The following is a 57,671-nucleotide window of genomic DNA, read 5'->3' as shown; positions in this document are numbered from 1 at the left end:
TCGGTATCGTACTGTCCCCATCCCTCGTTGAAGTTGACCCACATAACGATGGACGGAAAAAAGCGCAAGTTATCAATCATCGCCTTGAGTTCGGCCTCAAAAAGTTTTGCGGCATCTTTGGGCTTGTCCCAGTCTTTTTCGTCTCGTGGCATCCGGTTGTTTTCGCGTTCTTCGCTGGTTTTAAAGCCCGAGGGCATGTCTTGCCAAACCAGCAATCCCAGCTTGTCGCAGTCGTAATACAAGCGGGCGGGCTCTACTTTGATGTGTTTGCGCAACATGTTGAAACCCATTTTCTTCAGCATCAGCAAATCATATTTCATTGCTTCTTCCGAAGGCGGGGTGAGCAATCCGTCCGGCCACCAGCCCTGGTCTAACGTTCCGTATTGAAACAGGGCTTCGTTATTCAATAGAATAGCTGTTTGTCCGTTACTGTTTTTGCCAATGGAAACCTTTCGCATGGCGCAATAGCTGGTTATTTTATCCAACTCCTTGTTCCCCCGCAAAAGGCTGATTTCCAAGTCGTACAAAAAAGGAGCGTCCGGCGACCAAAGTTGTGCATTTTTTATTCCGGCAACTACCGACTGACCGGCTTTGCCTTCTACTTCGGCAACAAGCTGGTCTCCGTCCTTCACTTTTATTTTCAGCAAGTCGCCTGCCTTGGAATTGGCCACATCCACATTGAAGGTAATTGTCCCGTTATCAATATTCGAGACAGGATAGAAAGACTGTATCGCTGTTTTTTCGACCGGCTCGAGCCATACGGTTTGCCAGATACCCGTTACGGGCGTGTACCATATGCCACTGGGCTTGTTCACCTGCTTACCGCGTGGCTGATAGCCCTCATCCGTTGGATCCCATACCGAGACGATAATCTCCTGTTCGCCTTTCTTTTTCAGGAAAGGCGTAATATCGAAGCTGAACGGAACATTACCGCCGGTGTGCTCACCTGCTTTCTTCCCGTTAATCCAAACAACCGTTTGATAATCTACCGCGCCAAAGTGAAGCAGCGTTTGTTTGCCGCTCCAATTTGCCGGCACTTGGAAGTTCCGGCGATACCACAGGTTATTCTCTTTTTTCACGTCCTTAGCCACTCCCGACAGCGCCGACTCGGCACAGAACGGCACGAGAATCTTCCCATCGTAAGCCGAAACGGTTTTGTTTTCTACCGGACGGATGGCATAATCCCACAGGCCGTTCAGATTCACCCATTCGCTGCGAACCATCTGCGGACGCGGATATTCTTGCCATACCTTGTCTGCTGTTAGCTTTTTGCCAAAAGGAGTCATCATTTTCCCCTCAACCGGTTTCCATTCCTGAGCCAACAGACAAGAAGAAACAAGTATAAATAAAATTGAAAATGCAATTCGTTGAGTTTTCATGGATTGTTCTGATTGGACATTGTAAAAACACAATCAACTAAATAATAAATACTTAAAAAGCTACTCAATAACTACGTCATTCATCTTCATTAGTATTTATAATATCAGGTTTCTTTACTAATTGACTAAAAGCGCTTTTCAAACCAACACCACCAATCATACCTGTCACGAAACTCAAAAATGGCACAAAATATTGGTCTCTGAGGAATAATACAAGAACCATCAAAGCAAATAAAGCCAATCCACCACCCAATAAAAAATATCTCAATGTTTTTTGATTAACAATAGATGTATCTAACACCTTTTCATTTAGCTTTTCTGTAACTCTCAATTTCTCTTTCGCATAATTAAACGAATTTTCCTCATTTTTATGCATTAAGTCTAAAACCTTGCTTTTCTGTTCATCCGTAAACACTGACATATCCAACCCTCCTCTTGGAGTTTGCTGCATCACCATCATTTCCATTTGCTCCAAAGCCATCTTAGTTTTCTTCTTCAAAATATCTGGAAATTCTTCAATATGCTGAACAACCTCGGTTCCATCTGAATCGTTTTCATCTAACACGGAATCATTCATCAATTCATTCTTGTTTTTATTGGACTGTATCGGTACTTTATTCATTAGTAATTAACTGCTGTAGATGCTTTATATAACCTATTCTATTGACTTTAATACGATCTTTACTATTATCGCTCTTTAAAGCAAAATCTAAAGAGAAATTCAGAAAAGAACCAAATTTGTTCAATCTATCTTCCAAAAAATACTCTATTTTTTTATCACAATAAGCATCTGTAACCATCCTCAATAACTGCTTTCTATCATCTTCCGGCAAATCATGTTGAGAAGCGTATGTATTTATTATATCTACAAACGAATTAAACGCTTCCTCCAAAGTTTTGACTTTAAGGCTATTCTTATCCATTTTATACTCCTTTTACCTTTAGTTATTCTTCACAAAGATAAAAAGAAATATTTCTTCGCCCAATTTTCTTATATTTTTTTATTAGGCCTGAGATATTGAATAAATACAATTAGTGTAAAATGATATTAAATTCTTCGTCATCATTACTGAGGTATTTTAATCTACCGGCCCATCCAGCAGCAAATCGTGCTCTGTCTTTTTATTCGAAGCCTTACCATTATCGGAATCGTACAGGCCAATGCCCAATACCGGATAAAAATTCTTCCAGAAAGCCGCCGTTTCCTTCGTATCCAAGGTGTAATCAATGGCCGAAAGCACAATTTCGCCTTTTTCCAAGGGATGCGATACCAATGCTGCTCCTTCGGGTTTTATCAGGTGTTCGTAAAGTACCACTTGGGCGCATTTACGGTTTTCGGGATTGCTGTTGAACAACGACCAATCGGTGCGGGAGGCCGTAAAGATAACGCTGCCTTGTTTGACAAACTCCCCAGCCAATCCTACTTTCTGAATCTTACGGTCGCCTTCCATTTCGGCAAAATACAAATCGGGCAAACCGAAGTATTTTTTCCAGGCCGTATCCTTGCCATACTCCATAGCCGTGGCCTCCCGAGCCGTAATCTCCATTTTTTCGGGCAGGAAGTCGTTGACAGCCGGACTAATCGCTTTGTCGTGAAGCATCACCAGAATCAGCCCGCCATCTTTCTTTATCCTGTCAATCGTCTTCTTCGCATTCAGAATATCAACGGTTTTAATGCTGGCTGCATCTATAATTATCAGATTCGAGGTTTCTTTGCCCGACACAAATTGTACGCCTGTTTTTATCAGGTGTTCTTTCAATTGGCTGTCGTCCTTTCCTATAAAATACGATTTCTGGTATTTTTCAGCCGGAAGTCCGGGTTTCGCAGGAGGTAAAATCTCGGTGAACTTATCCCAGGCACAAGGCTGTGGGGTTGACTTCGACAAGGCAGCCTTTAAAGCCTCAAACATGGGAAGCGGTTTGTATAAAGGCAAGTTGGGGTCTAATCCGGGGTTGAAGGTGGTTACATATGGCGGTATCCGTTCGTATTGATAACCGGGTTTTCCTTCTTCGTAAGGTTTACCGGCAAAAATTCCATCCCTCAGGTTCGGTAAGCGGGAATAATCGTGATAACCCAGATTCATGTGCTCGATGCCAAACCAACATACTTCCGAGGGCGAATAATAGGCCAGATAAGGTTTTGCCATTTCCACCGCATTCTGATAGGCATCTATGGCCAAAGCCTCGCTGCGCCCGTAATACGATTCAAAAGCCTTGTCGCCCGCAAATGGGTACAACTGAATAGGCTTTCCGTAATACGTGGCGCCCGATTCACCTACAATCAGCGGTTTATTCAGGCCTTGCGGCAGGTCGCCGGTTCTCAATCCATGTCCGAAATGCTTGCTCCATACCGGCAGCCGGCCATCCATGTCGCGGTCTCCGTCCAAGGTAATGAAAGCGCGTGTGGGGTCGAGTTTTTTGATGCTGAGCGCCAGTTCTGCCAATTTATCGTCCCACTTGGCGGCTACTTCTTTCGATGGTTTATTCAACAAAGCAATGGCAAACATTTCGTTTCCTGCGCTCCAGCCAACTACCGATGGGTGATTCCGGTCGCGTTGAATCAAGCGGCCAAGATGCTCGTAGGTACGTTGCCAGGTAATATCTTCTTCCAGATTCAGGCGAATTGAGCTACCGAATAAGGCGGTTTCGTCCAATACCATCAGTCCCATTTCGTCGGCCAGGTCGTAATATACACGTGGCCAGGGTTGTGCATGAGGACGTACGGCATTTCCGCCAAAATCCTTAATCATTCTATACCAGGCCCAGGCAAACCGGCGCGAACAGATATACGCGCTGAAAGGATGCTGTATGTCGCCGAAGCATTGAATCTTTTCGCCGTTCAGCAGAAAATCGCTACCGCTTATCGTAAATTGCCTCCAGCCAAAACGGGTTGCCTGACAATCGTAAACATTCTTTTTCTCTTTTACATTCAGCAGCAAGGTATATAAATCAGGGGCATCCGGCGACCATTTTTTCAGGCTGCCATTCACTTTTGTCCTGATTGTTACGGTTTTTGTTTCACCTGCCTGAAGGTCAATTGCCTCAGACGAAACAGTTAATGCCGTGTTGCCCAATTCCCAACTTATTTCGGCGGCCAAAAGCTCGTTCTTTTGGTTGGCTTTGTTAATCCATTCTTTTATGTCGCCGTTCAACGAAACTTTCCGCTTCTTATTCGACTGGTTGATTACCTGTACTTCCAGTTCCAGTTCATCCTTATCGAGCCAGGATTTAACAAAAACCGTCCCCACCCTGATTTCGGGAACCGCAAAAAGAAACACATCCTGCCAGATACCTATCAGGTCGTCGGTATTTGAACCATGCGGATAGGTAGCGCCAAATTTGGTATATTCGGGGTGGCTTTTATCAAACAGTTTGCTGTGGCGGACGCCCAGCAGCAATTCGTTCGTGCCTGTTGCCGCTACATAATCGGTAATATCCACTTCAAAGGGCAAGTGGCTGTCGAAATTCTTACCGGCCTCTTTTCCGTTCAGGTAAACCACACATTCGCCTGCTACTGCCTCAAAATGAACAATCAAGCGTTTTCCTGTCCACGAAGTTGGAATTGAGATATTCTTTCTCAACCAGGCCATCCGCGTGTTTGACCAATGCTCGGGATAACTCGGAAAATAGACGGTGCTGGGAGCGTAAGGCGAATTGGTGCCTTCTCCCACCTTCAATCCCCTACCCCAGTCGTTTACGTTGATAGCCGAAGGTATTTTAATGCGTGTAGGATCCCATTTTCCGGCCACCGGCTTGGTCAGTTCGGGCGGAACACCTGTTCCCTGTTTCCAGCCCGCAGGCAGAGCAACCGGTTGCAATTCCCAATAACCGTTTAAGCAAATTTCTTCCCTGTATGGTTTCTCCTGCGGGGTTATCAAGCCTTCTGCGGGAGAAAGATCACGCTGATATTTTACGCCTTGCGCATTCGCCGTTTGCAGGATGAAAACCGATGTGCAGGCCAATAGTATATACTTTAATGTCTTCATTTTCTTATTATTACAAATTACCATTTATCCGTGCGGAAGGGCGCTACCGGAATACCGCTTGCGCCAAATATACTTGCCTCAGCATAATTTTTGTAGGCATACCTCGCTGCCACCGGATTCGGAACATCGGGGCTGGAGACAGCCAAGCGAGCTGTTTTGGTTTCAATTTCGGCTTTTGCCGGGTGGAATACTTTATCGTCTCCAGCTATTTCGAAGCCCTTCAGGTCTGTCCACATCGGATTAATACCTCTTTGTGCATTATCGAAGTTGATGTATATTTTGCCTTCCGCTTTTTCCATCGACTTGTAAGTAGGAGGTGCATAGTCGAAGCCTTTAATGCCATAGGTATTCCCCAATGCCCAATAAGCCAGCCTTTTCCCCACCGCTTCTTTATTAACGGGATGAATACCGCCAAGGTCGCCCACATCCTGCGTTGTTACCATGCCCGAATTGGGAATATCTTTCATGTTTTGCTCCTGTGCTTCGCGGAACCGGGCGCCGGAAGTTTTATCAGCTCCATCGTAATTGTAAGGCGCAATCTGCACAAAATAGAACGGAAATTCACCCACATTCCACCTCGAGCGCAGGTCTTTTACAAAAGCAGGCGTCAAACCTTCATACAATTCGGGGCTTGTCCGGTTGCTTTCGCCCTGATACCACAAAAATCCCTTGATGGCAAAATTGGTTAGCGGGGCAATTTTGGCATTATACAATACACAAGGTGTTGCAGTCGGATTTTTCACTTCTTCGGCATTATCCAATATCGACAGATCGACTTCCTTGAATGGTTCTATTGATTCCCTGCTCATCCATGCCTCAACCTTTGAACCGCCCCAGGTGGAAATAACCAAACCTACGGGCACATCCAAGGCTTCCTGTATGTAACGGGCAAAATGATAGCCTGCCGCGCTTGTATTGGCCACATTCTCGGGCGAATTGATCATCCAGCGGCCTTTGCAATCGGCTTGTGGCTTTTTGTCGAATTGACGAACCCATTTGCCATCCTCCGAATCGGTTGTAAACATGCGGATGGGGGTCTTCGGATTGGCTTTCGCTATCACATCTATCGAACCTTGCACCGGTTGGCGGTCGAAACCTTTTACAGGCATTTCCATGTTCGATTGTCCCGAGCAAAACCAAACTTCGCCAATCAATATATTAGTCAACTGCAATTTTTCGCCATCGCTGAAACTTATTGTGTACGGGCCACCTGCCGCAGTGGTTGGTATCAAAGCCAGCCATTTGCCATCGCTGTCGGATTTTGCCGAATATACTTTTTTGTTCCACGATGGGATGATGGTTACTGCCGCATTGGGCTTTGCTTCTCCCCAAAGTTTTACAACTGTTTGTTGCTGTAAAACCATATTATCGCCCAAAATGCTGGGTAACTTAATCTTTGCCTCAACAGCCGATACGGATAACACCAGGCATATTGATGCGAATGCTTTTATTAAATTCATTTTTTTCATGGTTGTAATATTTTGTTATTATTTTGTTGTTATTCATGTTTAAATACGTTAACGAACTTATATTCTGCCGAACCACCGCTAACCATCATACCAACATGGATTGTTCCACCCCATTGCGGAATAAACGAAACATCTACATTTTCGTCCAAACAACTGTTCCATGTCTTGTAATCGGTTGTCCAAAGAAAACGGAACAAACGCCCGGCTTTTGCTTCTGCCCGCAAGTTTATTATTGGGCAGTTGTTAGCCTGTTGCTGGAATAAAATTGTTTTTTCGGCTTGTTTCACACGGTATATTATCAGTATATCTTTTTCGATGCCAAAAGATATATAATTATCCTTATTTCCGTAGATGCACAACCCTGTAAAGTTATTTTGATCGCGGAATACCGCAACCGAAACTGTATAACTTCCATTTTGGGGGCGTGTACCAACAAATGCAAGTTCTTTCCCTTTTTCCGGTGTAAGCGTAGTCTTCGAAGCATCGAAAGATAAATTGGGGCGCCCCAATTTCACGTCCCATTGTAGTGTACTTTGTTTACCAATAAGTGGAAGAAATGGGAGGATATTCGAGTTTTTTTGAACAGCTCCTTTATACGGCATCTCCGCCTGAGCCGAAGGGTTTTTCCCATAACGAAAATAGGGCCAGCCGAGTTGCTCGTCCCAGCGCAGTTCGTCCAATAATCCTTGCCGCCCTACAAATTCAAAGTCGTAGGCGTTGTAGGCATGGTAGAGGTAAAAATACCGTCCGTCCGGCGTTTGAACCGGCGTTCCATGACCCGAGCATTTCCATAATCCGCCGCCTTCGAGTATGGGCCTGGGGTATTGTTCCCAGTCGCCGCTTTTCAGGTCGCGCGAACGGGCAACGCGCACGCGGTAGTTGCACCTGTTGTCGCAGCAGCCCCCAACGGAATAGAGCAGGTAATAATAGTCCTTGTGTTTTACGATGCTTTGACCCTCATCACCTTCGCCTTTCCAGCCTTTATCGTGGCGGGTGAGACTAAAATGCTCGCCAACCAGCGACAAGCCATCTTTGCTTAGTTCCGAAGCCAGAATTTCTATCGGGCGACTGTCGTCCAGTCCGTAGGCTTTCCAACTGATGTAGCATTTGCCGTCGTCATCCTTAAACACAAAAGCGTCAATCGCTTCTTTGCCCCACTCAATAATAATTCCGTGGTCTTGAAAGCCTGCCTTCATGTCTTTTGTTGAAGCTACGCCGATGCAGGACACATTATCGCCTTTTCGTTTGGCCGTGTAATAAACATAATACGTGCCGTTGTTGTAGAACAATTCGGGCGCCCAACACGAGCCTGCCACCCAGGAGGGCAGTTCATCGAAAACATGTCCGATGAAGGTCCAATTGACCAAATCGGTGGAATGGTATAAGGGATAGGCCGGAACATAATCGGAGGAGGTGCCTGCGGCATAATAATCGTAGCCCACCCTGATAACCGAGGGGTCGGGAAAATCTCCCGCTATAACCGGGTTCCGGTAGGTCTGTTCTACATTTTGAGCGCATACTGCCGAGGCGAGAAATAGAAATACAATCAGGTTTTTAAGCATACAGGTATTCGTTAAGCATCGTGTAGGAACTGTCTCAAAAGAACGCTAATTACGCTAATTACACAAATTTACGCAAATAAACTACTATATCTTTTCTTATTTAATTGAATTTCAACAATAAATAAATTGCGATAATTCGCGTAATCTGCGCAATTTGCGTTCAAAAAGACTTTCGAGACAGCTTCATCAGCCAAGTTAAAACTATTTTAAAGGTTCTGCCGAAGGTGGAACATCCGCCAAAGCCGATCCCCAGCTTTTATTTGCTTTATTGCCCATCACAAGTACCAGTTTTCCGCCGTTTTCAATATCAGTCTGGCTAAACCAGGGTTTGTTCCATTCTTTGCCATTGAGTGTTGCGGACTGGATGTACTTATTTTCATCGGAACAATTTTGAGCTTCTATTTCAACTATCTTTCCACTGCTCAATGTCATTTTCACATTTTTGAACAGTGGGCTGCCAATATTATAAGTTGACGAACCGGGAGTTACCGGATAGAATCCCATGGACGAGAAAACAACAAATGCAGTCATACCGCCACCGTCTTCATCACCGGGAACGCCCATCAGGTCGTTTCTGTACCATTGTTTGAGCAAGGAGCGGATTCTTTTTTGCGTTTTCCAGGGTTCTCCGGCATAATTGTATAAATACGGGATGTGGAACGAGGGTTCGTTAGCCATTGAGAATTGGCCGACATTACCTGTTTGGTCGGGCAACTGTGCATAAAATGCCGATTTGCCTCTACCAAGCGGTTCGATGAATGTCTGGTCTAAGTTTTTCACAAAATTCTGAGGGCCTCCCATCAAATTCACTAAATCGGCAGGATTGTGAGGAACATCCCAGCGGTAAGTCCAACCGTTGTTTTCGTCGTAATAATTCCTTGCACCTTGTCCGCCCGAAAAACGGTAGTCGAATGGCGTGATAAAATTGCCATCCTTGCTTTTGGGGTGGAAGAAGCCTGTTTCGGCGTTATACAAATTCCGGTAGTTGTACGACCGTTTGAGGAAATACTGATAATCAGCTTCTTTACCCAGTTCTTTCGCTATTTGGGCAAGGCACCAATCGTCGTAGGCCGTACCTAAAGTTACAGCAACGGGCTGTCTTTTTTCGCCCGGATTTACTTCTGCAATGTATTCCGTTTCACCTTCTTTCAGGGCAGGATAATAGCCTTTTTCGTTATAAAATACATCCAGTTCGGTATTGGAAACACGTTTCCAAGGCAGTAAGGATTTTTCGGTCAAAGCGCCTTTGCAGGCATTGTATGCAGTTTCCAGATTGAAACCCCGCAAGCCTTTTGCATAAGCATCCCAAATTACGGCAACGGCATGATTGCCATTCATCCGGTGGCTATCGCCTGTTACTTCGGGGAAAGTCGGCATCCAACCTTCGGGGGTTTGCTGTGCCATGCGGATGTACGAATTAATCATACTGCGTTCAATTTCGGCCTCAATCAATATACGAAGCGGATGAGTTGCGCGGTATGTATCCCAAATCCAGTCGTCGGTATAGAAAGGAATGCCTTCGTCATCGTGAACAGCATTGTCAACGCCGCTGTAATACCTGCCGTCTTCCGAAATATTAATCATCCGTTCGTAAGTCCGGTACAGCGAAGTATAAAAGACCACCTTATCGTTTTCGTTATCTCCTTCAACCTTAATTTTTCCCAAGGTTTCGTTCCATATATCCCGACCAACTCTGGCTACTTCGTCCACGCTGTATGTCTTAATTTCGCGGCTCAGGTTTTTCTTAGCCTGCTCGCTGCTGATAAAAGAAATACCGTAACGAAGGTTCACCGTGCTTTCGTTGAACGACAGCGCCAAAGCCTTCTTTCTTCCCTCAACGGACTTCTGCGTGTAATCGATGGTATTGTCATCCGATACAACTCCTACTTTGACAGGCGCTTGTTCTGTTTCCAGATACAAATACACCTGAGTAGGCCCTCTGTCAATAATCTGATAACCGGATACGCCATTCGCATCGTATTGAAGCGCTCCGTTGTGTGTATTCAGTATCAAGGTATTATCGCCTGTCTTTTCAAAAACAATGCTATACACCGCCGACTGATTGGAGGGTGCGAAATCAACGCTCACATTTTCTTCGTCCAAGTAAGTCGAATAACGGTAAGGCGTTATTTTTTCGTTGTCGTAGGTGTAGTATTTAACCGCCTCAACTTTGCCCGATGTACTGTTTATGGGGCTGATGTTGAAGGCCGAACTACCGCGGTGGCTGGTTACAATAACCGGCAATCCGGCCACCTGACCCGAAGTAAATTCCCTGCGTTCGGGATAAACGCGCAATATACTGTTCGGTAAATGCACGGTTGGATAAGTCGGCACCAGCATGTGGCTGATATTACCGATGTAAGGATTGACATAATCTACCGGACTTTTCTCGTCCGAACATTTTTTCCCATTGCACGAGGACAATAAAAATACGCTCGCAAACAAAGAGATAAACACTGACTTAGCTCTTTTCATATTCATTTCATTTTTAGCCCCCTCCAACCTCCCCCTCTGTTGGAGGGGGTTGAGGGGAGGTGATTATTTTATTACTTCCTTTATCACATTCGCCACTACCGTTCCGATGGCTTTCACGCCAACAGGCGCCAGATGTACGCCATCGCCACCTTCGTAGTATTCGGGGTGCGCGTTTGCTACCGTGAACAAATCATCTACAACAATACCCTGACCTTCAATGCATTCCAGCGCTATCATGTTGCGCGCCCTGATTCGGTCCATTGTCCGGTTCTGATTGAGGTCGTCTTTCTGAATAGGCGTTGACGACGCCCAGATAAGTTTGGCATTCGGCGCATTTTCGCGGATAATGTCCAGCATCTCGGGAAAACTTGCCCGGTACTCGTCTTCGGTGTATTTCCATCCGTGCAAGCCATTGTTGAAGTGGACTACATCGAAGGGCGTATTTTTCAGAATCAGCGCAATTTCCTGCAACAAGGCCGGATCGCCCAAGGACTTGGATGTTGCCAGTTGCGCCACATAAGCCACTCCTTTCAACTGCGATTCCACCTCTTTGTAATACGAGCGGGTAATCGAATTTCCAATCAACAGCGCCCGGGGTAAATCTTTTTTGTTGGTGTTGGATACCCAAACATCCAACCACTCTATATCTTCGCGGTGAATAGCGCTTTGCGAAAAAATATCGGCAGAGAACAATACTGCCAAAATAATTATCAATACCTTTTTCATATATTTCTGATTTTCTGTTTCTATTTCTAATTAATTATACGATTTGGGGCGACTGCTTTTCGCTTTTCCAAAATCGCGATTAGGCTTGTTACCCATCTTTATTTTCAGCAAACCTCCGTTCATTATGTCGGTGTGCGATATATAGGTGTTCGGACAGGCTTTTCCGTTCAGCTCAACCGACTGGATATAGATATTTTCGGCGCTATTGTTGACGGCTTCAACCGTGAATTTTTTCCCGTTATCAAGGTTAATTGTCGCTTTATCGAACAAGGGGCTACCCAGCACATAATCGCCCGAAGCGGTAAACACCGGATAGAATCCCAACGAAGAAAGCACATACCAGGCCGACATTTGTCCGCAATCTTCGTTGCCAATAATGCCATCCTTTTTGTCGGTATAAAATTCCTTCATGATGTAGCGGGCTTTTTCGGCGGCTTTCCATTGCTGTCCCACGTAGGCATACAGGTAAGCAATGTGGTGGCTCGGTTCGTTCCCGTGCGCATACTGCCCGATAATACCGGTCAGGTCAACCAATACAGTCGATTTATCACTTGGTTCGAGCGTAAAGAAAGTATCCAGGCGTTTGATAAAGGTTTCTTCCCCACCCAATAGTTCCACCAAGCCTTCAACATCCTGTGGGGCTAACCACAAATATTGCCAGGCATTTCCTTCGGCATAATCAAGCGCCCAGGGTTTTACCGAACTCAAGGGGTCAAAAACGGGATTCCAGTCTCCATTTTCCATCTTTCCGCGGATAAAACCTGTTTGTTTGTCGTAATACAACTTATAGTTTTCGGCGCGTTTCTTGAAGTATTGGTAATCGGCTTCCTTGCCCATCTTCTTGGCCATCTGAGCTATACAACCATGGCCGACACCATATTCGAGCGCCGTAGCCACCGGACGATTTTTCATCACATCCGAAGGAATGGCCTTGAAATCGCGGTCGTAATCCAATCCGCGAATGTCGCTCATCGCTGTGGTTTTCAGGGCATTGAATGCTCTCTCTGCATCAAAGCCCTTAATGCCTTTCATATAAGCCTCCGAAATAACCTCAAAACTGCTTATGCCCACCATTGTACCGGTATCATAGCCCATCAGGTGCCAAATAGGGAGTTTGCCGGTCTGGTCGAATATGGCAAGCATACTGTTCACAAAATCAGCCACTTTATCTCTGTTTGTGAGTGTATAAAGCGGATGTGCCGCACGGTAGGTATCCCACAAAGAAAAAACCGAGTAATTCTGAAAACCGGCAGCCTTGTAAACAGCGCTGTCCGCGCCGCAATAGTCGCCGTTATGGTCGTTAAACAAGGTAGGATGTATCATGGCATGGAACATGGAAGTGTAGAAAATCCGCTTCGTAGCTTCGTCTTTCGTCTCCACTTCTATTTTTGCCAGTTCTTTGTTCCATTTTTCAACGGCGGCGTTTTTCACTTTCTCAAAATCCCAATGCGGAACTTCTGCCGCTATATTTGCCAAGGCATTGCCGGTACTAACCGGCGAAAGTCCTACTTTAAACTGCAGATTCTTAGGCGCTTTTGCAAAGGAAATCAAGGCCTTTATTGCTTTTCCACTGCCTTCTTTGCCTCCTATCAACTTTGCCTCGTCATAAATGGCAAAATCGCTGAGCGGAACCGAAGATTTTAGTGCAAAGTACTCTTTCTGCCTTTTTGCCCATCCCGACGAAGCGCGGTAACCGACAATAGTGTATTCATCCACTTTCTGAATATAAGTGTCGGTTGACCGGTCGTTGAGGCCTTCCTTCAGGTCGATAATAACACGGGCGTTTTTTCCATTTTCGGGAAAAGTATAGCGATGAAAACCGACACGCTCCGAAGCGGTCAGCTCTACGCTGATGCCATAATCATCCAGCTTTACCTTGTAATAACCGGCCTTGGCGGTCTCGTTGGCATGATGATACAGCGACGAATAGCCGCTGAAACGCTCGGTTTCAATACCCTTATTCAGTTTCACATCGCCCATGTAAGGCATAATCAGCACATCGCCCAAGTCGCCGATTCCCGTACCGCTCAGGTGTAGATGGGAAAAACCGATTATCACGCTATCGCCGTAATGATAGCCCGAACACCAGTCCCAACCTTTAAAAAAATTGGACGGCCCCAGCTGTACTCCGCCAAAAGGCACACTGGCGCCAACAAAAACGTGCCCATGCGAATCCGAACCAATTAGCGGATCGACATAGCCGGTGTAGGATGCTTTCTCTTTCGCTATGCCATAGGCGGAGAAGCAAGCCAACAATAAGATAACAGAAATAATTTTTTTCATCAGTTCTCCTTTTTCACAACAGATTGATTGCATATAATATATTGATTGATTGTTTATTAAGCTATTTTTGCACACACACTTTATTTCTTCTTCGGGTCATAAATCGCCACTCCCACTTTGGAGTCGGCACAACCGTAATACAAATAATATTTCTTTTTAAAATAGACCAGCCCTTCGATAAAGACCGTTCCCTGCACATATTGTCCGCTTTTTTCAAAGTCCTCCTGCGGGAAAAAGAACGGTTTGTCTAACCGGTCAATTACTTTATAGGGGTCTTTTGCATCGAATAATAGTTGTCCGGCACAATAGGCTCCTTCCGGAAATTCGGCATCACCTGTTTCGTTGTGTTTTCCGTTCTTTCCGTTGTAAAGCAAAAGGATACCCTTATCGGTCAGCAATGCAGGCGGCCCACATTCCGAGAGCGAACTGTCGAAATAGCCCTTACGCGGGGCAGCCAAAACACGGAGGTTATTATTGTCGTCCAAAACGGGTTCCCAATTTATCAAATCGGAAGAGCTAGCCGCATAAACATGATGCTCGCCCCAATACATAAAGTAGTTGCCATTGACTTTTGTAATCACCAGCTTATCGTTTTTAAGCTCGGTGAGTATTGAACCCGATTTGCAAAATAAATCCTTGAAACGCCCATTGTATGCCTGCTGAAAAGCAGGGCCGTGTTTTTGCCAATGTATCAGGTCTTTGGATGTGGCAACGGCCAGACGAGCCGTTTTTCTGTTCCATGCAGTGTAGAACATAAGGTATGTTCCGTCCTCTGTTACGGCAACGCGCGGGTCTTCACATCCACCCGTCCATTCAATGTCCTTAGCTCCATCGTCTGCCGGAAAGAATACCGGAGCCGACCGGAATTTCATTTTCAAGCCATCCTTGCTTTCGGCGTATCCAATACGGGAAGTCCGCTGACCAATACCTTTCGCCGAGTTGTCTTCGGCTCTGTACAACACAACCAGTTTATTCCCTTTCAGCGTAGCAGCAGGATTAAAGGCGTCGCTTTCTTCCCATTTCACATTCTCCTGACGCATCGGGCAGAAAAACGTGGATGCTGTGTTTGGCTGTATCACCGGATTCACTCCGGCAGGGCGAACAAAAGGGCCTATCGCCCAATCGGGTAACGCGCCTTTAGTTCCATTGTCCTGTCCGAAGAGTGTACACACACATCCAAGAAAGAATAATGAAATGCTTAATCTATATATACGACTGTTATTCATTGGCTCTATTTTACAGGATATTCCATTCCGATGAAATCTTCATATTTTTATCCTTCGTCCTTATTATCAGCGGATAACAGGGTTGAACCGGTCTCTTCTCCGAACCGGTAATTGTTTTCATACTCGGATTTGTTGGCGGAATACCCGATGCCTCGCCGATAAACACCTCGAAGGGAGCCGCTGAATCGACCGTGAAATTTATCTTTGCCGTGCTTGTTTGCAGCATAAAAGATTTATTCAACACCGCTTTCTTTACGTCCTTTATCCGCTCATAAGCCTCCGATTCGTTGAGTGTAGCCGCTTGAAATGCGCCTTCAATTTTCGGAAGCTCAACAAACAAAAGCACATAATCGTAGGTATGAACCGAGTCGGAAGTACAGGTGAATTTGTCTTTTATCGTATTCCCGTTTAAGGATACCGACCGGCGCATTTCAACTCCCGGATAGGCTTTGGTGGTGAAAACTTCCATCGCTGTGGGTTCTGCATAAATCAGTTCGCCCGTTGTAGGTTTCTGGTCTTTAAAATCGACTGTTACCGTGTTGTGCGAAAGCGTTTTTCTGTACCATTTCAGGTAATCGGGTACGCCGTAAGCGCTGGTTCCCAAATCGGGAACTATCTCCGATTTGCCGTTGTGGACGGTTATCGACAACTTATCGGGATGCCCGTGTCCGCCACCCGAAGGGCCGTATTTTAATACCACCGAGTTTTTTCCGCTTCTCAAAACGCCAAATCCGGTTTGCCCCAAGATGTAGCTGTTCAAATCGAAATGCTCTCCCGAATTTTTTATATCGGTGTTTGTCAGCAGGGCTTCCGGTTCGAGCCTTTTTATTATGCCATAACAAGCTTGCAATGTTTTCAGGAACACCGGATTTTTGTAGCGGATATATCCTGTTTCGTACAGTTTTACATGATCCAGCAAGCTAACGCCATACCAGCCATCGTTGTGCGAAGGCAGCATCATATCGGGATAAATGCCGTATATGGGGCCAAGGAACATATTTTCGAGCTTCTCATCAAACAAATTGTAGCCCTTGCAACGAACAGCATCGGCAGTCAGCGCCATCGCCCTGAACGGGAAGAAGTGGTAATTCGGCGAATTTTCGCTCCACCAGCCATCGCGGTTTGTTTCGTTATTCATCATGCGTAGATAGCCGCGTTGAGGGTCTTCAATCGCTTTTTTGATAATGTAATCGTCATTCAGCGCAACACCCACAGCCGCCAGGCCGCTGTTGTTCCATACCTGCCAGTTACCGCCGCCGGGTCTTTCCAACAACAGGTTAGCTGCTTCGCGGAACAGTTGGGTTTCCAGTTTCTGAATTTCTTTCTTGCTCAAAGTCGATTTTATGGCTCCATAGGCGCGACAGGCATCGGTGAACCAAACGGCTTCGTCCAAGCTTTGGGCATACATTTTGGCGCTGTTTCTAAAATCGACATTCGTCATGCCTTTATCGTGCACTTTGTAGGCCGGATATTTGTCGGCATAGTCCAGCAACATGTCTTTGATGTATTTGGCATACTTTGCCTCGCCTGTTGCCAGATACAAATAGGCTGATGCGGTGAGGTAAGTTAAATTGCGGTTGTTTAACTCGGCAATCCAGGCCCAGTTATTCCGTTCGTCGCTGTAATATTTATCGCAAAAGCGGCAATAATGTTTCTCGGGGCTTTCCCAGTCGAAATCGAAATATACATTGTGCACGGGGCAAAAGAAACTGTGAATATGTCCCGCCTCGTGTGCAGGCGCCACCAGCGAATGTTTCCGGCGGTCGTCCACCTGAAACTTCAGGGAGTCGATGATGACTTTTCCCCAATCGGTTTTGGCCGATAACTTTATATTCTGTATATCTTCCGGCGAGAAGAAATAGGTATCATCTCCCTGCTTCGTATTCTGCGCATAGACCGGACTGAAAAAAATCAATAGCAATAAACTAACAATAACTTTATTTATACTTCTCATAAACAGCACTTTATTCTATTTTTATTAATTCAACAATAAATCCCAGTTTCCGCCATAATAGGCTTTGGAAAGTTGTTCGAGCAATTTTTTATCGCCTTTTCGCAGGAACAAGTCTTCTAAATCCTTGTACAGGTAATATTGCAGCCAATAGCCTTTGTGGTATTTTTCGCGAACAGAAGAAACCTGCTTCCACTTGGCATACCAAGAGGTATTCAGCTTATACTTTTCGGCCACACGAACAGCTTTCAACGCATTATCCTGTATATTGTCCGCCATTTTGGACATCAGACCGGTGAAATTTTCATACTCAAACTTCGAGACATCAATCAACTCGCAACGGTCGTCAATGCCCAAGGCTTTTAAGTCAATCGTGGTTTCAAACTTGAAGTCTCCATCCATGTCGTATTCTATGTAATCGAGGAAACCGTTGTTATCCTTATCGGTGTATTTAACGGTGGCGAAGTTCTTGGGGTTTCTGTCCAATCCCATCCACATTCTGTCCCAACCTTCGTAGTATTCGGTGTTCTGGTCTATCCGCCAGCATCCCCATTCGGCGCCATACAGGTGCAAACGCCCATCAAATTTGCTTACATACAATTTGCCTCCGCCGGAATTATCCATGTCCCATTCGCCACGGTCTCCGGTTGCATCCGATTGCTTGTTGTTGTCGATGCCACCGGCATTCCAACCCACTTTGAAGGGGTCTTTCGGGTCGTAAAATTCCACGCGTTCCCAGCGGTTATTGTCGTCATCTTCGTCGAACACAAAATTTACTCTGTTCCATTGGCCCCTGTTGAATATCAGGTTCCAAGCGTTATCGTGGTCGGCGTAAATAAGTTCGTCCAACTGCCTCCAGCGGGGATCCATGAAAAACTTGTCGGCTGCGGGCAAACCTCTCAGGTTCTTGATTTTATGCACCTGATCCATATAGCTGAAGCCTTTACCCTGAAATCCGAGCGTCATATCGAAATCGAACTCATTGCCGGGCGCATTGTCGTTGTCTATATCAATACCGATAGATACCCAGTCTATTTCACCTTCCAACTGGCGGTTGACATAGCTGTTTGAAGGCTGGGTTTTATCTTTCACTTCGGGAGAATCGACCAGGCGGATAGCCATTTCGGAAAGGCCATCACCGTCTTTGTCGTAAAACAAGAAAGGATTTTCCCAGTTCAGCCTCAAATCCTTCATGTCGTAGGTGGAAGTATGTATTTTGACAAAAGCCGATTGGCCGCTGTAATCGGGCAGGAAGTCGCAAATTCCCGATTTCGCCCAACTATCTATGTTCATATTGTTCCAATTGATGTAATTGAATATGCCGTCGTGGTCGGTATCGAATACCACCATGTAATGACCGTTGGGCCATACTTCGCCGGTTCTTTCCTTCGGATATTCCACAATGATTTGCAAATCAGCTTTTCCATCGTTATCGGTATCCACCCAATCCACAATAAAATCGCCCTGTCCGCCATATACGCCATCGCGGTTGCGGTCAATCAGGAGGCAATCGTTATCGGTATCTCCTTCCAAATCGTCCCAAGTCATGTCTCCATCGTCGTCAATCCAAAGAACAGGAATGCTGTCGCGGGTAATGGAGTAAATAGCATCCGGTTTGCCGTCGCCCGTGAGGTCAACCAGTTTTGGTTTGTACCCAATAGGTGGCGGTGGCAGCCTGTAAGCCGAAATTTTTAATCTGTTATTCCAATAATCAGTTGGATTCCTTTGAGCAAAAGAACAAACGCAGATCAGACAACTGATAAATAAAATGATACTTCTTTTCATTTGAATGTGATTATTACTTATATATTATTTCTACCTTAATTTCTGCTGGTCATTGAGCCCGAAAACTTTCCGGTTAAAATCCGACTGCACGGGCGAAATCGCAAAGTCTTTCAAGCCCGCATTGTCGTACAGTATAATTTCTTCTCCGGCTTTCAGGTCTATTTCATATACATTGTTCGATAGCTTTTTAATAGCATGTATTCTTTTCCCTTTCTGGCGGATGTCTCCTGCAAATCTGCACTCCAAAACACAGGGCTCTCCGGCATGGCTGTATATCCTGACAAATTGCGTAAGTCTATCCTTGCGAACAGCGCTTACATCAAATGCGCCTTCCGCCCGAAGATTATCGAACGCGAAATCGTTCCATGTTGTTGGAATGGCAGGGAACACCCTGATTTTGCCGCCCCAGCTCTGAAAAGCCATATCCAGCAGCGCACGCGCTCCCGACAAGGGCGTTTCGATAACCGGATTGGTTCCTTCGTGATAGAAAGTATTTGGCTGCATGGACTTTTCCATAAATTCGTTCAGGTAATTCAGCGCCGTATTGCCGTCTCCAATGGATGCATACAAGGATGCCGCGCCTGTCCGCGAATAGCCTTCGAGCGCGCCTTTAAGGCTTTGCCAGTAGTTTACCGACTTTTCTATCATCGCCGCCCCACCCTCTTGGTCGCGATTGACGACATACAGCGGGAAAGCCATCAGCAAATGCGAATAATGCCTGTGCGACTTATCGTAGGCAACATTCCGCCCTATCATCCAGCCTTTATAGGCATCTGCCGGAAAATCGACCAGCCTGTCGGCAATGTCTTTCCATTTATCCTTTAAGGGGTCGTTCGCTCCGAGTATCGAATCGGCTTCCAACAAGGTTTGGCAACCCCATTTCAGCAAACTTAAATCGAAGTTGCAATCGGCTGCGCTCCCATATTCGGGCGAATAGCTGGAGGGCAAATGGTATTTATTATCGTCTTCGACCCGCAAAAAGTGGATGTAATAATTTATCGACCGCTTCAATACCGGAAACAGTTTTTCGAGTATCGTTCTGTCCATCGAATGGCGGTATTCCAGCCAAACATTGTGGCAAGCCCATGTCAATAATCCCAATTCGGGGCCGTCTTTTACTCCACCGGCTTCTTTTACGGCAGAAACCAGATCGAATGCACTGGCACGCCCCAATCCGGCTGAATTGTGGCGATATTTTTCGGGAACATTATTGATAAGGTTGTCCACATTGGTAAAAACGGCATTCGACAAAGACGCCGACAAATCGGAATGATTGGAGGGGTAAGTCGTCCAATAAGTTAATTGGGCATTCAGGTTCCACCAAATATCCGGCCATATAGTCGGCGACATCCAGGGGCCGAGGTTATCTATCATTGCCCTGTCGGAACGGGTGGCGCAGGCCAGTTTATATAATTGTATCCAGTAAAAATTCTCTATTTTTTTATCGGGAAGGGATACGAAACTCCTTTTATAAAAATTATTCCACCAACTGCGATGCGATTTTTGCAAGGAGGATGCCGACTGTTTTTTTACCCGCGACAAAATATCCTGCGAAAGCTGCAAAGCGTTATCCTGCGGGTAAGTATGCGAACAGGCAACGTATAACTCCTGCGTTCTGTTCTTTTTCGTAACAGCCCAACTCACAGCCGTTTGACCGCCTTCCAGATACGAGAACAGAGCCGTTTTGTTTTGGCTGTCCACCACGGCGGGCGCATTTTCTACATATTCGGTTATTTGCTTCGATTTATCGCCCGATGCTTTGAGCTTATCGTAACGGGGCGAATTGGGGGAGCCGGACACCCATTCCCATGCTACTTCTTCAGCTGCCGAGGCGGTGGCTTCTACAATCATTGCCATTTCGGCGGTATGGATGTATGCTTTGAATATTATTGCGCCTTTGTCGGTGGTTATTTCGCCCGTTGTTTCGGCGTTGTAGATGTCGGTACGCATGTTGCAGCCGATAATCTTTCCTTGGGGTTTCAGCAGAAAATGCCCCACAAAAAGACGTGGACGGCAGAATAATTCGGCTGCTCCTTGGCGGTGGTCGTGCACATCGCTCCTATCTACATTGAACCGGAAAGCATTTAGCGCTGGTTCGTACACCATGTAGCTACCCATCAGGCCATTGCCCATAAACGGGGCTTCCCAAAGTTTTTGCGGTAATTTATTCCAAACCAAATCGAAATCCGACATGTAAGTTTTCCAATCTACTTTCAGGTTGTCGGATCCGGCAAAGAGCTTGGCCGAAATCAGGACAAAAATGAAAGCGCTTAGAAATTTCGATGCGAATACTTTTCTCATGGTTATTAAATTTATTGCAAATAACGGACTGCACTATTAAAATATGCCTTAAAAAAGAATTAACAACGTATTAATTATTTCTTAAATTGAAATTAATAGGTGTTTTTGTGGATTTTAATACGAAAAACAGCGCGTTTTTTCTATAAAATTCATTTTACCCAAAAGGTTTTGGATAACTGCAGCTCAATTATCTTATTGTATGCCGAAAAAATTAAAAGGGGTGCAAAACAATTGTCCTGCACCCTAGGGCAAACGCATGAAAAATTTTAGTACTACTGTTACGAATGAGATTCCTCCCTTTGGTCGGAATGACTCGCCTATTGGTGGTTTAAGGGAGTAGGAAGTAGCGGCTTCGCCGCCACTTCCTACTCCCTACTCCCAAAAAGGAGACAGTCATTCCGACCAAAGGGAGGAATCTCCTGCTCATATCAGCAACTTTACCGAAGGCATAAGCAGTAATTTTTCAGGTTTGCCCTGTCCTGCACCCCTTTTATCAGCAATATACGCTACCCAACTAATTCCTCCGGGGAATTGATTGTGTCAAAGATTGTTCTTTTCGCAATATCTGACCGGCTTCGCCCACCATCCACAAATAATAATCACTTGGCAGGTTGTCGTCAATGCCTTCAAATTTCATGTTGCCGTTTAAAGGCACCTTGCTTTTGTTGGCGCATTTGAAGATGGCCGTACCTTCGTCTATCTCGTCGAACATGGCTACATAAATCATTTTTGCGCCATACTCCAGCACGGACGAAAGTTGCATCCAGAAGAATGAACCTCCATTCCGGTCAATCTGACGGGTATTGGGGCCTTTCATGTTTCTCCACGAAAATCCGGGGAAACACAGCGGAGCATATTCAATTTTATTCTTTTCGCACCATCTGATGTCTTTCTTTATCAGCGATTTAAAACGGCCATACGATTGTTCGTCATAGCGGCCTACAAACCAAGGCATTATAACATCACTTTTCTTTATCAAGCGGTGCAGGTCCTCGTTGGGCGTGGTATCGCTATTCAGTTCGCGCCAATGGGTGGGTACTCCCAGCATCACGCTGTAGCCCCGGTTTTTCAAGCCGTCCAAAATGGTCTCACATTCTTTCAGGCCATAAGCGCGCTTGTCGTTAAAGCCGACACCCCATATAACTACCAATGGCTTCCCATTTTGATACAGATACCCGGGTACTTTTTCGCGCCCTTTCATTTCGTACGTTTTTTCAATCTCGTCAATGTCGCTAAGCACCGTATTTTCGTATCCGGGACGCATACCACTCAGGTCGTACATCACACAGATAGCCCTCTCGTACTTGGTAGAAGCATTCATCGCCGAATTTAGCACCTTGTTGAAATGAGCTTTACTGCTCGGTCGCCTTATTTCCGACACAAAACGTTGCATAAACACCCCGTCGAGCCCGTACTCCTGCATCCAGCGGAAGTGTACATCCACCGTTGAAGCGTCGTTTGAACTGAATGTGTATGCCGGACTGCCGTCCTTAAACTTAAATTCGGTTTTGTAGGTCTTGGGATATTCGGACACATCAGGCCAAAAATCGACTGATGCCGAACCCGGTTTAAAGCCATTTTTCCCTTTGTAATGATACCATCCGCGGTCGGCGCCGTCATCAGGGGTATTAAACCACCCCTGATAACCGGCCATTACCAAACCCCGGTACGAGTCATATTTTTTTTGAGCAAAAATGCCCTGAACTGAAACCGACAGAACTAAAACTGATATAACCAAAAAACACCTTTTCATTATGCTTCTATTTTTTATTTCAACAAATCATTCATCATATTTGCCAAAAGACGCCCTGCAACAGGGTCTGTCGCTGTTTTATCGTGCGCCATAGTGGATACTAATGCCTTGCCCTTGCCATCGGTAATTTTAACGACAGGAAAACCTTTTATCGTTTTCACATGCTCCGAGCGTTGTTCCATCTCACCGTTGATATATCCGTGAATCTTGGTTTGATTGGCCAACTCTTCCACATGCTCGTTTCTATTGACTTTCAGGGCCGAATAGCATACGGTCGGGACTTCGTCTTTGTTGTTATTGAAGTAACGCAACTCCAACAAATCAAGGTCGTCAAACACAGGCGATTCGGGAACTTCCACATTCACAATATCCCCTTCGGTAGGAATAATCCAGCCTGTAATGTATTCGGGGAATATCGCCTGCGATGCATCTTCGCTATTCAGAATAAGCGCTTTACCGCCTTTAGCTATGTAATCTCTTATTTCCTTTATTTCGGCGCTGCTCGGGTCTTTTCCCAAACCGGCCAGTACTACCAAGTCGGCTTTCGCCTTCAATGCGGCAGATATGCCAGCTGCCTTTTCATATTTTACATTTATTAAATTTAACGCCGAAACAGTATTCTTATTGTCAACCAGAACAATTTTCTTGCCCTGAGCAACAACTTGCGTCCAATCTTTTTTCGCTAATAATATGTCATATTCGTTTACCGATACTTGCTTTCCTTCTTCGGTCAGGCGAAGTTTCAATTTGGCGTTCACTTTATCCGCCGGAATGTTGGACGGAATATTAATCTCGGGAGTAACCCAATAACGACCGTAATGTTTCACCACCGGAACAGCCTGTTTACCCGATGCAATTACGTTGCCTGTTTCGGTTACAAGCTGCCAATTAAGGATGCTTGGCTTCAAATCGCTTCCGTTTTCGAGGTCGTTGACAATGCAAATCCGGGCTGGTAATTTATCGCCTGCATAAAAGTGGCGTCCCCACAATTCAGCCGTAGCCAAAACAGGTTGTAAGGCGCGTTGCATAGCATAATAAGTAGGATAAGGCTCTATTGTTTCGGCGTCATACACATTGCGGAACCATGTGAGCAACGCAAAATGAAGCACTCCCGACATCTTGTCATTTGAGCGGCGCAAAGCTTCAGCCAATTCGCCTGTGATGAACGACTGCACTTTCAGGAAGGCTTTGGGGTCTCCAAAGGCATAGGCCTGATAGCCGACCAGTGTTTGCGGATTTTGATGAATCAGGGTATAGGCGCGGGTCGGGTGTCCGGTTTCGTTATTCGGGTATCCGGTTGACATTTCCTGACTGATTAACGGGCGATCGGCATTTTTATGGTCGCGTTGGAATTCGCCTTTAAATTGCTTGAACACCGTATGGTCGTACCAGTTGATGTAGGAGTGTACGTCATCAATATCGCCGTCATCGAGGCCTTCGTAGAAAGCAGCGCCCTGTTTCCTCACATCGCGCCGGTAATTGGAGTCGAAACTGATTGGACGGGTTGGGTCGATTTTTCTCATGCGTTTCACCACTTCCGATATGATGCCCATTTTTTGCCTCCGTTTTGCCAAATCGGGTTCGTTGTCGTAAAACTTCATTTCGTTATTGATTGTCCAGAAGAGGATAGAAGGATGGTTCCTGTATTTTTTCAACAATGTCATGTATTCATCGGCCCACATATCAATCACCTTTTGGTCGGGCATCGACGAGTTAATCATCAACCAGGGCCAGGTTCCTTCGTGGCTTATGCCGATACCGTTTTCGTCGGCGGCATTAATCCACAATTTATTGTAGGGAGTGGTATGAGTACGTGTTGTCTCAATGTTACCGGCTTTCATTATCTGATAAAAACTATCAGCCAGTTTTTTGTCGTTCGGAGCCAGTGCAAAAGGCGTATGATTACCTCCACGCAGCCAATAAGGATGTCCATTGAGGTAGAATAATCCGTTTTTCGATTCAAATGTTCTGAATCCCGAACGAACAACCAACTCGTCTATCGCTTGCCCCTTGTCCGAAACCGCTTTAAACCTGAAGTTATACAAGTTTGGCGATTGTGGCGACCATAAACGGGGTTTCAGCCCCTTGACAGTATATGTTACCACTTTTTCTTCCCTGGGTTTCAATTCTATTTTGCTGACAGAATTTTCGTTATAAAACAAATCCTGTGTGGTGTAGTCAACTATATCTGTCAACAGATTGAATCTGGCCTTTTGATTGGAATGATTTTTTATCGTAACATCAAATGTAGCGCCATCCAAAGCCGGATGGATGAACACATCTTCTACCTTTACAGAATTCGAGATTACTAGAGATACAGGTTGCCAGATTCCCGCAGGATCGCCGCCGTAGAAGCCGTGTGCAATATCTTTCAGCACTTTGCTCGTTACATTTGTGGCAGCCTCCAGTTCTTTTGCTTTTTCGGGGTCTTCATCCAGGCGAGCTATTGAGTAGTAATCGGGTTGAACATCGGGTTTGCCGTCGCTGTCTTTGCTGTCGCGTGTAACCAATACAGCCACAAGGTTTTTCCCGGGTTTTAGCAAGCCCGAAATATCCGCCTTGATTTCACCAAACATGCCCACATGTTTTGTTACCAACCGGCCATTGACATACACATCGGCCATCTTAGAAACGGCATCAAATACCAGTTCCGAGGTTTTAGCTTCTATTCCGGCAGGAAGTTCTATCCATTGACGGTACCAGGCGGCTTTTGTTTTTGTGTAGTCGAAGGTATAGGACAGGCAACGATCGGTTTCTTTCTGATAATATGTATCCGAAACGCCTTTCGCAAATTTGCCCATTGTTTCGCCATGCAACCAGATGCGAATGGGGTTCCAGAAGTTGGGAACACTCATTACGTGCCAGTTATTGTCCGCCGTTTCAAGCTTGGCCTGATCGCCATCCTTCGCTTCATAATCGGGTTTGAACAGCCAATTGCCATCTAACGAGATTTCGGTTCTTTCCGCATTTAAGCTACTTACAACAATTGGTTTATAGGCCGAGCGCTCTGCCTGACGCTTATTTTCTTTTTGTTGGGCAGTAACAACTACACTATAAACTTTATCCGAAACACCTTCAAGCGCATTGGCTTCCAAGGATTCAATTTTCAGGTTGTCGAACTCGTTTTCTATCCAGCCGCCACCCAGTGTTACACCGCCGGAAGGAGACAGGTTGCTGTTTTTATCCACCACATCAATACGGGGCAAGGCTTCGTTATTCAGGAAAACACGAATCCTGTTACCACAAACTTCTAGCTTGAATTCGTACCATTTTCCCACTTCGGGATGAAAATCCAATTGTGTCAGGCTCATCAATTCGTCTGTTCCCATATAGCCCATGCGGCTGAGGTACAAGTCGTCCTGCAGGCCGCCTTTCAAACCAACCACATAGCGGTCGAAACGGTTATAGGCTCTGAATCCGAACCAGATTTGCACTTGTTCGGCATCCTTTGGCGCGCGGGCTTTGAATGTCGCCCTATAATTCTTCAGGTTGGTATCCCCAAAAACGGCATACGAACCGCTGGATTTTAACACGCCGCCATCTATACGGGTATTGCCTCGTCCTATGATAGACAGGGCTGTAGAAGAATTATCGAAATTCTCCTCCACGGTAGCTGCTTGCAGATTACATGTCATCATTGCCAAAAAAAGTCCGGCAATCCATGTTTTCTTCATTTCAAATTTTCTCATCTTTTGATTTTAAATGGAGTATTTATAATAATCTTTTAATTGCTTTCTATTTATCTTTTTACGACTTTCGTCCTTATTGTCTGAGATTTAGCGTTTACCGACAGTACATATACTCCCGATGCCAATTTTTCGACACCTGCTACCTGTATGGCGTTTGTACCTTGGTATAATTCAAGAGTTTGAGTTGCCAACAGTTTTCCATTCAAGTCGTGGATGGTGATTGTGGCATCTTCCGCCACATACGAGCTTACTTCCACCGTCAATTGATTTATAAACGGATTCGGACGCGCTACAACGGATATATCGGACAACCTGGCGCTGCTTTCTATTCCCGTTCCCACAAAAGCCGATGCGGTTTCAAAACCGTAAATGTCGTATTTGTAGGCTTTTCCGGCTGTATCAAGCAACCACACATAGTCAACGCCTATGGCTACTTCCTTAAAGCCTTCGTTCACATATTGCCATCCGCCTATACCCGACGAACTGATGCGATAGACCTTGTTTTCGGCGGTTATCCCCCATACTTCGTTGCTACCGGCAGCTATTCTTACTACATTGTACGGATTTTCTACTTTGCGCCATTCGCTTCTGCCCTGAGCTGACATGCACTTCAAGTCGCCGTCAGGAGCAAAGCCCCATACATACGATTCGTCTGCAGCAATGCTCACCAACTCTCCGGGGACTTTCGTCCAGGGACGCGTTCCCGACAAATTGCGGTAATAGACTTCGTTGGCGGAACTTACGCCCCACAGCGTTGACATACTTGCATCAATGTCGATAATCGTAATACCGGCTTCGTTCCGGTTTGTCCAGGCAGTAGCCTGCGTAGTTGGCTGCTGGTCGTTGAGATTGGCCGACAGCACGTTTCCCGGCTGATTGATTATCCAAACCATGTTGCTGCCAAAGGTAATGTCTTTTGCCGGCTGCGAATTGCTGGCTCTCCTCCATGTCATAACGGGGTAGCCATCAATTTCGTGGCAGTAGATATTCTTATCCGACTCTCTTATTTGCCAAACATCTTTCCATCCGGCGGCTATTTTTGTGGCCGGTCTGTCGTTTGTTGTATAGAAAGGGCCTGCAATCGCCGATAAGGAATGCAAGGGACGGAAAATATCGAGGTCAACCTCCAGATTGGCGTCAATGTATTCCTTGTCTAATTCCGATTCTTTGTACAGGTTTAGCCGGTAAGCGCCGCCGAGGTTGCCCGGCGTTGTGTTGTAATATTCATCGCAACCTTCCACTTCCAGCAAGATGGATCCCGAATTGCGGTCGGCATATTCACGCACTAACGACATATACTGGTTGGGATAGGCGTACTCTTTGTGATCGCTCCGGTACCAGGTAGAACCTTCCGCCCAGTCGTGCCACGATTCCAGTACAATCCATTTGGCGCCATATTGATGTCCCTGTTTAAACACCGGCCTCATCATGGCATCGCCGTCAGCGGTCAACGACGAATAAAAGGCGTCGTCATATACCGGCGTATTGGTATCGGGATTCCAAAAGCTGTCGATACGATCCAGCATCGGCAAGCGGCCTCCGTTCAATGCAAAAGCAAACCGGCGGCCATTGGTCGGGTGTGTTACAATCTCGATAGGAGGATTCTTTCTCCACGAGAACCAGCCTTGCGTACCCCATGAATAAGCTTTGGTTCGCGCATCGCGGTCGTAGAAAGAGGTTGACAGAATAAATGCGACATCCAAATCAAATTCTTCTTTCATTTTCTGTTCCAAAAACTGGAAAAACTCCACTATCTGGGTTCCTGCTTCGGGATATACTGCCGGAGCATTGGCTGTCCACCATTGCATCGGCGCTTTTCCGTCTTCGGTGAAGTAAAGCATCTCGCGCGGAATAGTCTGGTACCATTTCTTGACGGCATACTCCCATATAAACTGTTGATGTTCGGGATTTCCCCAAACAAAGCTGCCGAATTTACTTTGTGCAGCCAAAATAAGCGGCGCATTGTCCACAAAATAGGCTATTTTTATCTGGTCGCGGGCATACGGATTCCGTTTTATGGCTTCTACCGTATATTTCAGCGCACTGCACGGCCATCCGCCGGGGCCTGTTTTAAACTCGCGGTCTTCTATTTGTTTGGTATTTTCAATTGGTTCGCCGCGTCCGTGAGCAAAAATCACTTCCACTTTTGCTTCCACTTGTTCCTGAATGTAGATGTCAAGAGCGTTGCGGGTATAATCCATATTGAAGGCATAAAGAGATGGTTTCAGGTACGACTCAATCTGCTTGCGCGTGAATGTCAGGTTATCTTTGCTTCGCCAGGTTGCATTATCTCCCTGTTCGGCGCCTTTGAGCAAATCTTTGGTAGAGGTTGTAAATCCGCCGATGGCGAATGTATGCATACCGTCATTCCAATTCAACTCATATTTTGTATCATCTGCCAGAAAGTTATCGGCTGTGCTTTCGTCTTTGCGGATAAAAATCATGTCGCAATTAACATCGCCGGTTTCAAATACAAGTTTTACATCGTAATAGCCTTCGGCAAGCTGTTTGTGCCCCAGATGCACCGACTCGAAAGCGTTGCCAGCATTGGTGGGTACAACTACATTACTTTTCAAGCTCTCATTATTCAGTTCGAGATGCACCGTGGCGCCGGAACTACCGGCAACGGCACGGGTTGTAAAACGGTAATGCCCCGCCGACAACCATACCTTTTTGAATTTCAGCCACTCGCCTGCCTTTGTATTGCCTACATACCAGTTGTTTGAATAAGGCTCGGTTTGTGCCGGAAGCGTCAAACAGAACATCAACTGTATCAGTATTAATGCACAAATTCTATTCATAATTCATCTTTACTTAACTAAGGGGATTCCTGTAAATATGTATGCGAATAACTCTCCTGTTACAAATCTAAAAGAATCCCCCTGCTATATATAAACCCTTTTTTTATCTTTTTACAACTTTCGTCCTTATTGTCTGAGACTTAGCGTTTACCGAAAGTACATACACTCCCGAGGTCAATTTTTCGATACCTTCTACCTCTATGGCATTTGTACCTTGGTATAATTGAAAGCTTTGGCTTACCAACAGTTTTCCATTCAGGTCGTGGACGGTTAATGCGGCGTCTTCGGCTACATACGAGCTTACTTCCACTGTCAATTGATTTATAAACGGATTCGGACGCGCTACAACGGATATATCGGACAACTGAACATTGGCGCTTATTCCTGTTTCCAGGAAAGCCGATGCTGCCTCAAAACCGTATATGGCGTATTTCCAAGGTTTTCCATCTTTATCAAGCAACCATACATAATCTATGCCTATTGATACTTCCTTAAAGCCTTCGTTCACGTATTGCCAACGGCCTAATCCCGACGAGCTGATGCGATACACCTTATTGTCGGCAGTTATTCCCCATACTTCGTCGCTACCGGCATCTATTCTCACTACATTGTACGGATTTTCAACCTTACGCCATCCGCTCTTGCTTCTTGCCGGCATACACATCAAATCACCGTTGGGTGCAAAACCCCACACATACGATTCGTCGGCGGCAATGCTTACCAATTCTCCCGATACTTTCGTCCAGGGACGTGTACCCGACAAATTGCGGTAATACACCTCGTTGGCAGAACTTACGCCCCACACGGTTGACAAGCTTGCATCAACGTCAACAATCGTAATACCGGCTTCGTTCCGGTTTGTCCAGCTCGAAGCAGTGTTGGTTGCTTGTTGGCCGTTCAGGTTGGCTGACAATACGCTTCCTGCATTATTTATCGCCCAAACCATATCGGTTGAGAAGGTCAGGTCTTTCAGCGCCTGCGAATTGGTGGCTCTACGCCAAGCTACAACTGGGTAGCCGTCAATTTCGTGGCACCAAACACTTTTATCCGACTCTCTGATTACCCAAACATCTTTCCAGCCGGCTGCTATTTTCATCGCCGGTCTGTCTAGCGTCGTATTATAAATGGGGCCTGCAATTGCCGATAAAGAATGCAAGGGGCGGAAAATATCGAGATCAACCTCCAGGTTTGCATCAATGTATTCCTTGTCTATTTCCGAGGCTTTGTACAAATCCAGGCGATAAGCGCCTCCCAGGTTACCGGGCGTTGTGTTATTGTATTCGTCGCAACCTTCCGCTTCCAGCAAGATGGAACCCGAATTGCGGTCGGCATATTCGCGTATCAACGAAATGTACTGGTTGGGGTACAAATATTCCTTGTGCCCGCTCCGGTGCCAGGTCGAACCCTCGCGCCAGTCGCTCCAGGCTTCCAATACAACCCATTCGCAATTATACTGGTGCCCCTGTTTAAGCACCGGCCTTATCATGGCATCTGTGCCATCGCTTGACAAGGACGAAAAATGCGCTGCTTCCCTGGCAGGTGTCGGTAAATTAGTTTCCGGATCCCATGTACTTGTAACTTGCTCTCTCATAGGCAAGCGACCTCCATTCAGCGCAAAGGCAAACCTGCGGCCATTGGTAGGATGTTGCACTATCTCAATAGGCAGTTTGGCCCATGTAAACCAGCCCTGTACACCCCATGCAAGCGTTTTTAGCTCTGCCCGGCTGTCGCGGCTAAAAAAATTATCGGCAAGTACAAATGCCACGTCCAAATTGAACTCTTCTTTCATTTTCTGCTCTATAAACTTGAAGAATTCCAATATTTTTGTTCCGGGAGGATGGGCGCTGCTACCGTAATCCAGGTGCGAATTGGCTGTCCACCACTGCATGGGCACTTTCCCGTCAGGGGTGAAATAAAGCATCTCGCGTGGAATCGTCTGATACCATTTTTTGATGGCATAATCCCATATAAACTGTTGATGTGCGGGATTTCCCCACTCATAATCGCCGTTAAATTTGGCTTGTGTGGCCAGGGTCAGCGGAGCATTGTCCACAAAGTAGGCCACCTTCATCTGATTGCGGGCATAGGGGTTGCGCTGGATGGCTTCCACCATGTATTTCAAACCGGCAGGGGGCAATCCGCCCGGGCCTGTTTTAAACTCGCGGTCTTCTATTTGTTTGGTATTTTCAACCGGTTCGCCGCGTCCATGCGCAAAAATCACCTGTACCTTTGCTTCGGTCATCTCCTGAATGTAGTTGTCGGCGGCATTGCGGCTATAGGCTACATCGAAAGAATACATGGATGCTTTGGCATAAGAGTTTACTTGCTTGCGGGTGAAAATTTCATTATCAATGGTACTTTTCCATGTAACATCGTCGCCGTGCTCGTTGCCTTTGAGCAAGTCTTTGGTGGCCGTAGCAACACCGCCGATGGCCAAGGTATGCATTTTCTGACTGAAGTTCAATTCGTATTTTGTATCGTCCGGCAGGAAATTGTCGGCAGCGCTTTCGTCTTTGCGGATGAAAATCATGTCGCAATTCACATCGCCGGTTTCAAATACAAGTTTTATATCGTAGTAACCTTCGGCAAGTTGTTTGTGCCCCAGGTGTACCGACTCGAAAGAGCGGGCGCTGTTGGCGGGCACGGCTACATTGCTTTTCAGGCTTTCGTCATTCACTTCAAGATGCACCGTAGCGCCCGGGTTACCGGCCACTGCACGGGTTGTGAACCGGTAATGACCGGCGGACAACCATACTTTTTTAAATTTGATCCATTCGCCGGATTTTGTATTGCCGACGTACCAGTTGTTTGAGTAAGGTTCGGTTTGTGCCAAAAGCGACGAGCAGCAAAACAAAATTACTGCTGCCAGCGTCGTTATTTTATGTATCATTGTTTTCATGTCAATTGTTTATTGGATAAAGTTGCAGCAAACACAGGAAGATATATACCTGAGATAAATCTGAACTACTGTTTTTTTATCGGAAAAAGAAGAGAATAAAAATTTTACTTTCAGGCGCCAGAATAAACTGAAAATAAAAAGAATAACCTAATTATAAAAATAAAGTTGAGGCTGTGTCAAAAGCCTGTCATCCCGTGCCTGACACGGGATCTCCTAACAAACATCAACTGAATGTCGGGAGATTGCGGGTCGAAGCCCGCAATGACAACCTCAGAAAAAGACTTTTGACACAGCCTCAGCTTTACTATCAGAACTTACTTTCTCTTGAATTCTTGTCGAACAATATCAAGATAGAATGTGCCATAGCCATTACCGTAATCGGGGTCGGCCGGTTCAATCTGCGAATCGTTTTGCCAGTCGTTGAATGAGTCGATAAGAGCCATTTTTGTTTTCGACTGATTCATCTTCGCTATGTTACAGCGTTCGCGGAACTGTTCGGGGTTGTGGCGGATAATAGGCCCGTTCACATTGCCGTTGGTTACATACCTGTTCCAACCTGACGAAACCGACGGGATGTATTCGATGCCCGGGAAGTTTTCGTTGATGTATTTCCGGTTGGCTTTGAAGTGCTCGTTGATTAATATATTCAAGAAGTACGTCATGTCAAGTTGTCCTTCACCAACAAAACACATGTTGTCTTCGGTAACGGCATCCACATATCCTTTCAGGAAGAAGTGGGTGAAACGCGCCGATGGAGTCCAGTGGTCTTGGATGGCCACAATATAGACGTCCTTACCCGAGTACAGCTTAACGGTATCGCGGATGTTATCGTATATCTCCTTCTGCTTTTGAGTATATAGCTTTTGAGGTTGCGATAAGAACAGCACCGGACGACCATCTGCTGTGTGGTAGTAGGTAGGATCTTTGAAGTAGCCCGACAACTTCTTAAAGATATTGTACAAACGTTCTTCGCGAGAAATAATGAATGTAGAATCTTTTGGATACGGAGGCAGCGGAACTTCATTTCCTGCACCATTTATGTACGTTGGCCAACCGCTAGGGGTGTAGCGGGCAGTAAATTGATAATTGAGAACGTTTTCCAAGAGGTTATTGTTGCTCAAAGCAGCTGTACCGCCGGTTATTACACCCTGAGAAGCCCAGTTGTTAATATCGAATTTAATCGCATACTTCATTTCGCCTCTGTTGGCATAAGCAAGCGTATCCACCCTACCCGAAATCAAGCTGAGGAGGAGCGTATCCTGCGTATTGAGGTTGTTGGGATAAAGACCGTTTACATTTTCCCGTATCGCAGGCGTGATAAAGAAGTCGATTCCGGCTTGTTTCGCCCATCTCACCATATTGCCGTAAACAAGCGATGTGGTTGAGTCGGCTGTGTAAAAGCGGTAACGACCTTGGGTCGGCATTAGGTAAGGCCCCATTTTTCCGCCCCCTTCGGATGCCGGAGCATCGTTGAAGGGTTCGGTGAGCCTTGTCCAGTTCACTTCGTTGTTTGTTACACCTGATGGGTCGTATAAGTAGGCTCCTACGGGAATATCTTCGGTTACCGCCACTTCCGGAATTTTGTAATTCAGCGGATAACCTTCCAAGCCATTCTCGTCATCGGTACAGGACACAAACAATCCCCCCATGAGAAGCAAACTATAGACCAAATATTTATTTATCTTCATAAGTTTTTCTATTTTTATTATTTACACTATATAATGCATTGAAATTCATTCTTCAAAATTTCATGTTTCAGCAATCAACTATCAAGGTGCAGGCGCCAATATTTCGGGAGGCGTAATGTCCCTGTCGTAATACCAGCAAAGTTTCGATTGGAATGCGTAGGCAAGCGCCAGCGTCAAAACGTTCTTTTCCGACAGTCTGTACGGCGGCGGGTCAATATGCGCATATCTGACTCTGGCTGCGGCAACCACATCGGCGTAAGTAGGCCCGTATTTATGGTGGTAATACTCGCAATTGGTGGTCAGGAAATAGTTAGGATAGGTTCGCGCTGCATAGTCATAACTTGGATTACGTTTTGCAAAGGCAAGACTTGTGAAGATATTGTCTCCCCAACGTTCGTCTCGTTTGAACGGGCTGTTTTTGCGCAACAATTCCACTCCTTCGTAATAAGCAACCGAATTCTTGGTCGTTTCTGCCAATGGATATATCAGGCGTTCTGTCCAATAATTGTAAGTAACATTGAAACCTTGAACACTCGACGATTGTCCGTTGAGGAAGAAAGGAGGATAATCCATCACGCGTGTCCGGCGTTCGAGGTTCCAGCCTTCAAGTCCGTTGAAGTAGTCGGCAATGTAGTGTTGTTTGTAAATCTGAACGAGCGGATCGATTGAACCCTGGATATTGGCTCTGTACAACAGGCGACTGTCGGCATAAGCATCTGTCCGGTCTGTTCTCCAGGCTATACCATCCTGATTGATGTAGGCATTTGCATCGGCGGCCGACAATCCGTATTGGTCGAACGAAGCGCGGATACCGTCTTCATAGAATTTCTTTGCAACATCTTCCGAACCTCCCATGTAGAGGGTTGCTTCGGCTTGCAAGAAGAGGGCGTCGGCCCAGTTGAAGAGCACTACGGCAGCGTTTTCTTTCACAAACTCATCGGGTATATAGGCGAGGTTGTAGCGGCTCCTGCGTCCCAACAGGTTGTGAGAGTATTGTCCCGTACGATGCGTTTGGTATTGCGCTTCGTTTGCGGCGGGATTTGATGCCGGCAACAATTGGTCGCGTCCGTTATAGATGTCATAAGATACGCGTGTCCAGGCAGTCGGGATACCTTCGTTTTCGATACCGGGTACATAATCCATAGTATATTCCACGATAATAGAGTCGCGGCGGTACTGATTCAATCCGTCGGCGCGGTGTTTGGTATAAAAAGTACATCTACCGGTTTCGTCGGTTCCTGTATTTTTACAGAAGTCGGCGTGCGGACGTGTGATTGTATCGACATAGATAAACTTCGGTTCGGATGTTTTAAATTCGTTCATCGATGATGCATACTTGGTGATGCGCTTGTCGTCGTACGAGAACAAGTAAAGACTAAAATACTCGCCCAATTTGGGATAAGTCGATTCGTTGATTCGTTCGTCCATTGTTTTGTTCTTGAAACAGCGTGTCCAGTAGTAAGAGGCGGCGCCTTCTTCGTCGGTACCCCATCTTGGAGCCACATTTTCGGCATTGGAGGCGATTAGTTTCGCCGGATTAGCCATGGCTGCCATTGCATGTTTTACAACAGTATCCCGTTCCAATACATTTTGTGCATGCATGGCAATGTGGAGGCGGAATGTGTTTGTAAATTTCTGCCATTTCACAATCTGAGGCGTAAATGTAGCTTCTTCGCTGCCGAATACCAGATCGGGGAACTTCAAGTCCATTGTAAACCGGCTATTGGCGTCAAATAAGTCGCCTGCTTCTTCCAGATTACGCAGAATTTGTTCGTATATCTGCTTTTCGCTATCGTATTTGTACGAGCGTTTCACTTCGTTTCCTTGCACAATGGCTTCGCTCATGGGAATCGGGCCATAATTGGAGGCCAGAATATAGTAGATATACGATTTCCATGTTAATACCACGGCGCGGCGATTGTTGTACTCTTCTTTACCGGCATAGCGTGTATCCAGCACTTCGAGGTCGCGCAATATCTGAACGTAAGAACGTTGAAAAATACCGTTTCCTTCGTCCTGTCCTATTGCCGTGGCATACGACAGGTAATCGTAGCGTGAGAAATTGAGCCATTTTTCAAAATTTGTTTGTCCAAACATGTCCAATGTCCGTTTAACTGTTCCGGCAAAGATGTCGTCCAGTTCCACGTTATATAACTTGTTGGGGTTGGTATTTATTTCGGAGAAATCGTCCGTACACCCATTAATTCCTACAAGTAAGAGGAACGTTATTAATATATATGCTAGTTTTTTCATATCTCAAATATCGTTTTAGAATGAAAGTTTAATATCGAATCCATAATTAGCCTGCGGCAAACTGAAGCCTTTTTCAAAACCCTGGTTGTTACCAACAGAGGATGTTGCTTGCGGGTCAATACCCCTAGGCAAATTTGAATGAATGATAGCTAAATTACGTCCAACGGCCGAAATACGGACTGACCTGATAGGCGTATTTCGCAGGAATTTGTTCGGGAGATTGTATCCGAGGCTCAACTCGCGTAATTTGACGTAAGAAGCATCGTATATCGAACGTCTGGCGCTCGATGCGTTGGTGTGCACCCAGTGGTTCATCGGGCTTGTCCAAGTTGTAGCGCTGATACTAATCGGGTTGCCGTATTCGTCCACCTGATCGCCCCAGTAGGGTACGCTTTCGTCATATACCGCATTTCCTATCTGCACACCCTTAGGCCGTTGCCAGTCGGGATAAAGCACATGGTTTTCGTAATTGTTGGTATTTGCCTGTACTGTATATTGAGCTTCGAGGAAGCCTTGACGTTCGGTTCCGCTTTCACGCAACACCAAGTCCGACCATAAGTACTCGAGACGTCCGGCCAGAGATTGCACATTCTGTCCATCGCGCGCTCCCTGCCATGCAGTAAACGACCATACGTGGCCTCCGTGCTGGAAGTCGATCATGGAACCAAAGTCAAATGCTCCTACGCGTACGGTATTTTTCCATCCGCCAAAGTAGTTGGGTTCAATGGTTCCCAAGTATTGGTTGGGATCGAAAGTTGGTTTTCCGTCCAAGGCCAATTTAATACGTCCTTGTGCATCACGCCTGTAGTCGTTACCATAAAATACACCGAAAGGTTTGCCCACTTCGAGGTAGGAACCGATGTTCTGACCGCTTCCCATCTGAAAACGATCCACGCCTTCCGACAATTCAACAACCTTCGACACATTCTTCGACCAGTTTATGGTAGTTGTCCACGAAATGGTATTGTTTTTTATCGGCGTAGCGCTAAGGCTGACTTCGTATCCATAGTTCTTTATTTTTCCGGCATTAATCACTTCTCTTTCAAATCCGCTGGCCAAAGGCGCATCAGCCTGTGTAATCAGGTCAGTAGTCTGCTTGGTGTAATAAGTCATATCCACCGACACGCGATTGTCGAGAAAACGCAAATCAAGACCAAGTTCCGACGACCGTGTTATTTCGGGCTTCAATAGCGGGTTAAGACGGACATTCGAACCTAGAAAGTAGGTATTACCCTGGTAGGGATTCAAAGAACCGCTATATCCCTGAAACAACATATCGGAACTGGTACCACCACCCACTTGGGCATACGAAGCACGGAGCTTGGCGTAAGAGAGAATCTCTTTGTCCAGTTTAAATGCATCGGAAAGTATAATGCTCGTACCCACCGAATAGTAAAGGTACGAAAGGTTTTGCTTCGGCAAGGTACTATTCCATTCATTACGTCCGGTTAAGTCAAAATACAACCAATCGTCGTAGCCGAAAGCCGCCAATGCGAAAATGGATTGCAGTTGTCTTTTCGAATCGCTTTCGCTTGTAATTTTCAGTCCGTCCGCATTGTCCAAAGATTTCATATCAGGGAATTTAAGAATTGCAATACTCGATTGAATTCTGTCAGTCCGATGATGAGTTATGGTTGCACCTGCGTTGGCGCTTAAACTCAGTTTCTTGGTAAAATGGTGATTCCACGACAACAAGGCTTCGCCGTTGTTGTTTTTCCGGGTTTCGGAAAAACGGTTGTAATTTCCGTCCAAGTCCCAACCCGAATTCATGTTCACAAAGGTCCATCCTTGTTTAGAATTTTCGTCGGTAGCTACCGTCAAACGAGCGGTAATATTGTACGGCAACTTGATATTGAAGCGGATGTTCCCCATAAACTGGTGGGTATCATCGTTGTTTGTTACTTCGTTCAATATCCAGTAGGGATTGGTGAATCCGGTATAAGTATAACTTGTACCGTCGGCCCGTTTGTAGGGGTTTAATTCTTCTTTCGAAGCATCACGCGGCATAAATATAATAGCATACATCGGGTTACGATCGGTAGAATTACGACCGTTTCGGTTATTCACATTTTCGTACATGTAACGGATATTGGCGTCAACATCCAAAAAGTCGGTCAGTTTGGCTGTGGAGCGCAAATTGAAGTTGTGCCTGTCCAACTTATTCAGGTTATCCAAAATATCGCCGGCATGGATGTTGGTATAAGAAAAACGCAAAGAAGCCAAATCCGACACCTTGTCCATCGATATACTGTTGGTGACGGCAGTCGATGTTTTGAACATATCCCTCACATTGTTGGGATGAGGGCTGTATGGCCTCATTTCGCCGTTACGACCGATATAATCGAAACCCAACATCGGCAAACCATATGAGCGCTGGTCTTGTCCGGCTGCCGCCGGCATCCAGATACCGTAAGGCAGATCGGGGTTGTACGACCATCCGTTGGATGGCGTCATACCATAAATATTCTTACCGTTGTTATCACGCTCAAAACGTCCGTTCTGACCGGCGCCGTAAATATTCTGGTAGGTAGGATAATTGTACAATGTACCAAACATCATGTTGTAGTTGTAGCTAATGCCCATACCCGATTTACGGCTGGCCTTTTTAGTTGTGATAAGCAACACCCCATTGGCAGCTTCCGAACCGTAAAGAGCGGAAGCATTGGCCCCCTTCAATACTTCGATGTTTTCAATTTCATCGGGGTTGATGCGGTTGGCAGCATTACCGTAGTCATAATCATCGCCTTCACCGCTCATACCCGGGTCATTGACAATCGGAATACCATCAATAACAACCAAGGGTTGATTATACCCCGATATTGAGTTATTACCGCGGATAACGATACGTGTAGAAGCCAAAGGGCCGCCACCGGGTATAATCTGCATACCGGCTGCTTTCCCCGACAACATATCCATCATGTTGGAGGCACGTACATCCGCCATCGATTCGGTATTAATAGACTGCTGCGCATAAGACAGTGATTTCGCTTCGCGGGAGATACCCAAAGCTGTTACAACCACTTCTTCCAAAAGTTTTGTGTCTTCTTTCAGCGTAACTGTTACGTTTGTTTTATTGCCCAGATTTACGGTTTGAGGCAAATAGCCCGTAAACGTAATTTTCAAGGCGGCATTCGGCGGCGCCTGAACGGTAAACTTACCATCCAAGTCGGTTACTGTCCCCGTGGACGCACCAACAATTGTAACACTCGCTCCCGGAAGAGTTTCCCCTGCCTGGTCATACACTGTTCCTGTAACCCTTTGTGGCGCTTGGGCACAAAGCAACTGAACACACATAACCATAGCAAATAGCCACATCAGTCGGCGGCTAAACCCTAAAGATTTCCTTTTTTGCATTTTTAATGGTATTTTCATAGGATTGTTTATAATTATAAATAAAATTCTTTTTCTTTAGTCAACCCGCCATTACCGGCGCATCCTGCTGGGGAATTGCCATAATGGGAGGCATACAAGTCTGTAACAACACGCGACAGACGCAATGTCAGGTTCGATTTTGTAATTTTCTTCATACGCACGCTATTTTTAAATTTAAAAATGTGTTCCTTTTTTAGTATCTTTGTTGAATTATAAGTTTTTCACGATAAATTTATCAGGATATTAAATTCTACAAACGAAAAACAAGAATTAATTACGTCCACAAAGAAAACATGTTTCTATTAAATTTTAGAATGATAAATTATTACTTGCGTATTAATTTTTTATTAAATTGCTTTTAATACGAAATTTCAGGCGTTTTTTAAGGAAAAGGGGGGATGGAAAAGTCAAAGTTTGCGATTGGAAGAACAAGCCGGCTCTTGGGTGGGCAGCTTTTATTAATTGTCAAAATATACACTTATTAATTTAATGCTATTTAACTCTTTTATTCTCGAATTTGCTTTTTCTTTGTACGAAATTAGCGTGTAATTCTATACCGCGAAACAAAATTCGATGTATTATTAACCATAATACTACTTATTATAAAGTAAATTATTATTATATTTGCACATCCTAAACCAAAAGGGAGAATCTATCCAAAGTAATGAAAAGAGCACTATTGATATTATTTTCTATAATCCCTGTCGTTCTATTAGCAGAGAACTCTAGCGCGGGGCTTTATTTTAAATCTTATTCAAAAATGGGAAGAGATCGCACGTCTCTTGTCCTCAACGACAATAAACCCCTGAATATCAACGGCGAGATAACACTTTCTTTCGACATGCAGCTAAGAAAGGAAATCGTGTTCGGCACCATTGTACGCATCATAAGCAACACCAAAGAACACATCACCCTTAGCTTCAGCGCCGACGAAAAAGACAATCGCTACCCCAGCCTGGTGGTCAACGAAAGCCTCAATCCCATATCCGACAAAGTAGAGTACGACGAATGGTTTCCGGTGAGTATCAGAATCGTGCAAAATAAAGATTCCCTGTACCTCAGTTATCAGAACGTGCAAAAAGCCTACGCAATAAGACTGGAAGGATGGAAAGATATTATGGTGTCGTTCGGAACCTGTCCCTTTGAAGGATTTGCCTATTTTGAAGTCCCACCCATGAACCTGAAGGACGTCAAGGTATTCAGTAAAAACCAGCTGATTCGTCATTGGGCTTTAAATAAACACTACAACGACGAGTGTTTCGATTTGGTGAACGGTGTTCCGGCTCTGGCAAAAAATCCGCAGTGGATTATCGACAGCCATATCGAATGGACAAAAATTTATTCGCGGGAATTTAAGACCAGCAACAACCCCCAATATGCCTACAATCCCCAAAAGGACATACTGTATATTGTACCCGATGAAAAGTCGGTTATCTGCTTCAACGCCACGCGCAAACAAGACACTATAATTAATGTGCTGAGCGGATACCCTGCGGGAAACAGCACCAATCAGCTAGTTTACAACCCATTAAAAGATGAGTTGATTTCGTACAACCTCGAAGAAAAAACCATCTCGCGGTTCTCGTTCAAAACCTCGTCGTGGAGCAAAACAACTCCTGCCGTGCAGGAACCGCGTTATTGGCACCACACCACCTCGTTTTACGAAGCCGATACTTCGGTAGTTACTTTCGGCGGCTACGGATTCTACCTGTATAAAAACGAACTGCAAAAAGGCCATATAAACAACAACACCTGGGAAAACAGCAAGCTGATTTCTATCACCCCAAGGTATTCGTCCGCATCGGCCATAGTGGGCGATAAACTGTATATTTTCGGCGGCAAGGGTTCCGAATCGGGAAAACAAGAGCTGAACCCGCATTTGTACTTCGACCTTTACTCGGTTGACTTAAAGACAAACGAAACAACCCAGCTGTGGCAAATGCACACCGACACGCAATACATGCCCTGCGGAAACATGATTTTCAATCCGAAGGATTCGTGTTTTTATGTGCTCGTCAGCCTCGGTAACGGCACCTTGTACAAAATATCAATGGCCAGCCCCGAAATTACGGCAGTCTCAAACAGTTTAGGCCAGTCCATCGAATCCGATTTTCCTTTCTATACGCTGTTTTATTCGCCCAATCAGGAAAAATTGTATGCCTTGCTGTGCCGGAATTTCAATTCGGGGAATGCGGATATATTCTTTTACGAAATCAACTTTCCGCCTATCTCGCAAAGCAGCAGCAAGCAGCAGCTTCCTTTTTCGCAGAAGACATCCACCGTTGTTATTGCCATAATTGCATGTATTTCACTTCTCTTAGGTTTTGTTGTCGTTTATTTTATCAAGAACAAAAAGAAGCTAAAAGCAAGCGTGGTAAAATCGCCCATCGTAACCGACCAAAATGTATCAATAGATGCCATTCATTCCGAAACCGAACACTTCTTCGACCGTACAAATCAGTGCATCAGTTTGTTGGGCGGATTCAATGTAGTGGATAAAAACAAAACGAACATTACCCCCAACTTCACACCCATACTCAAAAGCCTGTTATTGCTTATTTTGCTCAACAGCGACAACGAAGAAAAAGGGATAAACAGCAAGAAAATAGATAGTTTGCTCTGGTTCGACAAAGACGAAAAAGCCGCCCGGAACAACCGGAATGTGTCGCTCAACCGACTAAAAATATTGCTGGAAAACATCGGCGACATCAAATTGATAAACAACGGCGGGTTCTGGAAGATTGTATTCGGCGACAATGTTTTTTGCGATTATTATACCGTACTGGAACACATCAGGGAAGCAAAAGCAGGAAATCCGGCCAATCAGAACCTCATCCCCGAATTGCTGGAACTATTGACCTACGGACCATTATTGCCCTACACCCATGCCGACTGGCTGGATAAGTTCAAAGGCAATTATTCGAACAATGCGATAGACATACTCAATAGCTTGTTGATTAAAAAAGAGCTATTGAAAGATGATGATTTAAGGCTGTTAATAACCGACACCATATTCCTGTACGATTCGTTGAACGAGGAAGCCCTGGGAATCAAATGCCTTATTTTATACAGCGCCGGTAAAAAAGGCCTGGCCAAAAGCACCTACGACAATTTCGCCAAAGAATATCATTCGATGCTGGGCGAAAGCTACAAATATTCCTTGTCGCAAATCATTGATTTTGCCGTTCACGGGTGGCCGGTAGTATAGATTATGAGCGTAGGGGGCTGTCTCAAAAGAACGCGAATTACGCGAATTATACAAATTTACGCAAATAAGCCACTATATCATTTTCTTATCTAATTGAATTTCAAGAATAAATAAATTGCGATAATTGGCGTAATCTGCGTAATTCGCGTTCAAAAATACTTTTGAGACAGCTCCTTGATTATGAAGAATATACCCGCCCCTACATCTTTTACTTCACAATCTTCACAGTTTCCGCGCCAGATTTCACTAAATACATACCTTTGGCCAAAGCCGATGTATTGATGCGGTTGCTACCGGCTTCCAGCGATGTATTTAATACCGCTTTGCCCGATAAATCGTAAATAACCGCATTGCCCGCTGTTGCTGCATGAATCACCATGTAATCGGCAAATGGATTGGGATAGACGGATACCGGCGACTTCTGTTCATCCAATCCGGTGGTGGTGGGGACTGAATTGAATGCGAAGAAGTATCCCGAATCGTTCCGGTAATAAATGCTCCCGGCTTCGTCCGAAATCAAGCTGGCTAAACAATAATTCTTGGTTGAGGGTGTATAGCTAAACTGAATAACCGGACTGGTATTCCCTTCAAAGTCCCTGATACAGACAATGTTTCCGTTGTTGGCATTGAGCGTAACATAAACATATACCGTGTTGTTATTGGCAGCATTGGCGTATGCGGTTGTCATCAACGGGAATGCCTGAGAAATACCTCCTATATTGGCATGGTATATCAGTTGCATGGTGGTGGCGTCAATAACATCCAATCCGCCGCTGCTGGTCATTGTTCCCGATGTTACATACAAGCGGTTGTTGTAAACAAGAGGAGCGATAGTTGCCTGACCGGCCAGGCTGGTAGTCCGAATAGCGGCTTTGTTGAAACTGCCGTCGGCATTTACCGGAACTTTATAGGCTTTTTGGCTTTCTTTTCCCGTAAAATAAACAACGCCCGATGCCGCGTCATAAGAAATAGAGCCGCGGATGGTTTTATTTCCGGTTTTGTCCGTTTCATCATCCCGTATGTCATAAGAATCTATTTCATCACCGGTTAAGCGGTTGCAGGAGTGAAGAATACCGCTGTCTCCGGCAAAGACAAGGGCATTGCCTACAATGGTCGCACCCGCCCAATAAAAGCCTCTCTCATCCGGCGATTGCCACTTCTTCGCCTTGATTTCATTGGTTTGACCCGGGTCTTCGTCTCTTGCGTCCAAACAGAAAAAATAACCGGTTGAACCGGCGCCTGTCGCTCCGTTTGAGGTTCCGGCATAGAGATAACCATCCTTGTAAGTTACCTGACACAAAGGTTGTTGCCCCGATATTGTGGCGGTTTGCCAAAGCGATTCGAGGGTTTCGGCATTGAAAGCCTGAATAATTCCGCTACTCAAAGGCACAAAAATCATTCCATCACCGTAGGCAATGGTGGAGAAGTAGCCGGTGTTTGCCGCCAGAGTACCCTCTTTCAGAATACGGCCATCCACAGGGTCGATGATTCTGATTTTGGATGCGGAGGCAAGGTATAAGTTTCCGTTTACAAGAATGGGGCTACCGGTGGCTTGCGTAAATCCTGTCGCCAACTGAACTTTCCAACGCTCAACTAAATTTCCGGCTTCCGTAGCCAAAGGGGTATCAACAATAGCTTGATTGCTCAAATCCTTTCGGAAAGAAGGCCAGTAGCTGTCGTAATCGGGCAGGTTAACGCCAAGCGCTGGATTTTTGAAAGCTTCTACTGCCGCCTCAAGTCTTGCATTTGTTGCATCTGTTGATTCCTGCGTGCTTGTCATGTCTTGCAATACGGTGTAGGCCGCATCGTAGGCCACTTTAATGCTGGGTGCGGCGACTAATTCCGCCTTGTTTTCCGCCGAATTAATCTGGGCGACAGTTCTGGTCAGTTCATCTTTGTTGGCAACCGTGGGCGCTCCACTCCCCATAAAATCGGAGCCCAAATCGGTTCCATATCCATACAAGGTAAACTGAACACGGATAACGTCTCCATCCTGAACCTCGTAAGCTCCCATGCCGTAACTTACAGCCCGATTGTTTACAAAATACATCCATCCCGACATAAAGGTGTAATCGAATTCGCCCAACCAGTCGTCGTCATTCGATTCAAGCCAATCCTCCTCCAAACCACAGTCATCGAATATATACTGCGGAATATTCAGTTCGCCCGTATCGGCGCTCTTTATTGCCGAAAGGTAGAAGCTCGGACTGCCCGTATCGTCTTTATTCCATGCATCAATATTATCAGCCCCAACCACATTGAGCAATACGGCAACAGCTGATTCGCCTTCGTAGAAAGGGACGATAACAGGCGCTACAAAATACCCCTGCCCAATTGTAAAGCGTTCAACGCAGAAAACAACATGTCCCTTAGGCTCTCCTGTCGCCAAGCGTAAAATGGGTTTTGCTTTTTTTACCGGATTAGTAGCGGTAAAATCTTTTTTCGATACAAAATTGTTGAACGAGAAATTCCGTTCCACAGGTTGTGCTTTTTGGGCAACTATACTGCCCGAAAAGGATACTGTAAATAACAGTAGTAAAAATAAAAACTTCTTCATTTTTTGGTTTGATTTTAAAGCCCAAAGCCCCTCCAACCTCCCCGTAGGGGAGGCTTTGAAAGTCCCCCTACGGGGGATTCAGGGGCTGGTTATTAATGTTTATTGATTTTAAATGATTTGCTTCCTACTTTCAGAATGTATATTCCGTTGCTCAGGTTTCCTGTATAAATTGTTGTTTCTTCGGCTGTTGCAACGGCTTTGTACAAGACGTAGCCTCGCATGTCGGTTAATGAAATCGGCTCTCCTACCGAAGCGGCAACTGTTAGCAAGGTCGTTACCGGATTGGGATAAACACCAACAGCCGATTGCTCTTCCTGAATACCCAATGCTGCTCCAACATGTACGGTTATCACTTTTTCGGTCAATAGTCCGTTGGAATTGCATCTCAATACAATTTCGGCCTTGCCCGATTTGTTGACAGCCGGAATCAGGAGCAAGCTATCCTGACGAATGGAGGCCATCAGCAATTCGGGATTCGAGTTGGAAATGACGGATTTGATGATGGCCGCATCCAGATTATCGGCATCCCTTACCTTATCGCCTAAATAAATGGATTGAGATTCGTTCCCGTCCAAATCAACGGCGTTATTCAGGCCTGTAATCTCGGGTGAATAATTGTCGGGAAAGAAAGGCATGGCCGGAAACCAGTAGTATTTGCTCAATTCGATTGTTTTTACCAATTCGCCCGTCATTCCGTCCACCAAATGGATCCAGTTGTTTTGATAATGCGAATCGGCTCCGGTTTCCGTTGTGGTGATAATCAGTCGATTGCTAAGCGGGTCAACCCTCAATCCGGCGCCATAGAATGTTTGCCGGTATTTCAATCTTTTCCCGTCCTCATCAACCTGAGCGGGTAAAGTGAAGAACGCCGTGTTAAATTCCTGTTTATCAATGTCGTATTTCCTGACCAGTTCGCCATCAAATCCAAAGTTCCCCTGATTGGTGAAATACAGGACATTTTCCTGAAGGCTTGCGCATAAACTTCCGGCATTCCATGCAGGCCAAGACGCGATGAGAGATACTCCCTGAGGAAAATCTATCCGCTCGGTTTGCAATGTAAAGGGATTGATTTTGAGGAAAGCCGTACCAACAGCCGCCCAAATCTGCCCGTCTTTGCTCTGCGTCAGTGTAGAGATATTCTTATCGGGAATCGTTTGATAAAGCGTATGTGTATGGGCATCAATGACCAGTATGCCTTCGTTTTGTTTGCAGGCAAATACATAATCCCCCGCCCGAAGCATGATGCCGGTTTGTGCGGAATACAGATTAAGAGAACCCTCCGTCCCTGCAATTCGCTCTTTCAGCTCAAGCCTTTGCAAATCGAACCTGAAAATTCCATTGGTGGTACTTATATAGGCCGTATTTTCATCTACGCCAAGGAAGGCGCGTCCGTCATATCCCCCAATCCGGTCAAGCCCCTTTATCTTTTTCAGGGTTTTGGCATCGGCAATAACCAACCGGCCTCCGGGGATATAATCCATATCGCCCAAGTCGGCTTCCTGCTTGGAAACAACATACAATTTACCGCCGTAAACAGTCGCATACTGAGCGGTGCAGCCAAAAGCTTCGCCGGGGTTTTCTTTTGTATAAACACGATAGGCCATGTCGCCCTCTTCGGTCAAGAAATTCAACGAGCTGTTGGTATGCCCAAACCAGTCTTCGTTCAGCAGAAAAACGCCTTTGGCGTAGTCTATCGGATAACCAGCTGCTACCTCTTCATCCTTTCCGGTCAGATGCAAATCCTCGGCGCCCATGATTTCGGTAGAAGTTTCGCCCAACCAACCGCAGTATTGATTGACACCGGTATAAACTTTCACGAAATGAATGCCGGGAAGCCGGACTCTATTCCCGTCTTTATCAACCGCCCATTCGATGCTGAAACCGGAGCGGTTGTCGGTGTTCGGATGATTATCGGCATATCCCCAATCGCAGGCATATTGCACGTAATAACTGCCCTCATCGCTCTCATCCACATAATTATCGGCTAATTTAGTCCCTTCAAAAACAATTGTTTCATCCGTTATCCATTGCGGATAGTAGGGCTGGGAATAGAACGTATTGCGCGACACATAGCCATAATCGCCCTGATTACTCGTCCACTTCACATAAGTCGTATCATTCAGAAAAGGATAGTCATTGTCAGGCGTTTGCAGCTTGTTTTCATCCGGTTTGTAGTAGGTGATTGCGTAGTGATGGATGGTTTCCGGCTTGCGGTATTCGCTGCCTGCCAGTTCATACCACTCATCGTCTGGAAGTCCGTTGTCATTGGCATCGCAGGCAACCATCACAATCCCCGGCTCACAACTGCCACCCTCTTTCGGGGCATCCAGGTTCGGGTTGGCATGGGCATAGAAAGCGTTGCTCCAGATTTTAAAATCGTATTTGCCGGGCTTATTTTCTACTAAATGGTCGAACCCAAACACAACATACCCGCCATAGCCACCCAGTGAGACCAGAATTTTCTCCTCGCCAACCAAACACTCTTCTACTTTTCGAATCATGTCCTGTTTGGTATCGCCGGGTTCGTATTCGGGCAATTCGTTGATGAACTGCCCGGGAGCAGGCATAAAATCGTACACCTTGTGGATGTAGGGCGATGCCGCTTGTGCAATGCCACTTGCGAGCAACATCGCTAAAAGTAATCTGTGCTTCATATTCTTATATTTTAATCGTGTAAATCTTTTAACTTTGTAAATCATGGCTCCGGCGTTTTCAGTTCGCCGAGAAAAACGAAATGCGCCGGAATATCGCCTGTCCGTACATTCCACTTCTGTTTACCCTCTTTGTCGAAGCAATAAAGCGTTCCGGGTGAAACATAGTTCTTCGCATCCGTAACGTAAATATCTTTGGTAATGGGATTTATCGTAATTCCATACGGAATCTTGATTTTCTGTTCCGTGCCATCGGTGATGAAGTTTCTGGTAACTATCCGCTTTTTGGCAACATCCACAATGCCGTATGTAAGCTCATTCGACATGGAGATGTAACTCCACTCCGTGCTGTACAGGTAGAGCGAATCGCCATCCAGATGGAAATTGGAAACAGCAATATTCAGGGAATCCAGGTGTAGAGACGAGGCATGTCCCGCCTCTAGGGATGCCAGATCAATATAATATAGGCGGGAGGGTTGGTCGTAATAATCGCCGCGCGAACTTACCCAGAGAGCGCCGTGCCGGTCGGCACGCAGCCGATGCAAGTTTCGGGCGACCTTAATCCGTTTGATTTCGGTAAACGAATGAATATCAATCACCGACAACGTATTTTCGTAATTCGGGAACATGTACCCACCCGAATTTGCCACATATATTTTATTGCCGACAATCTCCAGTTCATCGGGCTGAAAACCAACAAGGCAACGGTCGATTACCTGAAAAGTAGCAGTATCAACTTTGGCGACAAAACCTCGTTGTTCGTAGTCAGGATTGAGTTGTACCGGCCCTGCATACGAGCTAACATACGCGTATCCTTCGTGGAAACAGATGTACCGACAGTTAGGGATGTCTATCTGCCCCAAGCGTTTAGCCGTATATTTATCCATCACTTCCACTTTGTTGGAGCAATTGACAACCGCATAGAGCTTGTTGCCATAGATTTTAATATCGTTGCCCACATCGCCAAGCTCCTTAACAACAGCAGGATTGGCCGACCCAAAAATATTCCGGCGGTACTCGCCCGTTTCGTAATCGTAATAATCCAAAGTCGATTTATTGCTGCCCATATTGCCTTCATTCAGCAAATAAAAGCCCTGAATAGACGTGTATTCGGGAGTAGCAACAGGGACGATTTCGGGGGTGAAAACTTCAATGTCCTCTCGACAGGCCGACAGAGACAGAAGCGCAAAAAATAATCCGATAAATTTTCTCATACTATAATAATTTACTATTTTTACCATTGGTATTTAAAATACTGCCCGGATGAAAGCATATAAAGAAATCCCCGAAGAAGAACAGAATACGCTCCAAGAGCCGGTTGCTGCGTATGGAGTTGCACAAGCAAATGCCGTGCATGAATTTAAAATCCCGCGCGACGAGCATGGTAAACCCATTGGACACACTTTGGATGAGTTTTCAGAAAAATTGTTAGATAAACTTTCTGAAATATATGGCGTTGATTTTAGAACGTTATGAACCAATATTTCATCGTTATTTCCAATGAGGCTATGGCAGACATTGACGAAATTGTTGATTATATTCACAACGAACTCCAAGAACCATATACCGCCCGTCGTTACTATGACGGGTTGATTAGTGCAATTCAAAAACTGTCTTTGCATGCTGGTTCTATTGGCATTAACTCTTATGTACAAGCTCAGTTTGGGCGAAATGTCCGCCATATCATCTATAAAAAGATGACTATCATTTACGTAATTTGTGGAGATGTTGTTTACGTTAATCGGATTATTCCCAACTCGCTGATACACTAACTTCCTCATATTTCTATTTTTAAAATCAGTTTATAATTGCGCCCCGGCATAGGATAATTCAGCGCCACATCGTATTGCTGGTTGAACATATTATTGACCTCTGCCGATATTTTTACCATCCTCAATCCCCTCAAAAGGGGGAAAGCTCCTCCCGCTGGGTGGGGGTGAAATGTCTTCCCAATCGTTAAATCGTGTGTGTACCACGGTTGTTCGTAGTTTTCGCGAATGTTTGCCGAAACATGATACCTTTCACCCACATAAATAAAACTGTAATTCAGATCCCAGGATTTGAAACCTCCATTCAAAACCAAAGAGCCACTGTGCCAGGGGATGTAAGAGATTTGTCCGCCATAACTAACCGAATCGGCAGGGTCGCTAAAATCCTGGGCTTTCTGGCAGGTATAATTCAAACCTATATTCCAGCGAATATCACGGATTTGCCCGCTTATTCGCCCCGAAACATCTATGCCGCGAATCTCCACGTAGCCGATGTTCATCATCATCCAACGGTACTGCCCGCTGCCTTTCGGAACGGCGATAATCTTGTCCTTCACTTCGTTGTAATAGGCATCGGCAGAGAATTGGATAGACGCGATTTGTAAGGACAAATTGTATTGAAATCCCCAGTTGTATTGCGTGGTGTATTCGGGACGCAGATAGATATTACCTATATCGGTGTAATACAAGTCGTTGAATGTTGGCATCCGGAAGATTCTTTTGTAGAATGCCCGCAAATTAAACCGATGATGTGTGAATGGTTGATACGACAGAAAAACAGCCGGTGTATATTCCTGCTTGTCGGGTGCGAAATTATTTTCATCCACAAACGTTCCCAACAAGCTCGCTTGCGCCTTCAATCGTTTCCACTCAAAAGCCGTAGCCAGCGCAACAAGCGCAGTATTCCGCCTGGGATAATTGGCGCCCAATGTGTTGAATTGATAATCGGCAGACAGATCAACATCCCAATCAGGTCGAATCGTATATTTATTGGCTACGGAGGCATAAATCTCCTGCTGACGAAATCGATTGTCAAGATACATCAACGTGGTATCGGGATTGAGGTAGCGCATCCAATCGCTGGCATACTTAAGATTGATTTGTGTTTGTAAAGCGGCCATAGAGTGCATCTCTACCGACCCTTGTACGAAGAAATTCCTGTCCCATTGCCGTTGCGAATTTTTCCACACATTGTTGACAATCGCCCCGGGTAATCCTTTCTCCGAATCGTAGAAGTAAGCTTTGGCGTGCCATTTGCCTTGTTCGAGAAAGCCATTCAAACCACCCTCCAAGCGCAGGGAACGAATATCGCCGTTTTGCCGGACAGCCGTTGTATCATTGGCAATACTTCCATCGGCATTGTGTTTTGTGTAGCGATAATTGTATTTGCCGGAAGAATAAATATATTCGGCATTAAGAGATATTGTCGCAGGGGCGCAATTAATCGCGTCCTTAGCTAATTTCTGCTCCCACAGCACGGAAGGATTCACGAGGTCGAAAGAGCCGGTGCGAAAACAGGTTTTAAGATTGGTATTTTTCCCATCTGTGAATCGGGGGCGGCGGGTGCGCAAGTAAATTGTTCCTGCCGAGCCAAAGTCTTTAGCCGGTTGAAATATTTCGCTCTTCTGACCATTGTAGAGCGAAATTTCTTCGATATTGTCCAAGGAGAATTTGCCCAGATCGATTTGCCCGTTTTGCGCGTTGCCCAACTGGATGCCATCGTAAAAAACACCCATGTGATTGGTTCCCATACTGCGAATATCCACTGTTTTCAGTCCGCCAATACCACCATAATCCTTGATTTGCACGCCGGAAAAATAGCGGACAGCATCGGCCACAGAAAAACTGTTAAGGGCTTCCAACTTTTCCCCCGACAAGGTTTGAGACGGTATAACTTCGCGGTAATGGTCGGCCACTACCACTACATCATTGAGGTGTTGAATACTGTCCAGCCTACTCTGAGCAAAAGAGAGAGCGCCCAACAGGAGCAATGTACCTGCGCAACATACACTGTTAAAAAACATAAAAAAGCCGTTTTAATTTGATAATTAAACAGCTATCGAAAACACGATTGGGATAAACTTACAGGAATACGGATTACAAAAATCGTCAACCTGCCTTGTTTGTCTCAAGCTTCATTCCTCGAAAGCTTTAAACTATACTTTTTGGCAGGTCTTCTGACTTACTCCATCTTTGAAACATCCTTCCCATTTCGTGCGAAACAGTGGTTTGAGTATTGCTCAAAGACTTTTGGCGGAGCTTACAGCAGCGGGTCTGTTCAGGATTTACACCTGATTCCCTTTTCAATACTTTTCCGAAGAAACGGAATTGCATCACCAAAATCGAGGCAAAGGTAAATAAAAAATGAAGACCGAAAAGTAAAAAGTGAAAAAATAACAAAGCGCCCGCACGAAAAACAAAGAATGTCGGGACGAGGAAACGAAAACGAGAAGAAATCGCTACCTTTGTGGTATGAGAAATAAAGAAGAATATAAATCGGAATTCAAAAAAGCATTGGTTGCTTTTACTGAAAATTTGAGGAAATATGTTTCAACTGAAAACGGCGATTGGTCTGTAAAAGGCTTTATTGACGTTTATAAAAATATTTACACTATTTCATCCGACACAAAAATTGTATCTAAAATTCTCGAAATCCATATTTTCCCTCAAATCATACAATTTGCCGAAACAATTGGGTATAATATTGTTTTGGCCGAACAACAAAACTATTACCCCGACCTCACATTCGTAAACAAGGAAGACGAAACCATAAAATTTGCCGTTGATTTGAAAACAACCTACCGTAAAAAGAACGGTATTGCGAGTTTCACACTAGGCAGTCATGGCGGTTACTTTAAAGAGCGAAACAAGAAAAAGAATATTCAACTTCCTTACAACCAATATCTTGGACATTATTGTCTGGGTATTATATACACAAGAACCGATATTGGCGATGAGATTTCACAAACCGAAATTTATCAGGCTGAAGAATTACAAGAAGGGCATGAGATACCCATCACGAAAACCGGCGAACGAGACATTACAACCGTAAAGAATCTGAAATCAATCACCTCTGTTATAAAAGACTTTGACTTTTTTGTTGCCGAAAAATGGAAAATAGCAAGCGACAAACAAGGTTCGGGGAATACCGCAAATATTGGTTGTTCACTCGGTTTGGAAGATTTGAGGAATGAAAATGGAATTTTCAGTCAACTAGGTAAAGCATGGTTTGACGAATATTGGATGAATTTTGGAACCGTTACTATGATTAAAGACGGAAAGTCCATAAGAATCACAAATCTGAAAGATTTTCTGGAATTTAAAGGAAGAAGCGAATTGTGGAATAAAATCGCAAGCAAAAAGTAGTAATATGAAAGTGATTATTCCACCGATAAAAAGTCAGGGCATTAAAACTAAGCTTGTGCCGTGGATTATGGATGTTGCCCCCAAAATGAGCGGACGATGGATAGAACCATTTTTGGGGACAGGTGTTGTTGCTTTCAATGCCGGATACAAAAAAGCCATATTAAACGATACCAATCCTCATATAATCAAATTTTATACAGCCGTTCAGGATAAGATTATTACAGCGCCTTTGATGAAGCAATATCTCGAACACGAAGGGAATTTACTTAGTGAAGCCGACAATAAAGGTTATGAACATTACCTGAAAGTGCGTTCACGGTTCAATAGTGGGGAATTTTCGTCATTCGATTTCATTTTTTTATCTCGTGCCGGATTCAACGGCATGATGCGGTTTGGGAGCAAGGGGAACTGGAATATTCCGTTTTGTAAAAAACCCGAACGGTTTGCACAAGCATATATAACGAAAATAACAAACCAACTTTCAGCCGTTTCGCAAATTATGCAACCCGAACCCGACTGGATTTTTCACAATAAATCGTTTGCGGAAATAATTCCGCTGGCAACCGAAAACGATATCATCTATTGCGACCCGCCTTATTATGGCCGGCACGTAGATTACTATAACGGCTGGACGGAACAGGATGAAGAACTTCTGTTTCATCTGCTGAGCGAAACAAAGGCGAAATTCATCCTTTCCACATGGCATCATAACGATTGGCGCGAAAATGAGATGATTGGTAAGTATTGGAACAGGTTCAACATTGTTACCAAAGATCATTTTTATCACAATGGCGGAAATATTGAGAACCGGAGAACGGTTGTAGAAGCTCTTGTCTGTAACTTCGATACAACAAATTTCGCCCTGCACAATCACGGAGTAAAAGAAAGAACGAAAACAAAGCAATTAGCATTAGAATGGCAATAAAGAATATGTCGAAAGAAAAAAATATAATAGTAAAAGGAGCGCGCGTCAATAACTTGAAGAATATTGACGTAGAGATTCCCCGCAACAAATTTGTAGTAATGACCGGTCTTTCGGGCTCGGGAAAATCGTCGTTGGCGTTCGATACGCTTTATGCCGAGGGGCAGCGCAGGTATGTGGAAAGCCTTTCGTCTTATGCCCGCCAGTTTTTGGGACGAATGAATAAACCCGAGGCCGATTATATAAAAGGGATTCCTCCGGCCATTGCTATTGAGCAAAAGGTCAGCTCACGCAATCCCCGTTCCACTGTGGGCACATCTACCGAAATATACGAATATCTGCGGCTGTTGTTTGCCCGGATAGGAAAAACGATTTCTCCCGTATCGGGAGAGGTGGTCAAGAAACATCAGGTGAACGATGCCGTCCTGAAAATGCTGTCGTATCCCGATGGCGCCCGTTTGGTCATCCTCACACGAGTAATACTGAGGGATAACCGCAACCTGAGCGAACAACTCGGCATTTTGCTGAAAGAGGGCTTCTCGCGGATTGAAGTCAAGGGCGAAATGAAACGCATAGACGAACTTCTGGAATCGGGAGAGAAATTGAAAGCCGATTCAATTCTTCTGGTTATCGACCGGTTGACGAGCGAAAACGAGCGCGTTGCCATCAGCCGCTTTTCAAACTCGGTAGAAACGGCTCTTTTTGAAGGAGAAGGAGAATGTACCATCCGCTTTTATACCGAAAAGGGCGTCAAAAGTTTTAATTTCTCCAGCAAATTTGAAGCCGACGGGATAAAATTTCAGGAGCCAACCGACCTGATGTTCAGTTTCAACAGCCCTGTTGGGGCCTGTCCCCGTTGCGAAGGCTTCGGGCGTGTTATCGGAATAGACGAGGACTTGGTTGTCCCCAACAAAAGTTTATCGGTGTATGAAGAAGCCGTTGTGTGCTGGAAAGGGGAGAAAATGAGCGAATGGAAAAACGAATTTATCCACGCCGCTTCCGTATTCGATTTTCCTGTCCACCGGCCTTATTTTGAGCTATCGGAAAAGGAAAAGGATTTGCTGTGGCACGGAGCGCCCGGAATACAGGGGATAGATGCCTTTTTTGCCATGCTGGAAGAAAACCAGTATAAAATACAATACCGTGTTATGCTGGCGCGATACAGGGGAAAAACGGCTTGCCCCGTATGCAAGGGAGCCCGTCTGAAGCCCGAAGCCTTGTATGTGAAAATTGGCGGGAAATCCGTTGCCGACTTGGTAGTGATGCCCGTAACCACCCTAAAAGAATTTTTCGACAACCTGCAGTTGGACGAGACCGACAGCGCCGTGGGCAAACGCTTATTGACAGAAATAAATAACCGCATCCGCTTCCTCATTAATGTAGGCCTTGGGTATTTAACCCTCAACCGCTTGTCGAACTCTTTATCGGGTGGCGAAAGCCAGCGGATTAACCTGGCGACATCACTCGGCAGCAGTCTGGTGGGTTCGTTGTATATCCTCGACGAGCCCAGTATCGGGCTTCACTCGCGCGATACCGGCCTGCTCATAAAGGTGTTGCGCGACTTACAGCAGATAGGAAATACTGTAGTGGTGGTTGAACACGATGAGGAAATTATCCGCGCTGCCGATTACATTATCGACATCGGCCCCGATGCCGGACGTTTGGGCGGGGAAATCATCTATCAGGGCAACCTGCAAGGATTGGAAAAAGGCACCGGCAGTTACACGGTTCGCTACCTGAATGGCGAGGAGACAATTGAAGTCCCCCCAGTCAGGCGCAAATGGAACAACTACATAGAAGTGCTGGGAGCAAGGCAAAACAACCTGAAAAACATTGACGTTAAGTTCCCGTTGAATGCGATGACTGTTGTAACAGGGGTCAGCGGTTCGGGCAAGTCGTCGTTGGTTAACGAAGTTTTTTACAATGCGCTTCAACGGCACAACAATGGCAGCAGCGAGCAAATTGTTCAGTTTAATGGGCTTTCGGGCGATCTCAACCTGATCAAGCATGTCGAACTGGTCGATCAGAATCCCATCGGACGTTCTTCCCGGTCGAATCCGGTAACTTATATCAAGGCCTACGACGAAATTCGCAAACTGTTCTCGGAGCAGACCTTAGCCAAGCAAATGCGCTTTTCGCCGGCTTTTTTCTCGTTCAATGTCGAGGGCGGACGTTGCGAAGAATGTAAAGGCGAAGGAACCATTACCGTAGAGATGCAATTTATGGCAGACATCATCATGGAGTGCGATGTGTGTAAGGGAAAACGCTTCAAGCAGGAAATCCTTGATGTGGAATACCGGGGGAAAAATATTCATGCCGTCCTTGATATGACCATCAACGAAGCCATTGAGTTTTTTGGTCAGGGGAAAGGAAACACCGAAAAGAAAATCGTAAAACGCCTGAACCCATTGCAGGATGTCGGGCTGGGCTATATCAAACTTGGGCAATCATCGTCCTCTCTTTCGGGCGGAGAGAGCCAACGGGTGAAACTGGCCTTCTATCTGGGAGAAGAAAAAACCGACCCTACCCTGTTCATCTTCGACGAACCAACAACAGGATTGCATTTCCACGACATCAAAACACTCCTGAAAGCATTCAATTCGCTGATAGACAGGGGACATACCATCGTGATTATCGAGCACAATATGGATGTAATCAAATGTGCCGACCATGTGATAGACATCGGCCCCGAAGGAGGAACAAAAGGAGGAAATATAGTAGCAACAGGCGCTCCCGAAGAGATTGTAAAGGTAAAAGAATCTTATACCGGTCGGTTTTTGAGGGAAAAGTTGGGTTAATGCAATGACAACAGAGTTTTAAATCTTCGCTGGCGCAGGCTTGTAGTGCTTGTTGCACAACTGCAGGTTAAGGCTGAAAGCCTTTAAGCGCTAGCATAGGGCAACGCCCTATGTAGCTATGAATCGGCTAGTTAAGCCCTGAAAGGGCGTAAGCCTTTTGAGTACGATTATTGCTTGCGCCCTACCAGGGTTTATCACAAAAAACCGCCGATGCAGACAAGGCGGGACAGATGCAGGATAAGTTGCTTAAATACAGTATAATAAATGGATTTTTCTTTTATTTCCGGCTTATGGGAAAGACATAAGAAATGAACGGCAAATCAGCGAAGAGAATCTCAGTAGAGAACAAATAGAAGAGTTGCGTAAAAAAAGAGCCTGTCCAATACTGAAGGATTTTGAGAAATGGATGGATATGAATTACCCGCATGTGTTGCCAAAGTCATTAATTGGTAAAGCGATGTCATATACCTGTGGGTAATAGTATCTTAATTTAAGAACCTTGAAAAGACAAGACCCTGGAGGGATTCGAACCCACAATCTTACGGCTTAGCGCTTAGTGTTTTATTCTTCAAACTACAGGGTCTTGTTACAAAGGGAAGAATGTTTTTGACAATATGCAATAATTTTTATTAAATTTTTCATAGAAATAATCTATTATTCAAAATCTACTATTTTTCCTGACTTTGACAATGCGACACCCTAAAAAGATTTCCAAAAATTTTCATCAAAAAGTGTGGCGATAGACTTGTGTCTTGTGGTTAGCAGCATTGTTTTTGTCATCGTTTCATTGCTGATTGGCAAT

32 protein-coding genes and 1 riboswitch (1 of these 33 running past the window's edge) are annotated in these 57,671 nt (G+C 45.3%); of the genes, 7 read left to right on the top strand and 25 right to left on the bottom strand.

Annotated features, from left to right (window positions below; translation table 11 throughout):
* The 21 genes from ACYPWY_RS01070 to ACYPWY_RS00970 form a co-directional block, all read right to left on the bottom strand.
* A protein-coding gene (locus ACYPWY_RS01070) for a glycoside hydrolase family 2 protein (RefSeq protein ID WP_459683466.1) crosses the window boundary here: on the bottom strand, positions 1–1,379 show its 5' portion. The gene continues 844 nt to the left of window position 1, outside the view; the window shows 1,379 of its 2,223 coding nt (coding positions 1–1,379); it begins with the start codon at positions 1,377–1,379; the stop codon falls past the left edge of the window.
* Between the two features lie 76 nt (positions 1,380–1,455).
* The gene (locus tag ACYPWY_RS01065; protein ID WP_459683465.1) at positions 1,456–2,001 is read right to left on the bottom strand and encodes a hypothetical protein; all 546 of its coding nucleotides are present in this window, start codon (positions 1,999–2,001) and stop codon (positions 1,456–1,458) included.
* Positions 1,994–2,302, bottom strand: a complete 309-nt coding sequence (locus ACYPWY_RS01060; RefSeq protein ID WP_459683463.1) for a hypothetical protein — start codon at positions 2,300–2,302, stop codon at positions 1,994–1,996. Before ACYPWY_RS01060 ends, ACYPWY_RS01065 begins: the two co-directional genes overlap by 8 nt.
* Positions 2,303–2,458: 156 nt before the next feature.
* Entirely contained in the window at positions 2,459–5,365 is a 2,907-nt protein-coding gene (locus tag ACYPWY_RS01055) for a glycoside hydrolase family 2 protein (protein WP_459683462.1), read from the bottom strand.
* A gap of 17 nt (positions 5,366–5,382) precedes the next feature.
* Positions 5,383–6,825 carry a sialate O-acetylesterase gene (locus ACYPWY_RS01050; RefSeq protein WP_459683612.1) on the bottom strand — a complete coding sequence of 481 codons (1,443 nt, stop codon included), beginning with the start codon at positions 6,823–6,825 and terminating at the stop codon, positions 5,383–5,385.
* A gap of 38 nt (positions 6,826–6,863) precedes the next feature.
* On the bottom strand, positions 6,864–8,396 hold the full coding sequence (locus ACYPWY_RS01045; RefSeq protein ID WP_459683460.1) for a family 43 glycosylhydrolase: 1,533 nt from the start codon (positions 8,394–8,396) through the stop codon (positions 6,864–6,866).
* A 201-nt stretch (positions 8,397–8,597) separates the two neighbouring features.
* Positions 8,598–10,871, bottom strand: a complete 2,274-nt coding sequence (locus tag ACYPWY_RS01040; RefSeq protein ID WP_459683458.1) for a GH92 family glycosyl hydrolase — start codon at positions 10,869–10,871, stop codon at positions 8,598–8,600.
* A 63-nt stretch (positions 10,872–10,934) separates the two neighbouring features.
* The gene (locus ACYPWY_RS01035; protein ID WP_459683457.1) at positions 10,935–11,597 is read right to left on the bottom strand and encodes an SGNH/GDSL hydrolase family protein; all 663 of its coding nucleotides are present in this window, start codon (positions 11,595–11,597) and stop codon (positions 10,935–10,937) included.
* A 30-nt stretch (positions 11,598–11,627) separates the two neighbouring features.
* Positions 11,628–13,880, bottom strand: a complete 2,253-nt coding sequence (locus ACYPWY_RS01030; protein ID WP_459683455.1) for a GH92 family glycosyl hydrolase — start codon at positions 13,878–13,880, stop codon at positions 11,628–11,630.
* A gap of 80 nt (positions 13,881–13,960) precedes the next feature.
* On the bottom strand, positions 13,961–15,106 hold the full coding sequence (locus ACYPWY_RS01025; RefSeq protein WP_459683454.1) for a glycoside hydrolase family 130 protein: 1,146 nt from the start codon (positions 15,104–15,106) through the stop codon (positions 13,961–13,963).
* A gap of 10 nt (positions 15,107–15,116) precedes the next feature.
* The gene (locus tag ACYPWY_RS01020) at positions 15,117–17,060 is read right to left on the bottom strand and encodes a heparinase II/III domain-containing protein (RefSeq protein ID WP_459683453.1); all 1,944 of its coding nucleotides are present in this window, start codon (positions 17,058–17,060) and stop codon (positions 15,117–15,119) included.
* A 24-nt stretch (positions 17,061–17,084) separates the two neighbouring features.
* Positions 17,085–18,842 carry a hypothetical protein gene (locus ACYPWY_RS01015; RefSeq protein WP_459683452.1) on the bottom strand — a complete coding sequence of 586 codons (1,758 nt, stop codon included), beginning with the start codon at positions 18,840–18,842 and terminating at the stop codon, positions 17,085–17,087.
* 30 nt (positions 18,843–18,872) lie between these two features.
* Entirely contained in the window at positions 18,873–21,143 is a 2,271-nt protein-coding gene (locus ACYPWY_RS01010; protein ID WP_459683450.1) for a glycosyl hydrolase family 95 catalytic domain-containing protein, read from the bottom strand.
* Positions 21,144–21,657: 514 nt separating this feature from the next.
* Positions 21,658–22,896 (bottom strand): glycoside hydrolase family 71/99-like protein, encoded by a 1,239-nt coding sequence (locus ACYPWY_RS01005; RefSeq protein ID WP_459683449.1) that lies wholly within the window; start codon positions 22,894–22,896, stop codon positions 21,658–21,660.
* A 14-nt stretch (positions 22,897–22,910) separates the two neighbouring features.
* A complete protein-coding gene (locus ACYPWY_RS01000) occupies positions 22,911–26,585 on the bottom strand; it encodes a glycoside hydrolase family 2 protein (RefSeq protein WP_459683447.1) in 3,675 nt (1,224 codons plus the stop codon).
* 50 nt (positions 26,586–26,635) lie between these two features.
* Entirely contained in the window at positions 26,636–29,386 is a 2,751-nt protein-coding gene (locus ACYPWY_RS00995) for a DUF5010 domain-containing protein (RefSeq protein WP_459683445.1), read from the bottom strand.
* 103 nt (positions 29,387–29,489) lie between these two features.
* A complete protein-coding gene (locus ACYPWY_RS00990; protein WP_459683443.1) occupies positions 29,490–32,285 on the bottom strand; it encodes a DUF5010 domain-containing protein in 2,796 nt (931 codons plus the stop codon).
* 314 nt (positions 32,286–32,599) lie between these two features.
* A complete protein-coding gene (locus ACYPWY_RS00985; RefSeq protein ID WP_459683442.1) occupies positions 32,600–33,973 on the bottom strand; it encodes a glycoside hydrolase family 99-like domain-containing protein in 1,374 nt (457 codons plus the stop codon).
* Positions 33,974–34,054: 81 nt separating this feature from the next.
* The gene (locus ACYPWY_RS00980) at positions 34,055–36,226 is read right to left on the bottom strand and encodes a SusD/RagB family nutrient-binding outer membrane lipoprotein (protein WP_459683440.1); all 2,172 of its coding nucleotides are present in this window, start codon (positions 36,224–36,226) and stop codon (positions 34,055–34,057) included.
* Positions 36,227–36,241: 15 nt separating this feature from the next.
* On the bottom strand, positions 36,242–39,580 hold the full coding sequence (locus ACYPWY_RS00975) for a SusC/RagA family TonB-linked outer membrane protein (protein WP_459683438.1): 3,339 nt from the start codon (positions 39,578–39,580) through the stop codon (positions 36,242–36,244).
* A gap of 32 nt (positions 39,581–39,612) precedes the next feature.
* The gene (locus ACYPWY_RS00970) at positions 39,613–39,753 is read right to left on the bottom strand and encodes a hypothetical protein (RefSeq protein ID WP_459683437.1); all 141 of its coding nucleotides are present in this window, start codon (positions 39,751–39,753) and stop codon (positions 39,613–39,615) included.
* 605 nt (positions 39,754–40,358) lie between these two features.
* Here ACYPWY_RS00970 and ACYPWY_RS00965 point away from each other — a divergent pair.
* A complete protein-coding gene (locus ACYPWY_RS00965; RefSeq protein WP_459683435.1) occupies positions 40,359–42,806 on the top strand; it encodes a Kelch repeat-containing protein in 2,448 nt (815 codons plus the stop codon).
* A gap of 208 nt (positions 42,807–43,014) precedes the next feature.
* Here the strand turns inward: ACYPWY_RS00965 and ACYPWY_RS00960 are convergent, their stop codons facing one another.
* The 3 genes from ACYPWY_RS00960 to ACYPWY_RS00950 form a co-directional block, all read right to left on the bottom strand.
* A complete protein-coding gene (locus ACYPWY_RS00960; RefSeq protein ID WP_459683434.1) occupies positions 43,015–45,363 on the bottom strand; it encodes a T9SS type A sorting domain-containing protein in 2,349 nt (782 codons plus the stop codon).
* A gap of 92 nt (positions 45,364–45,455) precedes the next feature.
* Positions 45,456–48,017: a DUF5074 domain-containing protein gene (locus ACYPWY_RS00955; RefSeq protein WP_459683433.1), complete on the bottom strand. Its 2,562-nt coding sequence runs from the start codon at positions 48,015–48,017 to the stop codon at positions 45,456–45,458.
* A gap of 41 nt (positions 48,018–48,058) precedes the next feature.
* Positions 48,059–49,228, bottom strand: coding sequence for a YncE family protein (locus tag ACYPWY_RS00950; RefSeq protein WP_459683431.1), 1,170 nt, complete (start codon positions 49,226–49,228; stop codon positions 48,059–48,061).
* Between the two features lie 49 nt (positions 49,229–49,277).
* On the opposite strand from ACYPWY_RS00950, the gene ACYPWY_RS00945 reads away from it, so the two are divergent.
* Positions 49,278–49,490: a hypothetical protein gene (locus tag ACYPWY_RS00945; RefSeq protein ID WP_459683429.1), complete on the top strand. Its 213-nt coding sequence runs from the start codon at positions 49,278–49,280 to the stop codon at positions 49,488–49,490.
* A complete protein-coding gene (locus tag ACYPWY_RS00940) occupies positions 49,487–49,786 on the top strand; it encodes a type II toxin-antitoxin system RelE/ParE family toxin (protein ID WP_459683427.1) in 300 nt (99 codons plus the stop codon). Before ACYPWY_RS00945 ends, ACYPWY_RS00940 begins: the two co-directional genes overlap by 4 nt.
* Positions 49,787–49,791: 5 nt before the next feature.
* Here the strand turns inward: ACYPWY_RS00940 and ACYPWY_RS00935 are convergent, their stop codons facing one another.
* Positions 49,792–51,807 (bottom strand): TonB-dependent receptor plug domain-containing protein, encoded by a 2,016-nt coding sequence (locus ACYPWY_RS00935; protein WP_459683425.1) that lies wholly within the window; start codon positions 51,805–51,807, stop codon positions 49,792–49,794.
* Positions 51,808–51,933: 126 nt separating this feature from the next.
* A riboswitch (cobalamin riboswitch) is annotated at positions 51,934–52,139 on the bottom strand.
* A gap of 116 nt (positions 52,140–52,255) precedes the next feature.
* Here ACYPWY_RS00935 and ACYPWY_RS00930 point away from each other — a divergent pair.
* From ACYPWY_RS00930 to ACYPWY_RS00915, 4 genes are all read left to right on the top strand, one after another.
* Entirely contained in the window at positions 52,256–53,149 is an 894-nt protein-coding gene (locus tag ACYPWY_RS00930) for a type II restriction endonuclease (RefSeq protein ID WP_459683423.1), read from the top strand.
* Positions 53,150–53,153: 4 nt separating this feature from the next.
* On the top strand, positions 53,154–54,074 hold the full coding sequence (locus ACYPWY_RS00925; protein WP_459683421.1) for a DNA adenine methylase: 921 nt from the start codon (positions 53,154–53,156) through the stop codon (positions 54,072–54,074).
* A gap of 5 nt (positions 54,075–54,079) precedes the next feature.
* Positions 54,080–56,869, top strand: a complete 2,790-nt coding sequence (gene uvrA / locus ACYPWY_RS00920; RefSeq protein WP_459683611.1) for an excinuclease ABC subunit UvrA — start codon at positions 54,080–54,082, stop codon at positions 56,867–56,869.
* Positions 56,870–57,119: 250 nt separating this feature from the next.
* On the top strand, positions 57,120–57,347 hold the full coding sequence (locus tag ACYPWY_RS00915) for an IS66 family transposase (RefSeq protein WP_459683610.1): 228 nt from the start codon (positions 57,120–57,122) through the stop codon (positions 57,345–57,347).
* The last annotated feature ends 324 nt before the right edge of the window (positions 57,348–57,671 follow it).

This window comes from Viscerimonas tarda (assembly GCF_054601255.1).
The sequence above is the reverse complement of the archived record's forward strand: the minus strand, read 5'-3'. Positions and strand labels throughout refer to the sequence as shown.

Coding starts and splice junctions, on each gene's coding strand:
- ACYPWY_RS00945 (WP_459683429.1), top strand. CDS start 49,278: ATGAAAGCATATAAAGAAATCCCCGAAGAAGAACAGAATACGCTCCAA.
- ACYPWY_RS00975 (WP_459683438.1), bottom strand. CDS start 39,580: ATGCAAAAAAGGAAATCTTTAGGGTTTAGCCGCCGACTGATGTGGCTA.
- ACYPWY_RS00985 (WP_459683442.1), bottom strand. CDS start 33,973: ATGAAGATAAATAAATATTTGGTCTATAGTTTGCTTCTCATGGGGGGA.
- ACYPWY_RS00940 (WP_459683427.1), top strand. CDS start 49,487: ATGAACCAATATTTCATCGTTATTTCCAATGAGGCTATGGCAGACATT.
- ACYPWY_RS01025 (WP_459683454.1), bottom strand. CDS start 15,106: ATGAATAACAGTCGTATATATAGATTAAGCATTTCATTATTCTTTCTT.
- ACYPWY_RS01035 (WP_459683457.1), bottom strand. CDS start 11,597: ATGAAAAAGGTATTGATAATTATTTTGGCAGTATTGTTCTCTGCCGAT.
- ACYPWY_RS01040 (WP_459683458.1), bottom strand. CDS start 10,871: ATGAAAAGAGCTAAGTCAGTGTTTATCTCTTTGTTTGCGAGCGTATTT.
- ACYPWY_RS01020 (WP_459683453.1), bottom strand. CDS start 17,060: ATGAGAAGTATAAATAAAGTTATTGTTAGTTTATTGCTATTGATTTTT.
- ACYPWY_RS00970 (WP_459683437.1), bottom strand. CDS start 39,753: ATGAAGAAAATTACAAAATCGAACCTGACATTGCGTCTGTCGCGTGTT.
- ACYPWY_RS01005 (WP_459683449.1), bottom strand. CDS start 22,896: ATGAAAAGGTGTTTTTTGGTTATATCAGTTTTAGTTCTGTCGGTTTCA.
- ACYPWY_RS01015 (WP_459683452.1), bottom strand. CDS start 18,842: ATGAAAAGAAGTATCATTTTATTTATCAGTTGTCTGATCTGCGTTTGT.
- ACYPWY_RS01065 (WP_459683465.1), bottom strand. CDS start 2,001: ATGAATAAAGTACCGATACAGTCCAATAAAAACAAGAATGAATTGATG.
- ACYPWY_RS00950 (WP_459683431.1), bottom strand. CDS start 49,228: ATGAGAAAATTTATCGGATTATTTTTTGCGCTTCTGTCTCTGTCGGCC.
- ACYPWY_RS00960 (WP_459683434.1), bottom strand. CDS start 45,363: ATGAAGAAGTTTTTATTTTTACTACTGTTATTTACAGTATCCTTTTCG.
- ACYPWY_RS00990 (WP_459683443.1), bottom strand. CDS start 32,285: ATGAAAACAATGATACATAAAATAACGACGCTGGCAGCAGTAATTTTG.
- ACYPWY_RS00925 (WP_459683421.1), top strand. CDS start 53,154: ATGAAAGTGATTATTCCACCGATAAAAAGTCAGGGCATTAAAACTAAG.
- ACYPWY_RS00995 (WP_459683445.1), bottom strand. CDS start 29,386: ATGAATAGAATTTGTGCATTAATACTGATACAGTTGATGTTCTGTTTG.
- ACYPWY_RS00930 (WP_459683423.1), top strand. CDS start 52,256: ATGAGAAATAAAGAAGAATATAAATCGGAATTCAAAAAAGCATTGGTT.
- ACYPWY_RS01000 (WP_459683447.1), bottom strand. CDS start 26,585: ATGAGAAAATTTGAAATGAAGAAAACATGGATTGCCGGACTTTTTTTG.
- ACYPWY_RS01010 (WP_459683450.1), bottom strand. CDS start 21,143: ATGAGAAAAGTATTCGCATCGAAATTTCTAAGCGCTTTCATTTTTGTC.
- ACYPWY_RS01045 (WP_459683460.1), bottom strand. CDS start 8,396: ATGCTTAAAAACCTGATTGTATTTCTATTTCTCGCCTCGGCAGTATGC.
- ACYPWY_RS01030 (WP_459683455.1), bottom strand. CDS start 13,880: ATGAAAAAAATTATTTCTGTTATCTTATTGTTGGCTTGCTTCTCCGCC.
- ACYPWY_RS00980 (WP_459683440.1), bottom strand. CDS start 36,226: ATGAAAAAACTAGCATATATATTAATAACGTTCCTCTTACTTGTAGGA.
- ACYPWY_RS01060 (WP_459683463.1), bottom strand. CDS start 2,302: ATGGATAAGAATAGCCTTAAAGTCAAAACTTTGGAGGAAGCGTTTAAT.
- ACYPWY_RS01055 (WP_459683462.1), bottom strand. CDS start 5,365: ATGAAGACATTAAAGTATATACTATTGGCCTGCACATCGGTTTTCATC.
- uvrA (WP_459683611.1), top strand. CDS start 54,080: ATGTCGAAAGAAAAAAATATAATAGTAAAAGGAGCGCGCGTCAATAAC.
- ACYPWY_RS01050 (WP_459683612.1), bottom strand. CDS start 6,825: ATGAATTTAATAAAAGCATTCGCATCAATATGCCTGGTGTTATCCGTA.
- ACYPWY_RS00935 (WP_459683425.1), bottom strand. CDS start 51,807: ATGTTTTTTAACAGTGTATGTTGCGCAGGTACATTGCTCCTGTTGGGC.
- ACYPWY_RS00955 (WP_459683433.1), bottom strand. CDS start 48,017: ATGAAGCACAGATTACTTTTAGCGATGTTGCTCGCAAGTGGCATTGCA.
- ACYPWY_RS00965 (WP_459683435.1), top strand. CDS start 40,359: ATGGGAAGAGATCGCACGTCTCTTGTCCTCAACGACAATAAACCCCTG.